The following is a 56,750-nucleotide window of genomic DNA, read 5'->3' as shown; positions in this document are numbered from 1 at the left end:
CGGTTGCGCACGACCACCGGCTTGCCGTGCCAGTCGACGATCAGCCACGTTCCCGGCCTCAGCGAGGAGACGTCGACCTCGATCGCGGCGGGCGCCTCGACGCGCAATGCGTGCTCGGCTGTGGAGGTATCGGAAAGATCGGCCATGATGGCGACTCCTATTGTTGGAAGCTGCTGCATCGCGTTGATGGCAATCGAGCAAAGCAGGCCACGGCCTTCGCCTTTCGAGTCTGCTCATGTCGCGCGGAATATGCCGGCCGTGGCCGGGTGTGAGCCATCGTGCCAAGGGCACGTGCGTCCAATACTTTCGTTTATGATTTCCTGAGCGAAGGACTGGCCGGCTGGCGATGACGCCATCATGGAAGGTTCTGAATTCCTCCAGGTAACCGTTGGCCACTGGGCTGGGATACCGTCCGGCATTGCGCACGGCGATCCCGAACTTCAGCCCGATCATACCTCGGCATAGGCACGCCTAGCTGTCGGGGTCGTAGTCGTCGTCCCCGCCAAGTGCGAGTTTTTGGAGCAGTTGTCTCGCGTGGCGCTGGGCAGGTTTTCGCCTGGCGACGACCAATTGCGGAACTCAATCGGGGTTCAGAAAGGGAAAACGGTGAAACTCTACTACAGCCCTCTCGCCTGTAGCCTGGCGGACCACATCGCATTGGAAGAGGCGGGTGTTTCCTTCGAGCGCGAAAGCGTGAACCTCAAAACCAAACGAACGAGCTCCGGGGATGATTTCACCACCGTCACGCGCAAGGGCTATGTTCCAGCCCTCGTGCTGGATAGCGGCGAAGCGCTGACGGAAAATATCGCAGTCCTCGACTGGATTGCGTCACAATACCCGGCACTGGGAGTGGCGGGGCCGTTGGGCCGTACCCGCCTTCTCGAAGCGCTGGCCTACGTCTCAACTGAAATACACCGAAGCTTCAAGCCGATGTGGCACCAAAGCAGCGATGCCGAAAAGGCCAAGGCGAGCGCGGCGATTACGAGCCAACTCGAGTTCTTCGCTGACGGGCTCGAGACCGACTATCTGTTCGGCGACAAACCCAGCGTGGCGGATTTTTATCTTTTCGTGATGCTGCTTTGGGCGGCCCGCTTCCACGTCCCTGTTCCCGCGCCTTTGCAAGCGCTTCGCGCCCGAATGGCTGCGCGACCGGCCGTGCGCATCGCAATGGATCGTGAGGGCCTCGTCTAAAAGCCGAGGGTGGCTCCGAGCATAAGATCAGACGCAATATATCCTCTCACCCCAACAAAGATCAGGAGTCATTCTCATGCTGCCGTTTCTGCGGATGCTACATCCAGCCGCTTCCAAGCGCGGGGACGGCCTACGTCTCGAATTTCTCAGGAGGGAAATCGAGGAAACGCTGGACCTTACCGGCATCCGGTCAGAATTCGCCGCACTGCCTCCTGGCCGAGCGGTTACAATCCTGGATTCGTCGCAGTCACCGTCGGAATAGGCGCAATATTTCCTGTCGGCCGATACGGCGGCGGGTTCTGGTCGCTCCCGCTTGTTGGTCATCATAGAGGCTTCATCATGAATGCGAATAAAGCTCCCGAGACGGTCGATCATCGCCGCCGACGCATTGTTGGTGCAACGGCAATGACGTTCGCCGCCACCGAACTCGGCTTGAACGCACCGGCAGCCACTTGGACGGTCGAGGCGAAGGCATCCGCGATGCAACCCAGGCAGAAATCATTCGGCTCGCTCAGCCAGGTCAATGCCGGAAAGCTGAGCGTCGGATATGCGGAGCTAGGGCCCGCCGAAGGTGCCCCAGTGATCCTGCTTCATGGCTGGCCTTATGACATTCACACTTACACCGACGTCGCTCGCCTGCTTGCCGCAAAGGGGCACCGCGTGATTGTGCCCTACCTGCGCGGCTACGGCACTACGCGATTTTTGTCGGACGAGACGATGCGCAATGGCCAGCAGTCGGCGCTCGCCGCGGATGCGATCGCGCTGATGGATGCGCTGGGGATCGAAAAGGCCACGATCGCCGGCTGCGACTGGGGCGCCCGAACGGCCAATGTCGTTGCCGCGCTCTGGCCGGAGCGTTGCAAGGCGATCGTCTCGGTGAGCGGCTATCTAATCGGAAATCAGCAGGTCGGCGTGGTGCCGCTGCCACCGGAGGTGGAGCTTCAATGGTGGTATCAGTATTACTTCGCCACGGATCGCGGCCGCGCCGGCTACGAGAAATACACGCGCGATTTCGCCAAACTCATCTGGAAACTCGCTTCGCCGCAGTGGCATTTCGACGATGACACCTTCCAGCGCAGCGCCGCAGCCCTGGACAACCCGGATCACGTCAGCATCGTCATTCACAATTACCGCTGGAGGCTCGGCCTGGCACATGGCGAGCCGGAATATGACGTTCTGGAAAACCGGCTGGCCGAAGCTCCCGTGATCACAGTGCCGACCATTACCCTTGAGGGTGATGCCAATGGTGCACCCCATCCCGACAGCAGTTCCTACGCCAAGAAATTCTCGGGCAAATACACGCACCGGATCATCATCGGCGGTATCGGCCACAACTTGCCTCAAGAAGCCCCGCAAGCCTTTGCCCAGGCTGTCATCGACGTCAGCGAATACTGATCAGGCAAGCTGAGTGAGCTGCTGATGCCTGCGCTGGATGGGTGGCGAGGACATGATGGTTGCGCATTTGCGCTGAACGTCGAGGCGAGGCGCTGGTCCACATCGATGTTGCGCTTGACTCGTTCATATTATCCGTAATAAATCATACATATTGCCTCGAAAAAAGACGGCAGGTCTGGGAGGACCAATGAAAATCACGGCCATCAAGGCGCGCGTCTGCAATGCGGAAATGCGCAACTGGGTCTTCGTTCGCGTCGAAACCGACGAGCCCGGGCTGTTTGGCTGGGGTGAGGCAACGCTGGAATGGAAGACCCGAGCCGTCGTTGGGGCGCTTCAGGACCTTGAGGCCCTGCTCATCGGGCAAGATCCGCGCAATGTGGAGCAGTGCTACCAGATACTTACGCGGCACGGCTTTTGGCGTCTTGGCGTCGAGGGAATGTCCGCCGTCAGCGGCATCGAGATCGCGCTCTGGGACATATTGGGCAAGTCGTTGGGCGTCCCCGTCTGGCGCCTTTTGGGCGGTCGGGTCCGCGACTATCTGCGCACCTATACGCATCTCGGCCTCGGGGACATGAAGGCGGTCTATGAGACCGGATCCGCGGATACCATCGTGGAACGCGGACGCATCGTGACGCAAGCAGGCTACGATGCGGTCAAGGTCGTCTGCATTCCCTACACCCACTACGTGTCTCCTGCGAAGGCAGTCGATTCTGTTGCCAACATGGTTGGCTCACTTCGCGAGGCGGTAGGCCCGGATATCGACATCATGATCGATTTCCACGGACGCCCTGCATCGGTTAACGCGGCGATGGATTACCTCAAGGCAATCGAGCCGGCCCGCATCATGTTCGCGGAAGAGCCCGTTCCACCCGAAGATGTTGCCGGACTGTCGCACATTACGGCGCGATCGGCCGTGCCGATCGCTTCCGGCGAGCGGCTGATTGGACGTCGCGAATTCACGCACTCGATCGCAGCCCGCGCCTTCAACATTGCCCAGCCTGATATTTGCCACACTGGCGGTCTGCTCGAGACAAAGAAGATCGCGGCCATGGCGGAAACCGCAGGCATCGGCCTTGCGCCGCACAACCCGCTCGGTCCGATCGCCGGTGTGGCTGCTCTTCATTTCGGCATATCGACCCCAAACGTTGTCATTCAGGAGGAGATGTCCGGTGCCGTCGCCTGGTACGACGATGTCGTTACCTGGCCAATTCGGCGCAAGCCAGGCCGCTGGGATCTGCCCGAACTGCCGGGCCTTGGCGTCACCGTCAATGAGGACGTTATCGCGCGCCACCCCTTCAAGCAGGAAGTGCTGCATGCCCGCAACGCCGTCATGCCGGACGGCACCGTGGTCGACTGGTGAATGCAATGGCAGGCCGGCTGCAAGGAAAGATCGCAATCGTCACAGGCGCCGGCCAAGGCATCGGTGCCGCCACCGCCCGGGCTTTTGCGATGCATGGGGCAAAGACCGTCATTGCCGAACTGAATGCGGCAAGCGGCAAAGCGATCGCCGACGAACTGCGTGTCGGAGGCGCCGACGTATCGTTCGTCGAGACGGATGTCACGGACGCATCCGCGGTCGCGGACATGGTCGCCCGCACGATCACGAGCTATGGCGGCGTCGACGTTCTCGTCAACAATGCCGGTGCCAACGTCTTCTACGAACCACTGGCGATGCCGGATGAGGAATGGGACCGCTGTCTCAAGCTAGACCTCCAGGCCGCATGGTTCTGCGCCAAGGCAGTCTTGCCGACGATGCTGGCGAAGGGCTCGGGGTCTATCGTCAACATAGCGAGCTGTCACGCGTTCCAGATCATTCCCCATACATTCCCGTATCCGGTCGCCAAGCATGCACTTTTGGGCCTGACCCGTTCGCTGGCCATCGAATATGCCGCGCGCGGTATCCGGGTGAACGCGATCGCCCCCGGCTATATCGAGACGCCGATCGCGGAAGCCTACTGGAACACATTCCCGAACCCCGCCGAGGAGAAGCGGCGAGCCTACGACCTTCATCCGCCCAAGCGCATTGGCCGGCCGGACGAGGTTGCAATGACGGCGGTTTTCCTCGCTTCGGACGAAGCGCCGTTCATAAATGCCGAGACGATCACCATCGATGGTGGGCGCTCGGTTCTCTACCACGACTAGCAACGACCATCGAGCTCTCAGGGAGGATCTTCATGAAAACCACAACAAAGGCTTTGGCGACATTTGCGGTATTGGCTGCCGGACTGATGAGTGGCGCAGCAAGCGCAGACGACATCAAGATCGGCTACATCAACAAGATGGGAGACCATCCATGGTTTGTCGCCGAAGTCGGCGGCGCCAAGAAAGCGGCCGAGGCGGCAGGGGCTGCGTTCGTGTCGCAGGACGTTCAGTTCGACGCCAATTTGACGATCACGACCTTCGATACGATGGTCGGCGATGGCGTAAAAGGCATCGCCATTGTCGTCCCCGACAAGGCGCTGGGACCGGTCATCGCCGAGAAAGCAAAGGCCGCAAAAATTCCCTTGGTGGCGGTCGATGACGACATCTACTACGAGGACGGCACTCAGGTCCCCTATGTCGGCATGAATGCCTACAACATCGGTGCGCGGGTGGGCGAAGAACTTGCCAAGCTCTACAAGGCCGACGGCTGGGCCGGCAAAGAGGTGCGCATCGCCTCGATCGAGGACCGCAAAGCGGATACCTGCATGCAGCGCAACAAGGGCGCGGAAGAAGCATTCCTGAAGGCGGTGCCCGATTTCAAGCCGGGCAATATCGTTCGCGTCTCCTACGACAACACGATGGTCAACGCCATCGACGTGATGACCACCACATTGACGGCCAATCCCAGCGTCACGAACTGGATATTCTATTCATGCAACGATGATGGCGTGCTGGGTGGTGCGCGAGCCCTGGAGAATGCGGGCTATACCCCAGACCAGGGCATGGGGATCGGCATCGACGGGAGCCGCGCTTGTGACGCCTTCGGATCCGGAAAGCCCTCGGCGTTCCGTGGTACGATGTGGCTCAATTCGGAAAATCATGGCGCGCTGGCGGTGAAGATTCTCTTGGCCTCCATCAAGGACGGAACGAAGCTTCCCGTTCAGTCCTTCACGGACCCGGAATACATCACCGCCGACAATTTTGCGTCGGACTATAAAGCCAAGCTCTGCCACTGAACCGGCCACGCGTCATGCGCCGCAAGGCGCATGACGCTCAAATCGGCAGTTCGTCAGCGGGCACACGCCACCGACACGGGATCGCTTCTCGGGAGTGAGCTTTGATGCAATCGGATTTCTTCTCGCTCGACAGGATATCGAAGCGCTTCGGCATCGTGCAGGCCCTCGACAATGTCTCGATTGCCTTTCGGCCAGGAGAGGTGCTCGCCCTGGTTGGCGAGAATGGGGCCGGCAAATCGACAATGATGCGAATTCTCGAGGGCGTGTTCGCACCGGACACCGGCACCGTGCTGCATGGCTCCACGCCGATCGTTTTCAGCGAACCGCGCGACAGCCACAGAGCCGGAATACGCGTCATCCATCAGGAGCCGGAGATCGTTCCGAACCTGACCGTGGCCGAGAACATTTTCGTCGGCGAACTGCCGCGGCTGGCAGGCGTCCTGCTCGACTGGCATAGGCTCGAGGAGCAGACCGACAAGGTGCTTGCGACCTTCGGCATGCAGCAGGATATGCGGCCGCGTCAACTCTGCAGCACGCTCGGTCCGGCGCAGCGTCAGATGATCGAAATCATGCGCGCCATACGGGCCGGCGGTCGGCTGATCGCATTCGATGAGCCGACCTCGTCGCTGACCGACGACGAAGCGCGCCGTCTGTTTTCAGTAATTCGGCGGCTGCGCGAAGAGGGCACTTCGATCGTCTACATCTCTCACAGGCTGAACGAGGTCATCGACCTTGCGGATCGCATTGTCGTTTTGCGGGACGGCCGGCTGGTCGACGATTCCCGCGCGGCCGGTGCCAGCGAGCAGACCATAGCCAAACTCATGGTCGGCCGTGACATCGCCGATCTGTTTACGCGCGAGACGTGGCAATCGGGGCAACCATTGCTGGAGGTGACGGGCTTGACCACCGACCACGTCACCGATGTGAGCCTCAAGGTCCGCTGCGGCGAGGTGCTCGGCATTGCCGGCCTTATGGGTGCGGGTCGATCCGAGTTGGCAAAGGCGATTGTCGGCTATGATCGGCGCCTCGACGGAACCATAACGATGAGTGGCGTGCCTGTTGGCCCCAACAGTCCGCATGCAGCGATCGTGGCAGGCATCGGCTTCGCCCCCGAGGACCGCAAGCACGAGGCCCTGCTGCTGTTCCGAAGCATTCTTGACAATGCCTCGCTTTGCGTGCCCGACAAGACGTCGAGCTTCGGCTTCTTCAACCGGCGCAAGGCACTGGAGATCGTCTCACCGCTTGCAGCAAAGATGTCGATCAAGACACCTAATCTCGACGAACAGGTTTCGAAATTGTCGGGTGGCAATCAACAGAAGGTCGTTCTCGCGCGCTGGCTTGCGCGGCAGCCGATGCTTCTCATCCTCGACGAGCCGACCCGCGGCATCGACATCGGCGCCAAGGCGGAAATCTATCGCCTGATCGATGAACTCGCCGCAAGCGGCATCGGCATAATCCTGATTTCCTCGGAAATGCCCGAACTGATCGGGCTCGCCGACAGGGTGCTTGTCATGGCTGGAGGCCGGATCACGGCCGAACTTTCCCGCCCAGACATCGATGAGGCCACGATCCTGAAGCACGCCATGCCGCAATCTGTAGCATCGCTCGGAGGACAAATTCAGTGAACAGCCTTGAGCTCAGGACAGCAACAACACAAACCGGCAAAAGACGCCCTTCCTTGCGCATGGCAGAGCGCATCGGCATTCACAACATAAGCCTCCTGGTTGCTCTCGCCATTCTCGTGCTCATTTTCGGCACTCTGAGAGGCGACGTGTTCTTCTCGAGCCGAAACCTGCTGAACATCGGTCTGGGCATTACCATCCTGGGCGTCCTGGCGATGAGCCAGACCGTGGTCATCGTCGCCGGCGGGCTTGATATTGCCGTCGGCGCAATCGTCGGTCTGACCACAGTATCGACGGCAATGGCCATCCAGGCGACCGGATCGCCGGCAGCGGGCATTCTTGCCGGCCTGGTCCTGGGTGGTCTTGCCGGCCTCGTGAACGGCATCATCATCACCTACGGGCGGGTCAACGCTGTCATCGCGACTCTCGGTACGATGGCGATCTTCCGCGGCATCGCGTTCATCATATCCGATGGGCAATCGATCGCGATTTTCAGCGACACTTTCCGCTTCATTGGGATCGGACGAATCCTCGGCCTGCCTCTGCTGATCTGGATTCTTTTGCTGACCGCGATCGTGTTCCATCTCTTCCTTGCCCGCTCGATCGTTGGCCGCAACATCTATGCCCTGGGCGGCAATCCCGTTGTTGCGCGCTTCTCCGGCATCAACATCAACCGCTACCGTGTCGGCATCTACATCATGAGTGGAGTGGCGGCCGGATTGGCCGGGATTCTGTTGGCTGCCCGTACCGGCTCGGGGCAGCCCGTATCCGGATCCCAAGGCCTGGAACTCGAGGCCATCACAGCGGCCGTTCTGGGTGGCTGCGCCTTGCAGGGCGGTAAGGGCACGATCGTCGGCGCACTACTGGGCGTCGCCATCATTGGTGTCCTCAACAACGGAATGATACTGACGTCCGTGCCAACCTTCTATCAGTTGCTTGCCAAGGGCTCGCTGCTGATACTTGCTGTGGTAATTGCCGAGTACCACTTGAACAGGACATGACGATGGACACGGCGATCGCTTCGACTGGCCAAGGCAAGCAGGACATTCCTGCCGCAGATGGCGCCACGTCATCGCTCAAGGATCGCATCGCACGCGATCTCGGACAGCGAATCCTCGCCGGCTCCTACGCGCAGCACTCCGTCTTGCCGACGGAAGCTGAACTTTGCGTTATCTACGGGGCGAGCCGCACGGCGCTTCGCGATGCTCTTCTGACGCTTTCGGCGAAAGGATTGATCGAGGCACGCAAGCGGGCCGGGACGCGTGTGCGCGTGTCGAGCGAATGGAACAGGCTGGATGCACAGGTTCTGGAATGGATGCGCGATATCGAGCCCGATCTCGATTTCGTCCGCGGATTGATCGAGGCGCGGCTGATCATTGAACCCGCGGCCGCCCACCTTGCGGCCAAGACGGCGACGTCAGGCGATCTCGCAGTCATCGAAGCCGCCTATGAGGCCATGCGCATTGCTCCGCAGGACGACCTTGCTGCGTGTCTCGATGCCGACGTCAGGTTTCATACCGCCATCCTTCGTGCCAGCCGCAACCCGGTGTTCGCCAATCTCGGCAATATGCTTGCTGCCGCCCTCAGCTTCTCCTTCCGATTGACCACATCGGCCACCGCTAATTACCAGCAGACGCTGAGCGCGCATGGCGACGTGCTGGAGGCAATCCGGATGCGCAGGGCCGACGACGCTCACGATCAGATGAAGGCGCTCATCGGGATCGCGTCGAACGACCTCCTTGCAGTGGCTCGCAAAGGCCGCCATCCACAGCCGATCGCCGCTGCCAAGGCCGATACCGTCTGAAACTGATGGTCCGAACGATCAAAATCGGAAGCGGAGACCTGTCCGCTGAAATCGTCCCGTCGCTTGGGGCAGGTCTTGCGAGACTGGACCATGGGCGCTTGCCGATCTTCAGGCCTTGGCCAAACGGCGGGAGCAGCAACCCATTCGACCTTGCCTGCAACCTGCTTTTGCCGTGGTCGAATCGCATCTCGGGCGGCGGATTCACATTCGACTCCAAATTCCACGAACTGCCTGCCAATGTTGCAGGCGAGCCATTTCCCGTTCACGGCAATGGATTTTCGAGCGAGTGGGACGTCGACAGCGTGGCGCAAGACAACGCAAAGCTGTCCCTTATCAGCAAAGGACCCGGCCCATACCGATATCGCGCCGATGTGAGCTACGCGCTAGCCAGACAAGGGCTCGAGCTGAAGCTTCGCATCGTCAATCGGGCCTCGGTCAGGCTGCCGTTCGGGCTTGGTATCCATCCATGGTTCCCGAGAACGGCACGGACCGCGCTTCATGCGCCGGCCTCGCAGGTTTGTCTCGAACTGCCCAGCCATCTCCCCGAACGGTTTGTGGATGTCAAAACCCGTCCCGATTGGGATTTCGGCGCCCCGGCCGTATTGCCGAGCGGATGGATAAACAATCTGTTTGCCGGCTGGGACGGCGTCGCTACCATATCGTGGCCGGAGCACAGTTGCAGCCTGCGGATTGAAGCTTCGTCGCCCTTGAACTTCTACCTGGTCTATTCGCCATCGGACGAGAGCGACTTCTTCTGTTTTGAACCGGTCAGTCATGCGGTCGATGCTCACAATCGTGGTTCGATCGACAAATGGAATGGACTGTCGGTGCTTGGCCCTGGCGAGAGTCTGGCAGCCCGTTGCAGCTTCGCCGTCAATTAGACGGACCTCTGCGGCGCCCTCGAGTTGGCGTATGTCGGTGTCGGCCAGCATGTCCGGTTAGCCGGCTTTTCGTCCAAAGTGAGCTTGGGAAGAGGGAACTCCGGCGACCGGGAACCCGTGAGCCCGTTCGACGTTTGCCGGATGTCGCTGCGCAGTTTGTCTGCTTGACGGCACGGTACGGGCCTACTCCGAATGTACCTGGCAGATTGGATCAATGACAGATGTTGACCCAAAGGAATTCGTGCTCGCAGGCATCGTCATGAAGCGACTGGTCTCCGGCGAACAGACGGGAGGCTTGTTGAGTCTCTTCGAAAACCGAAGCGACGGGCAGACGAAAACACCAATCCATGTTCACGCGAATGACGACGAGACAGTCTACGTCATCGAAGGGCAGTTGGCCGCAATTGTGGCCGGCGAGGTCCGAACGCTCTCGCCCGGTGAGAGCATGTTTTTGAAGCGCGGCATCCCGCACCAGCTCGTGAATCCCGGCAACCAGCCCGTTCGCTACATCCTGATAGACACGCCAAGTGTGTTCGAGCAGTTCCTCGCCGAAGGTGGCCATGAACTCGGCAAGGGAGAGGTGGTCGGGCCGCCGACGCCTGCCGATATCGAGCGGCTCAAAGCAGCCGCGCCGAAATTTGGGATTACGCTTCTGCAAGACTGGCCAGCAAGAGAGTAAACGGTTTGGTGATAGCGGCTTGGATCGGCCGCTAAAGCCGATCCTTGCCCGAGAAACCACCATTGGCTAGCCATCCGCAATCCAATCCGAGAGGCTGCGGGCAAAACTTCGCGGCACGATGAGTTCGCACGCGGCCTCGCCGGTGCGCAGGAAGAGCACGGAGACATGATGGAAGGATGTCTGCACGGCGCGGCCCGGAGCGGCGGCCGGCGCGTGCCAGTCGACGGTAATGCAGCCGGACAGAAGCCTTGCGATGTCAGGGCCGGCCATTTTCAAACGAACACGACCTTCGCCGAGGGGAACAGAACAGCCGAGATCGGGGTCGACGGAAAGCGCGGGCGCTTGCGTGCCTTCGTCGAGAACCAGCCAGAGGCGGCGAGGTGCAATGCGGATGATTAGAAGCCCCTTGTGGCGAACGGTCTCTCCGACCGAAGCGGGAAGTTTCGTGCCGAGCGACGCCGAGACGCTCTTTTCGAATTGTCTCAGTGTCCCGTCCCAGCCCTCGATCTGGATAAGCGGACAATCGGCCACGGATAGGCTGAAATCCCGAGAAGAGGTCAAGCTAGCCATGCAGCCGTTCTCCCTGTGGATCGAGGAATACTGGCGAGACAATGCGGGCGCGAACTGTTTCGGCCTTCATCGGATAGACCGCCACGACCTCGCTTCCTTCTGCCGCGACATCGCCGGCAAGCAGGGCCAGCCCGACATAATGGCCGCGCTCGGGGCTGAAAGTGACGGAGGTGATGCGACCGCGCCCATGGCCATAGGGTTTCTCATCCGGCAGGAACAGGATGGCGCCGCCGCGCAGGCGTTTTCCGTCCTCGATGCATTCCAGTCCGACCAGGCGCTGCCGGTTGGGCGCGTGGAGGGCAGGGCGCCGTCGCAGGACGTCGCCGACGAAGCCGCTGCGCTTGCCGGCCATGCGGCCGAGGCCGAGATCGTCGAGCGTCGTGCGTCCATCGATTTCAGGTCCGGCGACATGGCTCTTTTCGACGCGCAGCGCACCTAGCGCCTCGACGCCGTAAGGCTTCAGGTCGAATGGTCTGCCGGCTTCGAGCAGACGGCTCCAGAGCTGTTCACCGGCAGTGGCGCCGGTATAGACTTCGTAAGCGCGCTCGCCGGAATAACTGAGACGTAGGATGCGGAGCGCACGGCCCCCCCATCCGCTTTCGAGTAGTCCCATATGCGAAAGCGCCGCGTCGGAAACGTCGAGAGCGGGAAACGCTGCATTCAGGATCGCGCGGCTGTTAGGCCCGGCAACCGACATCGCCGCCCATTCGTCGCTGACCGAAGTGACGGCCACGCGCAAATCCGGCCAGGCCGTGTCGAGCAGGAATTCGAGACGCGACAGCACATCGGCGGCCTTGGCGGTCGAAGTGGTCATGAAGAACCGGTTTTCCGCCAGCCGCGTCGTGGTGCCGTCGTCGAAGACGATGCCGTCGTCGCGCAGCATGACGCCGTAGCGGGCGCGGCCGACCGCCAGCTTGGCAAAGCCGTTGGCGTAGACGCGGTCGAGGAAGATTGCCGCATCCGGGCCTTGGACGTCGATCTTGCCGAGCGTGGAGATGTCCATCAGCCCCGCGGCCTGACGTACATTCCGCATTTCGGCGACATAGGCTTCATTCACGTCATGTCCGGACTGCCGGTAGAAATAGGGCCGCATCCAGAGCCCCACCTCGAGCATCTCGGCGCCGTTGGCCATGTGCCAGTCGTGCATTGGCGTGCGGCGGATCGGCTTGAAATGATGGCCGATGGCGCGCCCGGCAAGCGCCCCGATGGCAACCGGCGTATAGGGCGGGCGGAAGGTCGTGACGCCGGTCTCGGGAATCGTTGCGTTGCGCAGCGCCGCCATCGCGGCAAGCGCCGGAAAATTGCTGGTCTTGCCTTGATCGGTACCCATGCCGAGCGTGGTGTAGCGCTTCAGATGCTCGACCGATTCATAGCCCTCGCGATGGGCGAGTTCGATATCCCTCGTCGTCACATCCATCTGAAAATCGACGAAGGCTTTTCCATGTCCGACGGAAGGCGCTTCGCGAAGTAGCGTCGTGGCGGTGTCGCCGAGATCGAGTTTGGCCGGAGCGGGAACCGGCGCCGACTTGCCGCCGGAGGCTGCCGCGTCGATGCCGGCGCGATGACCGTCCTCGATGGCATCGGCAGTTGCATAGGCCCCAATCATCGCGCCGGCACCTAGCCGGCCGGCCGGAAACGCGCCGGGCACGAAGCCGCCGATATCGTCGCGATAGACAGGTTTGACACCGAGGTGCGAGGTGAGATGCACGGTTGGCGACCAGCCGCCGGACACGCAGACCAGGTCGCAGGCGGCCGAGGACTGGCCCTCCGGCCCGTTGAGCGTTACGTGCCTGACGGCATGGCCGCCGTGCAGGTCGACGATCCGCGTCCCGGCTCGTATCATTACGCCGAGCCGTGCGGCTTCCGCGGCAAGTGCTGCGGGCGGGACTGCGCGCAGATCCGCAACCGTCACCTCCGCGCCGGCTGCGGCATAGTCGAAGGCGGTGCGCCAGGCACCGTCATTGGTGGTGGCGACAATGATTTTCTTGCCCGGCAGGACAGCGAAACGGTTGAGATAGGTCCGGGCGGCTGAGGCAAGCAGGACGCCGGGCCGGTCATTGTTCGAGAACACCATCGGTCGCTCGATGGCGCCAGTGGCGAAAACGATCGAGCGGGCGCGCAGCATGGTGACCGTTTGCCGCGCCTCGCCGTTCGGCTTCGGACCGGTTGGATCGCGCTGTTCGACCAGCCCGATGACATTGCCGTCATAGCTGCCGAAAGCGGTTGTCCGCTTCATCAGCACGACGGTTTCGAAGCCCTTCAACTCGGCCTCGGCCTGCCTCAACCATGCGGCCGCTGCGCTGTCGGACGGTTCCGCCAGAAGCTGGCCGCCAAGCAGGAAATCCTGCTCGATCAGCGCGACCCGCGCCCCGGCCGCGGCGGCTGCCCGCGCTGCTGACAGTCCCGCCGGGCCGCCGCCGACAATTGCGACATCGGCGAAAGCATGACGAACCTCGTAGCGGTCGGGATCCGGGCCGGTGCCGGCTCTGCCCAGACCGGCCGCCTTGCGGATAAAGTGCTCGTAGAACATCCAGGCGCGGCGCGTCGGGCCCATGAAGGTCTTGTAGTAGAAGCCGGCGGACAGAAACGGCGCCAACAGCCCGTTGACGCTTTGTACGTCGAAGGCCAGCGATGGCCAGCGATTCTGGCTTTCCACGTCCATGCTGTTGGCGAGTTCCAGTGTCGTCGCCGGCAGGTTCGGCTCGCGCCTGCCTGCGGTCCCGAGCGTAACCAGCGCATTCGGTTCCTCCGGCCCGGCGGAAAAGATGCCGCGCGGGCGATGATATTTGAAGCTGCGCCCGACGAGAGTGACGCCGTTGGCGAGCAGCGCGGAGGCAAGGGTGTCGCCGCGATATCCAATCAGCTTGCGGCCGTCGAAGGTGAAATCGAGCGGCACCTCGCGACTGATACGGCCACCCACCGGCAGGCGTTTGCGGTTCGAACTCATGCCGGTGATTTCCTGAGAGTTGATTTCCTGGCGAAGTCGACTGATGCGACGGCATGGTTGCGGGTGTCGCGTTCGACCACCAGCCATTGCCGGCAACCGGTCACGTGCTGCCAGTATTCACGGTGCGGGCCGGCCGGGTTTGTCCTGATATAGACGTAACGGTACCAGGCCTCCGGATCGGGATCGTCATGGGCCGGACGCGTGACCGAGGCATCGCCGCCGTAGCGGAACTCGTCATGGTCGCGCGGGCCGCAGCAGGGGCATTCGATGCGCAGCATTTTGTTCCGCCTCCTATTGCAGCCAAGCGGAAGGGCCGACGCCGGCCTCATCGAGCGTGTGGCCGGTGCGGAAACGATCGAGCCCGTAGGCCGCGATCAAGGGATGCGGCTTGCCGGTGGCGATCGTGTGGGCGAAGCACCAGCCGGAAGCTGGCGTTGCCTTGAAGCCGCCATAGCACCAGCCGCCGTTGAGATAGAGGCCGTCGATCGGCGTCGGGCAGATGATCGGGCTGGCATCGGGGGTCATGTCCATGACGCCGCCCCAGTGGCGCAGCAGGCGGACACGCGAAATGCACGGCATCAATGCAATCGCCGCCTCCGCCACCTCGCGCACGACGCCGAGATTGCCGCGCTGGGCGTAGGAATTGTAGCCGTCGAGATTGCCGCCGAAGACCAACCCGCCCTTGTCGGACTGGCTGACATAGAAGTGGTCGGCGCCATAGGCGACGACGTGATCTACCAGCGGCTTCAGCGGTTCGGTGACAAAGGCTTGCAGGACGTGGCTTTCGATCGGCAGTTCAAGGCCGGCCTTGGCACCGAGCACGGATGTATGCCCGGCAACAGCGAGGCCGACCTTGCCGGCGCCGATCCGGCCTTTCGTCGTTTCGACGCCGACGATACTGTCGCCGTCGCGGAGGAAGCCTGTCACCTCGCAGTTCTGGATGATGTCGACGCCATGGCTATCGGCGGCGCGCGCATAGCCCCAGGCGACGGCGTCGTGGCGTGCCGTGCCCGCCCGGCCCTGGAAGATGGCGCCATGGATCGGGAAGCGGGCAGTGTCGGAAAAATCGAGATAGGGCACCAGCCGGCGCACCTCTTCGCGGTTGAGGATATCGGCATCGATGCCGTTCAGCCGCATGACGTTGGCGCGGTGGCTGAAACCGTCGAGCTGATCGGCCGAATGCGCTGTGACGAGCTGGCCGCGCTGGGAGAACATGACGTTGAAATTCAGCACCCGCGACATGGTCTCCCAGAGCTTCATCGAGAATTCGTAGAACTGGGTGTTGCCGTCGAGCAGGTAGTTGGAGCGGATGACGGTGGTGTTGCGGCCGACATTGCCGCCGCCGACATAGCCCTTTTCGAGCACCGCGACGTTGCGGATACCGTGGTTATCGGCAAGGTAGAAGGCGGTGGCGAGGCCGTGTCCACCGCCGCCGATGACGATCACGTCATAGGACGGTTTTGGCTCCGCCGCCCGCCAGGCGCGCTGCCAATTCTTCTGGCCAGACAGCGCGTTGCGGAAAATCCAGAGTGCCGAGTAGCGCGCCATACGTGCGGGCCTATCGAACGATCGGGCCGGCCGGCGTGCGGGTGAGCACTTCAGCACCCGCGTCGGTCAAAAGCACCGTGTTGGAGACGAAGTCATCGCCGCGACCGGTTCCCATCAGCCACGACAGGATGTGGAAGCTCATCCCGGTCTCGATCTCAAGGTCGGAATCGTGCCTCAAGCCGGTCACCGAATTGCCGCCGGTCCATGATGGCGGCTGGCCAGCGCCAACCAGGTAACCGCAGTGATGGCGGCGATAGTGGGAAAGACCGGCCTCGTCGGCTACGGCCTGCCAGGCGGCGTAGACATCGCGCGCCTTGGCGCCCGGCCGCAGCGCCTCGACGACAGCGTTGAACGCCTTGGCGGTCACCGCCGCCATTGTGGCGTCTTCGTCGCTGATGTGGCCGATGCGAACGAGCCGGCCGAGCGGCGCGTGGTAGCGTGAGATGCAGCCGGACAGTTCGACGAAGACCGGCTCGCCCTTGCGGTAGATACCGTCGCCCCAGGTCGTGTGCTCTTCACCGAGGCGCGCGGCCGGGCGGATGAACGGTCCGAAGCCCGGCGCATGACCGCCGGCGCGGATCATTGCCGCAACACATTGGGCGGCGACCTCCTGTTCGGAAGCGCCATCCGAGATCGCGGCGATCGCGGCACCGGCGGCGGCGTCCGTCACCTTTGCGGCGCGCCGCATCAGCACCTGTTCCTCGGCGCTCTTCACCCGCCGCATCTTGTCGATCAGACCGGAGACGTCGCTCCACTTGGCATCCGCTTGCATCTGGAGTGCTACGGCAAGTCCATGGCTAAGGCCGGCCGTCCAGTATTCGAGGCCGATCCGGTTGCTGGACAGGCCGAGCTCCGCAAGTACCCGCGCCGCAAGGTCGGCCGCGGTTTCGCTGTCGGAGTGGCCACGGAATTCCGCTGCCTTCACCTGCTTCTCGATCGTTACCTTTTCCATCGAGCGGGTGACCAGGACAGGTTTTCCCTGGAGCGGGACGATCAGCAGGTGAGGGGCAAAATACCCCCAGTGATCGAGCCCGATGAGATAGAAGACGTTCTCCGGCGAGGCGAAGACCGCCGCGTCGAGCTCACGCTCGGCCAGTGTAGTACGGACCTTGGCCAGGCGGCCGGCGATTTCGGCTTCGGAAAAGGGATTACGGTCCATCGGGCGTCCTCGTGCTTGTTGCCGGCTTGGTGGCAGGCATGGTCTTTTCGGCAGCCGGCTTCCCGGCCGCCATGTCAATCGATAACGATGAGTTCGCGCGCCACATCGCAGAGGCGTTCGCCGCCGCGTTCCGTGACGACGAACGATTCCGAGATGGCGATGCCGAAATCGTCGAGCCAAACGCCGGCCATGAAATGGAAGCACATCCCAGGCTGCATCTCGGTGGTGTCGCCGGGACGAAGGCTTGCGGTGCGTTCACCCCAATCGGGCGGGTATGCGAGCCCGACCGGATAGCCGACGCGGCTTTCCTTCTTCAGTCCGTTCCTCCGCAGGACTGCCTGCCAGACGGCTTCCACCTCTTCGGCGGTGTTGCCGGGGCGCGCCTTCTCGAGGCCAGCGTCGACGCCCTCGACGATCGCCTTGGCCATGTCGAGGATGGCTTGCCGCGGCTTGCCGAAATGTACCGTCCGGGTCAGGGCTGCATGATAGCGGCGGCGCACGCCGGCGATCTCCAGAATGGCGAGGCCGCTGTCCGGCAGCGGCGCGTCGGACCACGTCAGATGCGGCGTGCTGGTGCCTTCGCCAACGGGCATCAGCGGACAGATCGCGGCATAGTCGCCGCCCGCTCCGGGCACGCCCATGATCTGTGCGTGATAGATTTCCGCAATGACATGGTTCTGAGGCACACCGGGTCGCATTTTCTCGATGGCGCGGTTCATTGCATACGTGCAGATCGCACCCGCCTCGCGGATCAGCACCAGCTCGGCTTCGGATTTCACCAGCCGCGCCCAATTGACGAGATCGTGGTTGTTGGCGAAGTGCGCGTCGGGCAGCCCCTCGACAAGGTGGGCGTGGCAGCGCGCAGTGTAATAATGCGCGTCCATCTCGACGCCGATGCGGGCCTTTCCCCAGCCGCGCGACCGGATCAGTTGCGCGAGTTCGTCATAAGGGTGTTCGACCGGCTGCTGCACCAGCCGTTCCGAGAACGGCACGATGTTTGTCTCGGGCAGGCCGGTGGTTAGGCGTGCGCTCTTGGCATCCTGCGCCCTGCCGAACCAGATCGGCCGGTCCTCCTCCAGATGGACGAGCACGCACTGCGGAACGTAGAACGACCATCCGTCATAGCCGGTCAGCCAGCACATGTTGGCTGGATCCTGACAGACGACGAGATCGAAGCCGGCTTTTTGCATGCGTGTCTTCACGCCGGCCAGGCGCTGCCCATACTCCGCTTGCGTGAATGTCCCGAACTCGTTCGCGGTCGCCACCGAAGTCCTGCCTTCTGGGTACGCTGTTGCCCTCTTGTAAATGGGCAAACCAGGCGAAATTGTGCACAACTCGACGTCAAGTTTGTTGGATAACTACGAATTAGCGCCGAATTTACATGGTTTCTATATCTCTGCTTGCGAAATGTCTAGGGCAGTTGTATACGTCTGATCAAGCAGGCGTCGACCTCGAAGAAGGCCGCGCCCTGGGAACCATCCACAGTTGTTCAATGGGAGAAAAGCATGCTCAAATCATCGATATCGCGCCGCGTGGTCGTGAAAGCGGCTGCCTGCATCGCGCTCGCCGCGACGTCATTGACGTCGCTGTCCGCTCACGCGGAAACCACCCTCGAACGGGCCAAGAAGGACGGCTACATCCGCGTCGGTTTCGCCAACGAGGCGCCGTTCGGTTACGCCACGCCAGACGGCAAGCTGACTGGCGAAGCGCCGGAAGTCGCCAAGGCGGTGCTCGCCAAGATGGGCATACCGCAGGTCGACGGTGTTTTGACCGAATTCGGCTCGCTCATTCCGGGTCTCAAGGCCGGCCGCTTCGACATCATCGCCGCCGGCATGTTCATCACTCCGAAGCGCTGCGCTGAGATCAACTACTCCGAGCCGTCCTACGGCATCGGCGAGGCTATGCTGGTGGCAAAAGGCAATCCGAAAGGCATCAAGGATTTTTCCAGCATCAAGGACAATCCGGATCTCAAGCTTGCCGTGATGGCCGGCGCCGTCGAAGGCGGCTTCGCCAAGGAAGCGGGCGTTGCCGGTGGGCAGATCGTCTCCTTGCCCGACCAGTCCAGCCTGGTCGCCGCCGTCCAGTCGGGCCGCGCCGACGCTGCCGCACTGACCGCTCTTTCGATCGCGGACATGGCCAAGAAAGCCGACGGCGTCGAATCGACCAAGCCCTTCGGCGAGGTCGCCGGCAAGTCGGTGAAAGGTCATGGCGGCTTCGGCTTCCGCAAGGAAGACACCGACCTGCAGGAGGCGTTCAACGCCGAGCTGAAGAAGTTCCTCGGTTCGCCGGAGCATATCGCGCTGGTCGAGCCACTCGGCTTCGGCAAGGACTATCTCCCCAACAAGACGACCGCAGAGCTCTGTGCTGGCAAATAGGTTCCCAACTGCTGGCGGCGCGAAAGCGCCGCCCTTTTTCCCCGGGGGAATCGCATGGGTATCCGTACGCTCGTTGCCATGCTGGTCATCGCGCTCGTCGTGATCGGCGCCTTGGCAACACAGGAAAGCTACCGAGTGTTCATGCCGGGGCTGCTGCAAGGCGCGGTCCTGACAGTCGAGATCGCCGTCCTCGGCAGCCTGCTCGCAATTATCATGGGCGTGCTTGCAGCACTTGCAAGGATGTACGGTCCAACGCCGCTCAGATGGCTGGCCACGGTTTATGTCGAGATCTTTCGCGGAACGTCGGCGCTGGTGCAATTGTTCTGGCTGTTTTTCGTCCTCCCGCAATTCGGCGTCACGATCAACGCGTTCGTGGTGGCAGTGCTCGCACTCGGCCTGAATGTCGGCGCCTACGGATCGGAGTGCGTGCGCGGCGCGATCCAGTCCGTCGCCCGCGGGCAGTGGGAAGCGTGTACGGCATTGAACATGAGCCGCCCACAGATGTTGCGCCGGATCATCCTGCCGCAGGCCTTTGTCGCGATGATCCCGCCCTGGGGCAATCTGTTCATCGAGCTTCTGAAATCGACAGCGCTGGTTTCGCTGATCACGCTTTCGGACCTCGCCTTCAAGGCGCAGCAAATGAACCAGAACACGTTCAAGACCATTCCGATCTTCACCCTCGTCCTTTTGATGTACCTGGCAATGTCGCTGGTTGTGACCATCGGCATGCGGCTTCTCGAAAGGCGGGCGTCGCTCGGACTGGCGCGGGGGAAGGCGGCATGATCTGGGATTGGGGATTTGCCCTGGAAATCCTGCCGGTGCTCGCCCGCGCCGCCATCATTTCCATCGAGGCGACGCTGATCGGTTTTGCGCTTGCGGCCTCGCTCGGCCTGGTGCTGGCGGTCGTCCGCATCGCCGTGCCATGGACCAGCTGGACGATTTCGGTGCTGGTCGAGCTGATCCGCTCGACCCCGCTGCTCATCCAGATATTCTTTCTCTATTTCGTCTTTCCGAAATTCGGTGTCGTGCTCGACGCCTTCACCGCCGGGGTGCTGGCCATCGGTATCCACTACGCCGCCTATTGCTCCGAGGTTTATCGCGCCGGTTTCGACAACATCCATCGCGGCCAGTGGGAAGCCTCGATCGCGCTCAATCTCTCGTCCTGGACGACGTTTCGCGACATCATCATCCCGCAGGCGATCCCGCCGATCGTTCCGGCGCTCGGCAATTATCTGGTGGCCTTGTTCAAGGAGACGCCGTTGCTTTCCGCAATCGCCGTGATGGAACTGATGCAGACTGCCAAGATCATCGGCTCCGAAACGTTCCGCTACACCGAGCCGATCACGCTGGTCGGCCTGTTTTTCCTTGCCATGAGCCTGGTTTCGGCGGCGCTCATCCGCTCCCTCGAAGGGCTGCTCAACCGGAGGACCACGCGATGACGGAACAACCGATGGTCCGCTTCGACAATGTATCGAAACGCTACGGCACGTTAACCGTTCTCGACGGGCTCAATCTCGAAATAGCGCGCGGCGAAAAAGTCTCCGTCATCGGTCCATCGGGTTCGGGCAAGACGACGGTGTTGCGCATGCTGATGACGCTGGAAACGATCAATGACGGCGTCATCTGGGTCGAAGGCGAGCCGCTGACCCATATGGAGAGGAACGGCAAGCTTGTTCCCGCCGATCTCGCCCATATCCGTAAAATCCGCGCCAAGATCGGCATGGTGTTCCAGTCGTTCAACCTGTTTCCGCATATGACGGCGATGCAGAACTGCATCGAGGCGCCGATAACGGTGCTCGGCATGAAGCGGGCGGACGCCGAGGCAAGAGCGGCGGAGCTGCTGGAGCTGGTCGGTCTGGCCCAGAAGAAGGACCACTATCCGTCACAGCTTTCCGGCGGCCAGCAGCAGCGTGTCGCCATCGCCAGGGCGCTTGCCATGCGGCCCAAGATCATGCTGTTCGACGAGGTGACGTCTGCGCTCGACCCGGAGCTTGTCGGCGAAGTGCTGCAGGTGATAAGGCAGATCGGCCGCGAGCATGATCTAACCATGCTGATGGTCACCCACCAGATGGGCTTCGCCAAGGAGTTTTCCGACCGCGTTTGCTTCTTCTATCAAGGCAAGATCTGCGAGCAGGGGCCGCCAAGCGAACTGTTTGGTGCTCCCAAGAACGAGCGGACACGGCAATTCCTGCACGCTGTCCTGGAGGCTGGGTGACGATCGAGACAAAGGCCAAGCCGCCCACGACGGTGACCGCCGCGCCGCCGCGCCCGCTCTCCGCGCGAGAGCGGTTCGAGCGCATCTACCGGATATTGCGCGACCGCATCTGTCTGCTCGTCTATGCGCCGGGAAGCCGTCTGTCCGAGGAAGAACTTGCCCAGGAATTCGAGATCAGCCGCACGCCGGTCCGGCGTGTCCTGGCGCGCCTTGAATCCGAGGGTCTGGTTCAATCCGTCCACGGCGTCGGCACGATCGTCACCGACGTCGATATCGAGGAATTGCAGCAGGTCTATCATTTGCGCCTGGAGCTGGCGCTCCTCGTCGGCAAGCTTTCACCGATCCCGCGCACGGCGGACGACCTCGACCGGATACGGGCGCTCATCGCGCGCTGCGATGCCGATATACTCAATCCCGACCAGCGCGCTTTCCTGCGCCTCAACATGGACTTTTTTTACGAGCTCACGGCGATGACCGGCAACCAGCCACTGCGCGAGATCAGCGAGCGCCTGTATTTTCAGGTTGCGCGCGTCGTCCTGAAGCTGATGCCGCAATTGGGCCTTGTCGAGGAATTCACCGCGTTCCGCCGCGAAATGGAAGAGGTCCTTGCCGCCGCCGAGATCGGCGACTGGGAGTCCATAGGGCACATAAGGCGGGCGCATATCTCAATGAGCTTCCGCCGCATGATGCGCCATGCAGGCGAGGCGAATCTGGATAAAGCTACACAATCAGCCCCTTAAGACTGGTGGACTGCCGTCGAGCTGGCTTCGTTTGCCAGGGAAAGCATGGCCGCCCGCCCCGATGCCGACAGAATTTGCCAGCACTGGGGATGACTAACGCCGTTCGATACTGCAGGTCCGCGCCGCCCTAAAGAGGATCCTCACTCGGTATGTTGGCGGGGTTCCAGACGACCTCCCACAGGTGTCCGTTCGGGTCGCGGAAGTATCCGGCATACCCGCCAAAGAACGTGTCCCGGGCAGGCCTGATGATCTCGGCTCCGGCACGTGCGGCCTCATCCATCACTTGATCGACTTCCTCGCGGCGCACAACGTTGTGGCCGATTGTGAACGAGGTCGAACTGATCGGCGCTTTGGGCAGGCCGGTGTCGTAGGCGAGGTCGTCCTGAGCCCAGATCGCGAGCTTCAACCCGCCGGACAGCGTGAAGAACGCGACGGCGCCATGCTCGAATTCGCGGCCGATGATCCCTTCCGTCGGCAAGCCGAGGCCGTCGCGGTAGAACACGAGGCAACTCTCGAGGTTGGCGACAGCGATCGTCAAAACCGAAATGCGCGGTTTCATGGCAGTCTCCTCTGGTTGTCGGAGACACCAGGATAAAGTCGGGCGACAGTGAAGACTTGAACAAAACGGCCAAAAGCGTGCCGCCAAGTCGAAGAACGCGCCGAGGTTTCACTCGCCGTGCAGCAGGTGATGAATCTGTCGCGGGGTGCTTCCTGTCAGGCGTCGGCTCTCGCGAACAAGATGCGCCTGGTCGGAATAGCCCGCCTCGGCTGCCAGGATGGCCGTAGTGCTGTTCGATTGGTTCGAAAGCCGCAGAAAGCGCTGGTAGCGGAGGATACGTTCAAGCGTCTTGGGGCCATAGCCGAAGCTCTCGTCGAAGCGCCGGCGCAACGTCCTTTCGCTCATCTCGAGGGCGCGCATCAACCAAGGGACGAGAGGCGCGTCGGGTGGCGGACCGCGCTCGATCAAGCGATATGCCGCCTGCATGGGAACGTCTGGGGCGTCGGAGGCCATCTCCTCGGCGACGACCTGTTGGAGCGAGCAGGCCAGATCTTCGAGATTGTCGCTGGCGCGCACGCGGCTGGCGAGGCGCCGAGCTCGCGCTCCCCACAAATCGTCGAGCGACAGCCGCTGACCGACCAGCTCGATTTGCGGCACGCCGAGCCATGCCGCCGCCGTGGCAGGATGGAAGCGCAAGCCGATCACGACCTCGTCCGCCGCTAGAACCTCGGTCTGCGGCTCCTTGTCAGGTCCGGCAATTCGGAAGCTGCCTCCGATCCATTGCAGATCGATCGTTGCGTCGGGCATGACGACGATTGGCGGTGAGCCCGCCGGGTCCATTCGATGCACCCACACCGAAGCGAAGGTCCCGCGAAGCCGCGCCGACACTGGACGTTGCTGAAATGTGCCCGTTGCCTGCGCTGGGACGGGATCGCTCATCTCGCTCCCCTTCGGATTAGCGGCGGTGAACCTACGGCGCAGCGGCTGCGCCCGGCCGTCGCTCGAGACAACAATCTGCACGACCGACAACGTCTGCCAATCGAGAACGGTTGCAAGAATCGGTTGTTTTCTTCCGGCCGGAACGAAGAGGGCAGATGAGGGGTGATGTCACGTGCATCGCCATCGGCAGCGCCGTTTGCTGCTCATACGTCGATGGCCGTTTTGTTCAATCCGGCAAGCGAGATGCGTGCTTATCTTTCGGCGTCGTACATCACACGAGAGGTATGCGTCATGAGCAACAACAACGACCAACGGATCGACTACGTCGAATTCAACGTGAAAGACATTCAGCGGTCACGCGACTTCTACGGAAAGGCCTTCGGCTGGACCTTCACTGACTACGGCCCGCAATATTGCGAGTTCAACGACGGGCGCTTGTCAGGCGGCTTTGCGGCTGGCCCAGCGAGGTCCGGAGGAGGCCCGCTCGTCATTCTCTATGCCGATGATTTGCCGGCAACGGTCAAGCGTGTCGAGCAAGCGGGAGGCAAGATCGTCAGGCCGATTTATGGGTTCCCCGGCGGCCGGCGCTTTCATTTTGCGGACCCGGACGGTTACGAGCTAGCGGTTTACACCGAAGACGGCACCAAGGAATGATCGCGGTCCTCCACCACCTCGGACTGGTTTTGCTCGGCGGCGTCTTTATCTGGGCAGGCGCCGAGCATTTCCTCAGATTCCGGGCGATTGCAGCCTCCCTGGCCGAACGGGGCTTTCCTGCTCCCAAGCCTCTTCTCGCGGCCGGATCGGTGCTTGAGATCGGCGGCGGCTTTTGCCTCGCAACGGGCCTTGGTGGACCCTTTCCCGCCGCGGCTTTGGCCGTCTTCACCATCGCGGCGTCTTTCATGGCGCTCAATTTCTGGCGCTACAGCGGCTATGAACGCGAAGCCCTTCGTACCGGCTTCACCATCAATGTTGCCGTCTTGGGCGGGTTGATTGTCGCCGCGACCACTAGCCTGTGATCATCGTTTCGAGGCGGCGGCTTCGTCTTCATCTGCCATCAGCCGCCGGTCGTTGGCGATCCGTGTCTTTGCAGCATTCGCCTATCGCTGCCAGAAGGGCAGCTTGGCGATCTCTTCCTCGGCCTGTCGTCTCGTCAGACCGATATCGTCGATCAGATGGGGATTGGTCTCCGCCAATCGCTTGAGGTCCCAGCGAAAGCGTGTCGGCTCGCGCCAGGCCGCGATAATGTTTCGCAGCGTCGCCAGGCTGTGGTGCCGACGCGACACTTCCGCCAGCCGAGCTGCCTTATGCTGGCCCGAGGCAAAGGTAGGAATATCGTTCATGGCAAACCTCCATATGGTTTGAGGTCCAATACGATTTGGGAGGACCCTCGACCTGAAACAGGAGGAATTCTGCAGGATACGAACAGCGCCGTAATTAAGCTCTCCCAAATAGTTCTCAAAACTTCCAAACGGGCTATAGATGCGCCGTATGCAGGGATCGCGCTTTGCCTTTGGACCGTTCGCGCTTGATCCGGGCGCGGGAACGCTCCTCCGGAACGGTGTCCCCGTTGCCGTTGGCTACCGCGGGCTAAAGCTGCTTGCGGCGCTCGTCGGACGGTCCGGCGAAATCCTGAGCAAGGCTGAGTTGATGGACGCGGCGTGGCCGGGCACCGCCGTCGAGGAGGGCAACCTTACCGTCCAGATAGCGCTGCTGCGGAAGCTGCTTGGTCCGGCCGCCGACGGCGGTGAATGGATCGTCACGATTCCGCGCATCGGCTACCGCTTCACGGGCGCCGTCGAACAGCTCGGCGGCGCGAAGCGAAAACCTTTGCCACTGCCCGGCAAACCATCGATAGCCGTGCTGCCCTTCGTTAATGTCAGCAACGATCCCGAGCAGGAATCCTTCGCCGATGGGTTGACCGAAGACCTGATCACGGACCTGTCGAGGATCTCCGGCCTGTTCGTCATCGCACGCAACTCGGCCTTTGCCTACAAAGGAAAGGCGATGGACGTGCGCGGGATCGCTGGGGAACTTGGCGTGCGCTACCTGCTGGAGGGAAGCGCAAGACGCGCCGCTGGGCAGGTGCGCATCAATGCACAACTGGTCGACGCGGCGAGTGGCGATCATCTATGGGCGGAACGCTTCGATCGCAGCCTGGAAGATATTTTTGCCGTTCAGGACGAGGTCACCGGCAAGATCGTCGAGGCGCTGCTCGGCCGGCTACGCGCACCACCGCCGCGCAATCGGCCCAAAAATCTCGAGGCCTACGATCTGTGTGTGCGCGCGCGCAAGCTGATGGATGATTCGCCGCAGACGGCGCGGGAAGCGCATCTGATGCTCACCCGCGCGGTTTCGCTCGATCCGGAATATGCCGAGGCCTATCGCTGGCTTGCCATGAACCACTGGATGGGATGGGTGCATTCCGGCGGACCAACCGAAACGTCCCGTAGCGTTGCTTTGGAGCTGGCGCGCAAAGCCGTGGCGATCGATCCCAACGATGCCGGCTGCCGCTGGGTCTTGGCTTACCTGCTTGCTTATGAGCGCAGGTTCGCCGAGGCGGATGCGGAATTCGCCAAGGCCATCGAGCTCGACCCGAACGAGGCCGATGCCTGGGCGGCACTGTCCGATATCGCGATCTTGGCGGGGCAGGTCGAGGAGGGCCTTGAGCACATCCGCAAGGCCTTCCGGCTGAACCCGTTTCCGGCAAGTTGGTATTATCTGACGCTCGGGCAGGCGCAATACGCGGCCCGCGAATACGAGGCTGCTGTCGAGACACTGCGCAGGGACGAGACTTATCGTACAAGCTCACGCCGTTTCCTGGCGGCAAGCCTTGCCCAACTCGGCCGGCTCGACGAGGCGCGTGCGGAGGTCGAACTGTTCCTCGTCGGCAACCCGCATTTCACAATCCGCCACTGGGCCGCGACTGAGCCATTCCGCGACGCTGCGACGCTTGAGCATTTCGTCGATGGCTTCCGCAAGGCTGGTCTTCCGGAGTGACGCGCCGGCGCACCGTTCGTGCGACCTTACTCTCCAAAGCGACCCGTGGCGTCACGATCGCGCTCGTATCGTCTGGTGAGCGGAAACGGCGGCAACCAGGACTCGCGACGGATGATCCAGCTTTCGTAGGTCGGCATCAGTTGGTCAGGCGCATCCAGCGACCCCAGGTTTACTTCGATTTCGTCGGCGGTGCGTCCGAAAATGGAGGAGCCGCAGCGGGGACAGAAAAACCGCCCGGCGTAGTCGCGTGTTTCGCCGTCGATCGTCACCGCATCCTCAGGAAAAATCGCGGAAGCGTGAAAAAGGGCGCCATGATGCTTGCGGCAGTCGAGACAGTGGCAAAGGCCGACCCGGTATGGGCGCCCCGACGCGACAATTCGGACGTTGCCACACAGGCACCCGCCGGTGAATCGGTCCATGCTGCGTCTCCTCCAAAATCAAGCGGCCGGAATGGTTACAACGACCGGCACTGTTGTTGCAATCGCCGCGCCGCGGGCGGGGACACGTCGTTCTTCCGTGGCGATGACATTGCAGCCGCCTCTCTATGCCTTACGCGAGCTTGCCGCCGAAAATAGGCTTTGGTTTGTCATATGAACGAAACGGCGCGTTCCATTGAGCCGCCAACTCGGCGGCCGAGGCGATCTTGACGCCGCAGTCGGCGAGTATGCGTGCGACCGTCGCTACCGGTTCGGCGTTGGACGAAGCTATTCTGCCGTCCGGAAGGAAGAGATTGTTTTCGAAGCCGACCCGGATATGGCCGCCAAGCAACGCGGCGGCGATCACGCACGCCGCTTCGTTGCGGCCGAAGGCGCAGACGCTCCAATGGTCGAAGCGCGGCGTGTTCGCCGCGAGGAATGGCAGGAGATCGGCAGGAACGGACGTCTGTCCCGGCGTGTAGCGGCCCAGCACGTAGAGAACCGGTATGCTTGCCCAGGGGATCAGTCCGCGCTGCTGCATGTCCGAAAGCCTGACGGCCTCCTCGGGCGAATAGAGGATGATCTGCGGCGCTACTCCCTCGGTGCGCAGCCAGGCCATGAAGCGCGCGAATGCGAGCTCCGATCCAGCATCAGGAACGATTTCGCGAAGCGCCAGGGAGACAGCTTGCGGCTTCACATCTTGTACGACGGCCATCTGCTGGGCCGGCGAATAGATACCGAGTGCTTCGGAAGTGATCTGAACTACCAAGCGGTCGCCGGCGGCACCGCGGATGGCGGCGATCGCCTGGCGGTAGGCGTCGGCGTCGAGCAGATGATTGCCGCTTCTGTCGCGGACATGGACGTGGATCATAGCCGCACCGGCATCGGCGCATTCCGCGGCCGTCCGCGCAAGTTCGGCTGGTGTCAGCGGAATCGCCGGATGGTCGGCCTTGCTGCGACGTCCCCCGTTCGGCGCGACAGCTATGGCGACGCGATCGAGACCATGGGCCGGCTTCATGGAGACGCTCTGTGAGTGACAAGATTCATATGAATCAATCTTTGACCACACTGAAACAGACGTTGCAATCGCTGGTCTGGCGAGCTAGCAATATCCATGGACCAGGGAGAGCTTGCTGGACAGATCGTCAGTGCCTTCGACGGCATGTCGGCGCAGCTTCGGTCCGCCGCGCGCTATGTCCTTGATAAGCCGTATGATGTCGCGTTGTTGTCCATGCGGGAGCAGGCCCGGCACGCGGGAGTGCAGCCGGCCACGATGACGCGGCTGGCCCAGCATCTCGGCCTTGATGGCTACGAGACCGTACGCGATATCTACGCCGCCGCGATCCGGGACGGCGAAATCGGTTTTGCCGGCAAGGCGGGCCTCCAGGTGGCCAGCCAAAAGCTCAAGGGCGACCACGCGCTGGCGGCCGATATTCTGGATTCGATTTCCAGCCAACTTGCCCATCTCGCCGAAAGCAGGTCGATCGACCGTCTGGTCGGCACGGCCAGGGCGCTGAGTGCGGCAAGGCGTGTCTATTGCCTCGGCCTGCGCTCGAGCCACGCAGTGGCCTGGCATCTGCATTACATCCTGTCGCTGATCGGCGAGAAGTCGGTGCTGCTGCACGGCATCGGCGGAACCGACGGCGACGCTCTGGCCCACGCGACCAAGGACGACGTGCTGATCGCCGCCAGCGTCCTGCCCTACACGCGCTTCACCATCGAGCTTGTCGAGTATGCTGCCGGCCGCGGCGTACCGATCGTTGCGGTCACCGACAGCGGAGTAGCGCCCTTGGCGCTGCTTGCCGATCACCTGGTCATCGTGCCGACGGGCAGCCCGTCCTTTTTCCACACCATGACGCCAGCTTTCATCGTTGCGGAGGTCCTCGGCGCTCTTGTCGCAGGGCAGGCAGGCGAGGGCGCCGTTGAGTCGCTGCGACGTTTCGATGAGCAGGGCGCCGCCCTCAAGACCCATCTCAACCAACGTCCGCCGAAGAAAATGCCCATGAGGGACCGTCGATGACACACATTCTTCATCGAACCATCCACTCGACGCTGCCGGTCGCCGTTCGCGGCCAAGGCATCGAACTGTTCGATGCCGAGGGCAAGTCCTATATCGACGCGTCGGGCGGCGCCGCCGTGTCCTGTCTCGGCCACGGTCATCCCGACGTGATCGCTGCACTGCACACCCAGCTTGACCGTATCGCCTACGCCCACACCAGCTTCTTCACCACCGAGGTGGCGGAGCGCTTGGCAGATCGGCTGGTCGAGGACGCGCCGGAAGGGTTGGACCATGTCTATCTGGTCAGCGGCGGCTCGGAGGCGGTCGAGGCCGCGCTCAAGATGGCCAGGCAATATTTTGTCGAGAAAGGCGAACCGCAACGGCGCCATCTCATCGCACGCCGGCAGAGTTATCACGGCAATACGCTCGGTGCTCTCGCCACCGGCGGCAATGAATGGCGGCGCGCCCAATTCAGGCCGTTGCTGATCGAGACCCATCACATCGACCCCTGTTACGCCTATCGCTATCAAAAGCATGGCGAAAGCGACGAAGCCTATGCGGCGCGCGCCGCCCAGCAGCTCGAAGACAAGATCCTCGAACTCGGCCCGGACGAGGTCATCGCCTTTGTCGCCGAGCCGGTGGTGGGTGCCACACTCGGCGCCGTGCCGCCGGTTGCCGATTATTTCAAGCACATTCGCGCGATCTGCGACCGCTACGGCGTGCTGCTCATCCTCGACGAAGTGATGTGCGGCATGGGCCGTACCGGCACGCTGCATGCGTGCGAACAGGACGGCATCGCTCCCGACCTGCTGACCGTCGCCAAGGGGCTCGGCGGCGGCTACCAGCCGATTGGCGCGGTGCTGCTTGGCAGGCATATCTTCGACGCCTTTGCCCAAGGCTCGGGCTTCTTCCAGCATGGGCATACCTATATGGGGCATCCAATGGCGGCCGCGGCCGGCCTTGCCGTGCAGGAGGTCATCCGACGTGACCGTCTGCTCGACAACGTCAGCGCAATGGGCGCGCAGTTGGACGAACGCCTGCACCAACGCTTCGATAACCACCATCACGTCGGCAACATTCGCGGGCGGGGTCTGTTTAGGGGAATCGAGCTGGTGGTTGATCGCGCCACCAAGGAGCCGTTCGACCAGAGGCTTGAACTCAACGCCCGCATCAAGCGCGAAGCAATGGCCCGCGGCCTGATGATTTACCCGATGGCCGGGACGATTGACGGTGTGCGCGGCGTTCATGTGCTTGTGGCGCCGCCTTTCATCATCTCCAAACAGGATATCGATCGGATCGTCGAACGGCTCGGTGAGGCGATCGACGCTGCGATCGCTTCAGCGGCCTGACCCGCACGACGCGGATCGCCTCAACCCAATTCCAACGCGTCATCGGCGACGGGCCGGGACAACCACCAGAGAGGTAGCAACCATGTATAGTTCGATGAAAACCCTGATCGGCGCGGCGGCCTGCATGCTGCTGGCGCTGCCATCCGTCGGAGCCGAGCAGCGCTTCGTCACGGTCGGCACCGGCGGGGTCACCGGCGTCTACTACGCTGTGGGCGGCGCCATTTGCCGACTGATGAACAAGGACCGGCAGAAAACCGGCATCCGATGCTCGACCGAGTCGACTGGCGGTTCCGTCTTCAACGTCAACTCCATCCAGACCGGCGACCTCGATTTCGGCTTGACCCAATCGGACGTCCAGTACCAGGCCTATGAGGGGACTGGAAATTTCGACGGCAAGCCGTTCAAGGATCTGCGGGCCGTGTTCTCCGTTCATCCCGAGCCGTTTACCGTGCTGGCGCGGCCGGACGCCCGCGTCACCAAATTCGAGGACTTCAAAGGCAAACGCTTCAACGTCGGCAATCCCGGATCAGGCACCCGCTCGTCGATGGAGGAATTGCTCAAGCAGATTGGCTGGACGCTCGGCGATTTCTCGCTTGCCGCTGAGCTGAAGGCGGACGAGCAGGGCAGCGCGCTGTGCGACAACAAGATCGACGGTTTCTTCTACGGCGTCGGTCATCCTTCCGCCGCGATCCAGGATCCGACCACGGCCTGTGGCGCCAAACTCATCCCGCTGACCGGTCCGGCAGTGGACGCGCTGTTAGCAGCCCATCCCTACTTTTCAGTCGCCACCATCAAGGGCGGCCTGTACGCCAACAATCCTGACGACGTGAAGACATTCGGCGTCCGCGCCACCGTCGTGGCGAACGCCAGCACGCCCGATGAGGTGGTCTACGAACTGGTGAAGTCGGTCTTCGAAAATTTCGACGATTTCAAGAAGCTGCATCCGGCCTTCGCCAACCTCGATCCCAAGGAGATGATCAAGACCGGTCTGTCGGCGCCGGTACATCCGGGCGCGGAGCGCTACTACAAGGAAAAGGGCTGGCTCTGAGGCCTTCGATGCGAGGCGCAACGGGCACCTCGCATCGCAAATAATTGTGGGGAACGATGACAGATCAAAGCCAGCGGGCGGCAGCACCTGACCAACCCGTTATCGACATTGACAAGCTCAGCGAGATCGTCGCCGAGGCCGACACCGGTGGGCGCAAGCCGACCGGCCGCACCGCGAAGCTGATCCTCGGCGTATCGCTGGCATGGTCGCTGTTCCAGCTCTGGTATGCCTCGCCCCTTCCGTTCATGCTCAATTTTGGCGTCGTCAGCGACGGCATCGCCCGCTCCATCCATCTGGCCTTCGCCCTGTTTCTGGCGATGCTGACGTTTCCGGCCTTCAAGACCTCGTCGCGCAGCCGGGTGCCGCTGCCCGACTGGGTGCTAGGCATCGCCGGGGCGGCATCCGCCCTCTATCTGTTGGTCTTTTACAGCGATATCGCCCATCGGCCGGGTCTTCCGACTACGGCTGACCTGGTCGTCTCGATCGCCGGCGTCCTCATCCTGCTCGAGGCCGCGCGTCGCGCCGTCGGGCCTGCTATCACCGTGATCGCGGCGATCATGCTGATCTATATCTTCGCCGGGCCTCACCTACCTGGCCTGCTCGGCCACAAGGGCGCGACGTTATCGCGCGCAGCCTCGCAGATGTGGCTGACGTCAGAGGGGGTCTTCGGTGTTGCCCTCGGTGTGTCCACCAATGTCGTCTTCATGTTCGTTCTGTTCGGAACATTGCTGGAGCGCGCCGGCGCCGGCGGCTTTTTCATCCAGCTTGCCTTCTCGCTGCTCGGCAAATACCGCGGCGGTCCGGCCAAGGCCGGTGTCGTGGCTTCCGGCCTGACCGGCATGATTTCTGGGTCGTCCATCGCCAATGTCGTAACCACCGGAACCTTCACCATCCCGCTGATGCGCCGGGTCGGATATTCTGCGGTCAAGGCGGGCGCCATCGAATGCGCGGCCGGCGTCAATGGTCAGCTGATGCCTCCGGTGATGGGCGCCGCCGCGTTCCTGATCGCGGAATATGTCGGCATCTCCTATGCCGAGGTGGTCAAGCATGCCTTCTATCCAGCGCTGCTGACCTATGGCTCGTTGTTCTACATCGTCGATATCGAGGCGATGAAGACGGGGATGAAGGGCCTGCCGTCACGCAGCACGCACTCCGCATTTCAGGGTGCGCTGCGCGGGTTGATGGGTGTATGCGGCTTCATCGTCCTCGCAGGACTCGTCTATTACGGCATTGGCTGGACGAAGATAGTTTTCGGCGCGGCCGCGACCTGGATGATCACTGCCGCGCTGATCGCCGTTTACATCGGCCTTGTCGCCTACCGGGCGCGCTATCCCGACCTGCCGCTGGAGGATCTGGAGGGCGAGATCGTAAGGATTCCGCATTTCGGCGAGACGGCGCGCACCGGCCTGCATTTTCTGCTGCCGGTGATCCTGCTGATCTGGTGCCTGATGGTGGAGGAGCTGTCGCCCGGCCTGTCGGCATTCTGGGGCGCTGTCGCCCTGATGGCGCTGATCGTGACGCAACGGCCGCTCACCGCCTTTTTCCGCAAGGACCGAGCGCTGGCACGGCATTGGCTTCACGGTTTCGACGATCTGGTCGGTGGCCTGTCCGCTGCCGCACGCAACATGACGACGGTCGGCATCGCCACTGCGACCGCCGGCATCATCGTCGGCACAGTTCTGCTCACGGGCATCGGGCTGGTGATGACCGAGCTGGTCGAATTCATCTCGGGCGGCAGCTTCATCGTCATGCTTTTGTTCACCGCGGTGATCTGCATCATTCTCGGCATGGGCATGCCGACCACCGCGAGCTATGTCGTCGTCGCCACCTTGATGGCGCCGGTCATCGTCGATTTGGCGGCGCAGAACGATCTTGCCGTGCCGCTGGTCGCCGTCCACATGTTCGTTTTCTATTTCGGGCTGATGGCAGACGTGACGCCGCCAGTGGGGCTGGCGGCTTATGCTGCTGCGGCAATTTCCGGCGCCGATCCGGTGAAGACCGGGATTCAGGGTTTCAAATACGAGATCCGTACCGGCCTGCTGCCGTTCATCTTCATCTTCAACACCGGACTGCTGATGATCGATCTCGAAGGTCCGTTCGACTTCGTCGCGATGGTGGTTACGTCGACGCTGGCCATGGTCTCGTTTGTAGCAGCGACGCAGAATTGGATGCTCGTGCGCAACCGCTGGTACGAGACGATTGCGTTGCTGCTGGCCTGTTTCATCTTGTTCAGGCCGGGACTCTTGCTCGATCAGGTGAGCGAACCCTATCGGGCAGTGCCTGCCTCCGAACTCGGCCGTATCGTCGACGAGACAGCCGAGGGGGGCGCAGTTCGCTTGCGCCTGACGACACTGAACCTCAACGGCGATGAGATATCGAAGCTGGTGCGGCTACAACTCGGGCCTGCAAATTCATCGGCCGAACGCCTGAAGGCCGCGGGCTTGGACGTCAGTGCGCTTGGCGATAACGTGACGGTCGGCGTGGTGCGACTGGGCAGCCAGGCGGCCAAATTCGGCCTGCAGCCCGGCGACGAAATCAATCAGGTGCTAGTGCCTGCGGAACGGCCGTCGCGCTATTGGTTCGCCATCCCGGCTCTGCTGTTGCTCGGTCTCGTCGTCTGGGGTCAGAAGCGGCGAAGGCGGACAGTTGGTCTATAAGCGCCTTATGAGCGGAAGAGTCTTGGCCAGCATGTCGGTAACAAGAGAATCAAACGGCGCCCCGGAACCGGCTACCGCGGAAAAGCGCACGACGACGCGCGACCGCCCCTTCGAACCCGTCGACTACGGGCTTTACGCGCTGACGGTCATCGCCTGGAGCGCATCGTGGTTCGCGATCGAACTTCAGGTCGGCAGCGGCGTATCGAACGAGGTCAATCTGGTCTGGCGCTTCGCCATCGCCACGCTGCTGATGTTTGCCTGGGCGGGTTTTTCCGGCGGGCGGCTCCGCTTTCCGATCACCGATCATCTGCGCTTTGCTGTGCTCGGCATCCTCATCTTCTCATCGAACTTCCTGTTTTTCTATTACGGCGCCGGCTATCTCGTCAGCGGATTGCTCTCGGTTGTCTTCTCGCTCGCCTCGGTCATCAACATGCTGCTCGGTGCCTTGGTCATCGGCGAGCGCCCGGCGCCGCGCATTCTCGCCGGCGGCGTCATTGGCTTCGCCGGCATAGCGCTGATGTTCTTTCCCGAAATTGCCGCGAACGGGCTTTCAGGCGGGACGTTGGTGGGCCTTCTGCTGTGCCTCTGTGGCACGCTGAGCTTCTGCGCCGGTAATCTCGTCTCCGTCGCAAACCAGCGCCGCGGCCTGCCGCTCGTTTCAACCAGCGCCTGGGGCATGCTCTATGGCACTCTGTGGTCGGCGTTCCTGGCCTTCCTGCTCGGTGAGCCGTTCGTGTTCGCGACGACCGCCTCTTATATCGGCTCGCTGGTCTTCCTCGCCGTCATATCGACGGTCATGGCTTTCGCCGCCTACCTGACGCTGCTCGGACGCATTGGCGGCGCCCGCGCCGGCTATGCGACCGTCATATTTCCCGTCTTTGCGCTTTTGATCTCCACGGCGCTGGAAGGCTATGCCTGGACCGCTTACGCGATCATCGGGCTCGTCCTCGTCGCCGCCGGGAACGTCCTGGTCATTCGCGGAGGACGGCGCTGACGCATGGAATGCCTGCCCAATGCCGCCGCCTTCCGCTGCGCGGGCCGCGGTTCTGCCGAGCTTGACTCTCTGCATGGTCTGTCTAAGCTTGCGGTCAATGGGTCAGACCAATGTACCAGGGGCGAGCCGGGGAGGGAACTAAACACGCATGCCGATCCAGGCCGTTGAACCACGCCGGCTATACCGACAGGTCGCCGATCAGCTCAGGCAACTGATCGATGCCGGCGAGTTTTCCGTCGGCGACCGTCTGCCGACCGAGCGGGATCTGGCCGACCAGCTCGGAATTTCCCGCCCGACGGTCCGTGAAGCGCTGATAGCGCTGGAGGTCGAAGGCCGCATACGCATCCGCGTCGGCTCGGGCATCTACGTCACCGATCCGCCGAGCGCCCCCGCCTCCGAACCCGAAATCGAGGAAGGCCCGTTCGAGCTGTTGCGCGCGCGCGAATTCGTCGAAGGCGCGATCGCCGCCGAGGCTGCTCTCCACGTCCGGTCTGCAGATATCGAACGGCTCGACGACGTGCTGCGCCGGATGGAGGCCATGCGTCACCCCAACAAGATGACCATTACGCTCGACCGGGAATTCCATACTGCAGTCGCCGGCATTCTCGAGAACGCGGTGCTGGTGCGCTTCATCGGCGAGCTCTTCGACCAGCGCATGAACCCGTACTTCGAACGCCTGTCGATCTATTTCGAGACCAACGATTCCTGGCAGATAGCGGCAAAGGAGCATCGTGCCGTGCGCGATGCGATTGCCGCGCGCGACCCCGAGCGGGCCAAGGCCGCCATGCAGCAGCATCTGCGCCAGTCGCAAATCAGATTCTCACGCAATTTCGATGAGAGAGCCGCAGCCAAGGAGGTTGCGGAATAGCAGTTGGCCGGGGGGAGATCCGGCCGTCAAATCCAACCAGGGAGGAATTAGATGCTGAGAAAATACGCAGTTCTGCTCGGTGCGATCGCCGCAATTGCCATACCCATGGCGTCGGCCTCGGCGGAAACGGTCCTGAAATGGGCACATGTCTACGAGACGACGGAGCCCTTCCACACCGAATCCGTGTGGGCGGCCGACGAGATCAAGAAGCGCACCCAGGGCCGCTACGCCATCGACGTCTATCCGGCCTCGCAGCTTGGCAAGGAAGCAGACATCAACCAGGGCCTGATGCTCGGCACCGTCGATATCATCATTTCCGGATCGAGCTTCGCAGCGCGCGAATATCCACCGATCGGCGTCACCTATTTCCCATACACTTTCCGCGATGCCGACCATCTGCTGAAATACACCAAGAGCGACGTCTACAAGGCCCTGACCAAGGGCTACGAGGACAAGACCGGCAATCACATCGCCGCCACCACCTATTACGGGACGCGGCAGACCACCTCGAACCGGCCGATCGCCAAGTGCTCCGACATGCAGGGCTTGAAGATGCGCGTCCCCGACGTGCCGGCCTATCTAGCCATGCCGCGTGCCTGCGGCGCCAACACCGCGCCGATTGCCTTCGCCGAGGTCTATCTCGCCCTGCAGAACGGCACGGTCGAGGCCCAGGAGAACCCGCTGACCACCATCGAGGCGAAGAAATTCTACGAGGTGCAGAAGAACATCGTGCTGACCGGCCATATCGTCGATCATCTCAACACCATCGTATCGGCGTCGCGCTGGGCCTCGCTATCCGACGAGGACAAGAAGATCTTCACCGAGGTGATGCAGGAGGCCGCCGCCCGCGCCACGGCGAAGATCGTCGCCCGCGAAAAGGAACTGGTGCAGGTATTCAAGGACCGCGGCATCAGCGTAACCGATGTCGACCGTGCCGACTTCGAGAAGAATGTGCTGGAGAAGGTCACCTTCGAGGAATTCGGCTACAACAAGGCCGATTGGGAAGCGATCCGCGCCATCAAATAGGGCATCGGGAAATCGGATGCTCAATCAAGAGGATAGGGCGGCAATCGGATTCGCCGCTTTAACCTGCCCATCCGTCCGGCTTCAAATTGTGCCGGACGGCCTTTCCAATCCTTGACGACCCACCAGCTTCGGGAGCCCGCGCCAATGGCCGAGGAACACCACACCGAGATCACCGTCGAAGAGATCGCCCACGCCTTCGAGGAGGTGCCGGTACACGTCGACCTGTCGGACCACGGTATCGAGGACTGGATCACGCTTGCCGTGTTCTGGGGCATGGTCGTCTGTGTCTTCCTGCAGTTCTTCACCCGCTATGCGCTGAACAACAGCCTTGCCTGGACCGAGGAGATCGCCATCAACGCGCTCGTCGTCGTCGTTTTTCTCGGCGCCGCCATGTGCGTGCGCCTTTCGCGCCATATCCATGTCGATGTGCTTTACCACTATCTGCCGGAGCGCGTTGGCCGCTGGCTGGCGCTCGCCGTCGATATTATCCGCATTGCATTCTTCGCCTACGGAACATGGCTGATGTGGCGCTACGTCACGATCGTGGCGCATGAGCGCATGGTCACAGTCAACCTGCCGCGGCGCTGGTTCTTCTACGCCGTCTTGGCTGGCTTCGTGCTGATGCTTCTGCGCTCGATCCAGGTCTTCATCGGCAATTACAGGCGCGGCTATTCGGTGCTCGAGCGTCCCGGTGCGTTCGAGACGGCGGGGGTCTGAGCGATGCTGCTTCTGGTAGGGGGCTTTCTTGTCCTGATGCTCATCGGCGTGCCGGTCGCTGTTTCGATGGCGGCCGCCTCGATCCTTTACCTCGTCATCTACGGCGTCGCGCCCGATATCATCGCGGCCCAGCGCATGATCGCCGGGGTCGAGAGCTTTCCGCTGCTCGCCGTTCCCTTCTTCATCCTGGCCGGCAACCTCATGAACATTGCCGGCGTCACCGGGCGCATCTATTCTTTCGCCCTTGCCCTGGTCGGCTGGATGAAGGGCGGCCTGGCGCAGGTCAACATCATCGGATCGGTGATCTTTTCCGGCATGTCGGGCACCGCGCTCGCCGACGCCGCCGGCATCGGCACCATCGAGATCAAGGCGATGAAGGACCACGGCTATCCGATCGACGCTGCGGTCGGCGTCACCGCCGCTTCCGCCACGCTCGGGCCGATCTTCCCGCCCTCGCTGCCCTTCGTCATCTACGGCATGATGGCCAATGTCTCGATTGGCGCGCTGTTCATGGCCGGCATCCTGCCCGGCGTGGTCATGACCGTGCTGATGATGATTACGGTTGCCATCTTTGCCTACAGTCGCGGCTGGGGCTCCGACACACCTTTCGAGCTTCGGCGGCTCGCCGAAGCGGCGGGCGAGGTGCTGGTGGTGGCTGCCTTTCCGATTGGCTGTTACGTGCTTGTGCAACTTGGCCTGTCGATCAACATCGCGGTCGGTATCGCGCTGCTGGTGCTGATCGCGGCGGACTGGTATTTCGACTTCTCCGCGGTCATGGCGCTGATGACGCCGGTCATCCTGATCGGCGGCATGACGATGGGCTGGTTCACGCCGACCGAAGCGGCGATGGCGGCTGTGATCTGGTCGCTTTTCCTCGGGCTGGTTCGCTACCGCACGATGACGCTGCGTTTGCTTGCCAAGGCCAGCTTCGACACGATCGAAACGACCGCTTCGGTGCTCTTCATCGTCACCGCCGCATCGATCTTCGCCTGGCTGCTCACCGTCAGCCAGGCGGCACAGTTGTTTTCGACCTTCATCTTCGCGCTCACCGAAAACAAGTGGGTCTTCCTGATCCTGGTCAACATCCTGATGCTGGTGGTCGGCTGCTTCCTCGATACGATCGCCGCGATCACCATTCTGGTGCCGATCCTGTTGCCGGTCGCCGCCGTCTACGGCATCAACCCGGTGCATTTCGGGCTGATCATGACGCTCAACCTGATGATCGGGCTTTTGCACCCACCGCTCGGCATGGTGCTGTTCGTGCTGTCACGTGTCGCCAAGCTTTCGGTCGAGCGCACCACCATGGCGATCCTGCCGTGGTTGGTGCCGCTTATCGTGGCGCTGCTTCTGATCACCTTCATACCCGCCATCACACTCTGGCTGCCGACCGAGATGGGCTTGATCCGGTGAGTGGCCAGGTGATTGCCGCGACGCTGTTCGGCCCGCAGGACCTGCGCGTCGTGGAGCATCCGCCGGGACCGCTGGCACTAGGCATGGTGCGGGTGCGCTTCGGGGCAGGGGGCATCTGCGGCTCCGACCTGCATTATTTCCGCCATGCCCGTACCGGCGACTTCGTGGTGACCTCGCCGCTTGTCCTCGGCCACGAAATCTCAGGCGAAATCGTCGAGATCAATGGCGCCGCGCCCGGCCTGGATGTCGGCGACCACGTCGCGGTCAATCCGTCGCGCTGGTGCGGGCATTGCGCGCGATGCCTGGAAGGCCGCGTCAATCTCTGCGAGAACATCTACTTCATGGGCTCGGCATCGAAGACACCGCATATGCAGGGCGGCTTCGCCAGTCTGTTCGACGCCACGCCCGCGCAATGTTTCAAGGTTCCATCTGACGTGGCCTACCAGGCGGCGGCACTTGCCGAGCCGTTGGCGGTCAGCCTGCACGCCGTCGCGCGGGCGGGCGACATCAGGGGCCGCAACGTCGTCCTGTTCGGTGCCGGCCCCATCGGTCTCTTGACCATGCTCGCGGCCAGGCTTGCCGGCTGCGCTGAACTGACCGTCGCCGACATCGCCGCCGCGCCGCTCGCCTTCGCTCGCCGGCTTGGCGCTGACAGGACGATGGACCTTTCCGGCGGTAACGCCGAGCTTCACGCGCTCTCGGCCGGCGGTTCGCTCGATGTGGCGTTCGAGATTTCGGGCAGCGCGGCCGGCCTTGCCGCTGCGATCTCCAGCGTCCGGCGCGGCGGTACGGTGGTCCAGGTCGGCAATCTTCCCGGTGGCCAGATCCCGCTGCCTGCCAACGCGGTGATGGCCAAGGAGATCGACCTCAAAGGCACCTTCCGCTTCGGCACAGAGTTCGGTCGCGCAGTCGATCTCATTGTGTCGCGGGAGGTGGACGTCCTGAAGCTGGTGACAGCGGAGCGCACGCTTTCTTCGGCCCCCGACGCGTTCCGACTTGCCGCCGACCGCACTCAGAGTGTCAAGGTCGTGCTGACCGCGGACTGATCGAGGATGCGCGATCTTCGTTTTGACCAGGCGATGGCCGAAAGCGTTGTGGCGCGGCCAGGCCAAGGATGCCTGCTGAACTCAATCGGTGCCGCTGACACTATCCCTTGATCGCCGAGCCGACGATCGAATCGACGAAGAAGCGCTGCAGGAAGACAAACAGCACCAATGGCGGCAGCACGGCGAGTGTGGCGCCGGCCATCACCAGTCCGGTATTGAGGGCGCCTCTGTTGTAGCTGAGCAAACGGCTCAGGCTGATGACGATCGGATAATCCTCTGCATTGCCCTGCAGCACGGTGAGCGGCCAGAGATAACTGTTCCAGTGATAGACGAAGGCAAACAGCGCCAATGCCGCGATCGCCGGTGCCACGCTCGGTGCGACGATCTTGAACAGGATCAGCAGTTCTGACGCCCCATCCATCCGTGCGGCGTCGATCAGATCGTCCGGCACGCCGGCGATGAACTGGCGCATCAGGAAAATGCCGAACGCGTTGGCGAGATTGGGTACGATGATGCCGGCAAGGCTGGCGTTCAGCCCGATTGATCCGACGAGACGATAAAGCGGGATCAGCGTGACGATCGGCGGCAGGAACATGGTGGCGATCAGGACCGAAAACAGCAGCGAGCGGCCCGGAAAGTGATGCTTGGCGAAGGCATAGCCAGCCATCATACTGGTGACCAGAATGCCTGTGGTGGTGATGGTGGCGATGACCAGAGAATTCCACATCGAGCGGCCGACATTGATCACGCCGGACACCCTCTCATAGGCTTCGAGGCTCGGCGTGTGCGGTATCCACACCGGTGGCACCTGCATGGTTTCGGCCGGCGTTTTCAGGCTGGAAAGCATCATCCACAACAGCGGGAAGGCTGAGGCGACGGCAACCAGCAGCATCAGCGTCGCGAGCAGCGCTCTGCGGCCTGCCGGGCGCTTGCGCACCAGCCGGCTCGACCATCCCGAACGGCTCGGCGCGCTCATTCGTCGTCCTTCCGGTTGGCATACGCGAACAGCGCGCACACAACGACGATCAGTGCCAGCATCAGCATCACCGCCATGGCCGAGCCCAACCCACCTTGCGCGCGCTCGATGCCGACTCGGCGGATATGGTAGGTCAGCACGTTGGTCGAGCCGACCGGCCCGCCTTGGGTGATCAGCGCGACCGGCTCGAACACCTGCACGGCGTTGATGATGGCGATGACGGCGCTGAACAGGAGCGTGCGGCGCAATAGCGGCAAGGTGATGAAGCGGAACTGTTCGCGCCGGTTGGCGCCGTCCAGCGTCGCCGCCTCGTAAAGACTGCCCGGGATCTGGGTCAGCCCGGCAACTGCCAGCACCGTGAAATAGCCGATCTGCTGCCAGACATTGAGGACGACGATCGAGATCAACGCCGATCTTGGCGAGGACAGCCAGGGTTGCGGGCCGATGCCGGCGAGGCCGAGCATCTGGTTGAGGGGCCCTTCGCTCGGCGAATAGAGCTTCGACCAGACCAGCGTCACGGCGATCATCGGCACCATGTAGGTGGAAAACAATACTGTCCGCAGCGCCGTGCCGCCTGCGACCTCGCGCTGGTAGACCATCAAGCCGAACGCTACCGAAAGAGGCAGGAGGAGGATCACCGACAGCGCCGTGTAGATCGCGGTGTTGAGCAGCGCTCGCTTGAAATCCCGCCCGACCGAGGTCGGCCCGAATATTTCGCGAAAATTGTCGAAGCCGATGAAGCTCGCATTGGAAAAAGGTGTTTGCGTCGACCAGTCCTGGAACGACAGCCAGATGGTGAGCAGCATCGGCAGCAGAATGAAAATGCCGATCAATGTCACGGCGGGCGCCAGCATGATGCCCGCCGAGGCACGATAGGTCTTGATCATCGCTCCGCTTCCAAAGCGTCGGCTCTCGAAACAGCGCCTTCGCTATTTGGCGGCACGCTCCAGGATCGAGACGGCATCGGCCTGCGCGTTCGCCTGCGCATCCTTGGCCGAGAGCTGACCATACTGCAACGCCTCGAGCGTCTGCTGCAGCGACTCGCTGAACTCCTGGCCTCCCGGCACGACAGGGAAGGGCTTGGCGTCGGCAAGCACGCTGACATAGCCGGACAGGAACTCGGAGCCGAGCTTGTCCTTATGGGCTTCGATATCGGAGGCACGCGACGGCAGGATTCCCATCGACATCAGAATATCCGACATTGCCGAGGCGCCGTTCTTGCCGGATTTCGGATTGTTCAGCCATGCCAGAAAATCCCATGCCGCTTTTTGCTCGGCCTCACCGGCATTGGCGTTGACGACAGTCATCCACGAATAGGAGATCGAGTGTGGCTTGCCACCGCTCGGGCCGACCGGGATGGGTGCGGTGGCGATGTTTGAGAACTTGCCACCCATGCCGGTCTTCAACGCGCTTTCCCACCAATTGGCCATGATGATCATGCCGGTCTTGCCGGAGACGAAATTGTCGAGGAAGGGGCCGGTGGTGTTGGCGTCGGCGGTGGCCATCGCGGGGTCGCTTGCGCCGGATTTGATCAGGTCCTCGTAGAGCTGGAACGTCTCGCCGGCTTGAGCACTGTCGAGCACCGGCTTGCCGTCCTTGACCAGCTCGCCGCCATTGGAGACCAGCAGCGAGGCGAAGGGATGGACGACGCCCGCCGCCCAGGAGTTGATTATGCCGAAACCTTGCTGGCCGGCATCTTTCCTGGTCAGCTTCTGGGCCGCATCCTTCAACTCGGACCAGGTCTTCGGCGCGGCCGTAATGCCTGCCTGCTTGAACAACTCCTTATTGTAGTTCAGCGCATAGACGTCGATCTCGTTCGGAATGCCGTAGAGCGTGCCACCAACGGAGGCTGCGCTGACGACACCGGCCGGCCACGCACTTTTGACCTCGCCGGCAACCGTGTCGGGGGCCGGCGCGACCAGCTTGTCTCGCGCCAGTTCGGGCAGCCACAAATCGTAGATGCCGCCGATCGTCGGCCCATCGGAACTGCCGCCCTGGGAACGAAGCGTCGTTAGGAGGTCGCCGAAGGGAACGGCGCGGACGGTGACGGTCACATCCGGATTGGTCTTGGCGTAGTCCTTGGCCGCGGCGTCCAGCAACGCCACCGTCTCCGGCGACCAGTGGGTCAGATAGGAGATGTTGACCGACTGAGCCCAGCCGACGGTGGGCGATGTCAACAACCCTGCAGCCAGTGCCAGTTTCGAAATCCAAGCCAAAGACATCCGGATCCTCCGCGTAGCCGCACAGCGATATCAATGACGTTATGACAACTTGAAGTAATGATGCAAGCGCTATCTTCGTGGAAAGTTCCTGCCGGCGCTGCGGCGATTTCTTACTTCGATCTAAAAAGTGCGAGGTACCCTTTTGAAAACAGACAATTAGCTGAAATAGTTCGAGCTGTTCCTCCGTGCCGCCAGGCCCAAAAACATGCCGCGAGGCTCTTGCGATCGACGTCATGTCGTTATAATGACATAAAGCCACAGGGATGCGGATGTCGACCAGAGCGGGACTGAGCATGTTTTCGATTCATCGACACGCCGCGCTCAGTCTGCTCGGCGGCTTTGCCGCCGCGTGCACCGGGCTATGTACCGCAATGCCGACCCGAGCCGACGACACCTTGTGGAACTGGCGCTCCGAGGGCCGGGCGACCGCCAGTCGGAACCGCTCTCGATGACACGCGTTCTCGCCATCGATCTCGGCGGCACCAATTTGCGCGCCGCTATCCATACCGGCGATGTTCGCTGGCTGGAGATGCTGAGCCGCGAGCCCGCGCCGGCCAGCCTTGATGCCTTCGTCGTCCGCATCAACGCGTTGCGCGCCGAGGCCAGCCCGGTCGAGGCACTCGGCCTCGCGGTGCCGGGGCTTGTCGAAGGCTCGGTCTGCCGCTGGATTCCGAACCTGCCCTATCTGGACGGCATCGATGTCGCGGCCTTGTTTCCTCGTCTGCCTATTGCCATTGGCAATGACGCACAGATCGCCATGCTGGCCGAAGCGGTCGAAGGTGCCGCAAAAGGCCTGTCCGATGCCATCCTGCTGGCGATCGGCACCGGCATCGGCTCCGCCGTTCTGGCCAATGACCGCATCGTCGCCGGCGCACGTGGCGGCGCCTGCTCATTCGGCTGGGCCTGCGCCGACATCGAGGACGAAGGCGAGGACCGCAGCGGCTGGCTGGAGCGCTTCGCTTCCGGGCGTGCCTTCGACGCCGCGGCGCGCCAGATCGGGTTGGCCAATGGCGGCAGGTTGGTCGAGGCCGCCCGGGCTGGCAAGACGGCCGCACTTGACGCGTTGGAGCTGCCGGCGCGCCGGCTGGGCACTGCCCTTGCGGGTGCCGTGGCGCTGCTCGATCCGCAGGCGATCCTGATTTCCGGCGGTCTTGCCGATGCGCTGGACGTGGTAGGACCGCCGCTGCTTTCGGCTTTGCAGCGTCAACTGCCGCCGCATCTGCGCGATGTCGTTCTGCGGTCCGGCGAATTCGGTTCCCGTGCCGGTCTCGTCGGCGCCTCGCTGGCCGGTCTCGCCGGAGCACAGTGGAGGCAGATAAGATGAGCGAGCCGAGCTTTCAGCAACCCGACCGCAGAAGGCCCGAGCCGCTCTGGTATCAGGTGGAGGAAGCGATCCGCGCCATCGTCAGGAGCGGCGAGTGGGCCACCGGTGACCAGATTCCGGTCGAAGACAGATTGTGCGCCTTGTTCGGGGTGAGCCGCATCACGCTGCGTCACGCACTGCGCAATCTGGAGGAGCACGGGCTGCTCAGGCGCGAACATGGCCGTGGCACCTTCGTGCGCTCCACCACGCTGGTCGCCGGCACCCGCGAACTGACCAGCTTCACCCAGGAAATGGGCAATATGGGCGTGGTCGCCGGCTCTCGCTTGCTCGACTGCAGCCTGACCACCGCCAATGTCGCCGCGGCCGGAGCGCTGGAGATCGAGGAGGGCGACCCGGTGGTGCGCATCCGGCGGCTCAGGCTCGGCAACAACGAGCCGATCGGCATCCAGACGGCGCAGCTCTCGGCCGCGCGCGTGCCCGGCTTTCTCGATGCCGGCCTGCTGCAGGGCTCGCTCTACGAAGCACTGGAACGCCACTATGGCATCGTGCCGGTCGCAGCGCGCGAAAACTACCGTGTCGGCGCGGTCGGGGCGGCGGATGCCGAGTTGCTCGATCTGCCCACGGGGAGTCCCGCTTTCGTGGTCGAGCGCATCACTACCGACGAGCGCGGCCCATTCGAATTCACCGTCTCGGTCATGCGCGGCGACCGCTATGAAATCCGCTCGACGCTGCGCGCCGGCCGCGCCGCGCCAAACGCAAGAAGCTGAGCCATTACCGAAGCCGACACATAACAGGAGTACCGACGTGTCCGATCTTTACATACCTCGCCTTGCCGCCCTCATCGAACAGGCGTCGAAAGCCAATGCCGAAGCCTTTGGCGAGGCGGCCAGGCGCTTTGCCGACACGCTCGAGAGCGGTGGCTTGGTTCATCTCTACGGCTCGGGGCACTCGGTGTTGCCGGTCCAGGAAGTGTTTCCGCGCTACGGCAGCTATGTCGGCTTCAATCCGCTGACCGACCCGCGCGTCATGTGGCACAACGTGCTCGGCGCCGGCGGCGTGCGCGAGCTTCTGTGGCTGGAGCGGACGGAGAAATACGCCGAGAAATTCCTCGATCACCAGCCACTGAACAAAGGCGATTCGATCATCATCTTCGGCCACAGCGGCCGCAATTCGTCGGGCATCGACACCGCGCTCTATGCGAAAAAACGCGGCATCTTCGTCGTCGCGGTGACCAGCAAGAACAATCTCGACAAGCCGGCGACGCATTCTTCCGGCAAACGGCTTGCCGATGCCGCCGACCTTGTCATCGACACCTGCTCGCCGATCGAGGATGCCATCGTGCCGGTCGAGGGCTGGAGCCGGCCGGTCTCCGGTTCGTCGACCGTGCTTGCCATGATCCTGGCGCATGAGCTGATCGCCCGCACGGCCGAGGCGCTTTCGAAACGCGGTATCGAGCTGCCGGTTTTCGCCTCGCCGACAATTGCCGGCGTCACGCTGCACGATACCGACGTCATCTATGGCGTCTATCGCGAGAGAATGCTCGAGGCGCAGAAGAAGCACCTGCCGGCCTTCCAGGCGACCATGCGCGGCGAATGACGAACCGGGGGAGGCCACGCAAATTTGCGAGGCCTCCCGAAGCGGGTAGTCAGGTCGTGATGCAGGTCGGCACCCCGCGATCCGCGGGAGCCGATCAGTTTCGGGGTGCAGGATCAGGAGGAGCTGTTTTTGGGGACGGCGGTGAACCGTCCAGCATGGCTGGGCCGCCGCCAGATTGCTCGCCATTCTGAACTGCTTTCTCGCGGCTCATACCTTTGTGCATCTCCGGAACGGTGAAAACCGGCACTTCGCCCTTGAAACCCTGGAGCTCAAAGGCGCCCGCCTGGACGACGGGCATCGATGCTCCTTTGGCAAAGCCGGGACCAAGCACCAGGGGGATGCCCAGCTTCTTGGTCGTCGACTCGAGCCGTGCTGTGCGGTTCACGGGCGAACCGATCGCTGTGTAATCGAAGCGCCGTTCGGAGCCGAAATTGCCTACCGAGCAGATGCCGGTCTCGATGGCGACGCCGATTTCGATGGAGGGATGGCCGTCCGCAGTGAAGACGGCGTCTTCGCGCTTCACCCGCTCGATCAGGGCGAGGCCCGCGTCGAGCGCGCGCTCGCGATGATCGGGTTGATCAAGCGGTGCGTTCCAGAAGGCCAGCACCGCATCGCCCATGAACTTGTCGATGGTGCCGTCGCGCTTGAGGATCTCATCGGTCGCAATGCCGAGGAAATGGTTGACCACCGTTGCGATCTCTTGGGTATCGAGTCGTTCGCTCATCGTCGTGAAGCCGCGTATGTCGCTGAGCAGGATTGTGATCTCGCGCTTCTCGCCGGACAGGATCGCTTCGGTGTCCGAGCTTGCAAGGCGCTGCACCACGGAAGGCGACAGATATTGGGAGAACTGCCGTGCCAGGGTGGATCGGCGCTGCTCGCTGCGCCTGTAGAGGACATAGCCTTCGAAGCCGGCTACCAGGATCGTCGCAAGCGCCGGCTGCAGCGGGTCATAGAGTGCACCCTGCAGGCTGTATTCGAGAGCGCCGAACACGAACGGCGTGACGGCCAGCAGCGCCAGAGCGAGGGCGCCAAGCACGACACGCCCGGCGAGCACTCCGGAAAGCCCGATGAAAACGACGCCACTGAGGACAAACCAGAGCCGCTCGAGCGTACGCGCGTGCGTTGGCTCTGCAAGGTAGCGCCCGGCAAGCATCTGGCTGATTGCATCGGCGTGGATGTCCGCGCCTGGTCGCGCTGGACGCGTCGGGGTGGGCAGGTACTGCGTCAGTCCCACGGCCGACAAATCGACAATGGCGATGGAGTCCCGCAGCCGCGGATCGCCATGGCCCGAAAGGATAGTTCCGGCAGATAGGCGGGGCGTGTCGGTGGCGGTTTCCCAGAGGCGGATGCTCCCCTCCGGCTCGAGCGGCACAATGGCGCCGGCCATCCTGAGCGCGTCAAACCCGGCGGCATTCATCCGGGCTATGTAGCCGTCCTGCCCGGCGTAAAGGCGCAGGAGCTCGAGCGCGAAGGACGGCCACAGTTGCACGCCTTGAGCGGTATTGCGAAGCCAGAGCAGCGGCACATGGCGCAGTACGCCGTCGGGATCGGGCAAGGTGCGAATTACGCCGAGGCCCGCGGCGGCGTTCGAGAATTCGGCAAGCGAGCCGGTCAGGCCGGTGAACCCGGGAAGTGTGTCGGGTACTTGCCCGACGATCGACCAGCCGGCTTTGGGCTCTGCTTCTGAAACCGTCGCCTCGTTGCCCAGGCTGACGGCAATCGCCGTTCGATTTTTCGACAGGGCCGCTGCCAGTCGTTTGTCTCCGGCGATGCCGTCAGGCGAGGTGTCGGCCTCGGGCAGCACCAGCGCAAGCCCGATGACCACGGCGCCGGATTCGGTGATGCCATCGACGAGATCGGCCAAGAGGCCACGGTTCCAGGGCCATCGCCCATGTGCCTTGAGGCTGGCGTCGTCTATCGAGACGATCACGACAGGATTGCTCGTCGCCTGGCGCGGGGCGAGAAACTGGTAGAAGTCGTACGTGCGTTCGCGGAGGCGCGACAGCGGCCCGTCGAAAGCCAAATGGCAAGCGAGCAGGAGGAGCACGACCACAAGACCGGATACTTTGCGCCTGGCAGCTTGCCGCCAATCAGCCCAGCGCGAACCGACCAAGGGGCTCATGTCGTGCCGCCGGGCTTAATTGCAGTAGTAGCAGCAATCCTCACCCTCACACCCACCCTCATCCACGCCGCCGCCCACAGGTGGCGTTGGGCTGTCGGGGAACTCCATGACCACTCCTGGCAATGCCCCGTCGGTGGAGTCGCAGACTTTGAGTGAACCGCCGAGTGCCGACGCACAAATCGCGCTTACGTCCAATCCCGGACCGGGTGCGCCTGGCAGGCCGGTGCCGGCTATCCGGTCGATGCTGTCCAATATCGGGAAGGTGTCGATTCCGCCGTAGCCGGTCAGCAGCTTGCCATTTTCCGACGTGCAGGCGAAGCCCGGGTTTGTGATGACCAGCCGTTTGCCATTCATCGTGCAGATCATGCGGCCGGCGCGCAGTATGCCGACGGTCTGGCCAGCTGCCACCAGCACTTCCATGATGCCGCCTCTGGCCCCGAGCACCATGTGCGGCGTTGCAACCTGCATGACGCCGCCTTTCGAAACCTGGCCGCCATAGAAACGGGCCAGGCCGCTGTTCATCCCGATGTCGATCTTTCCCGATCCGGAGCCCGGATTGTAGACGAATTCATCGATCGTCAGGCTGGTGTTTGGACCAATCTTGGCGCTCGATTCGTCCCGGAACACCAGCATTCCAAGACCAGTGGGATTGCTGCGCAGTTGGTCGCCGAGTTCGACGCCGGCACCGACGTTCATTGTCCCGCCGTTGTTGCGGACGATGTTGGTCTGGTAGGCCGTCATCGACCCGACCGTTTCAGCGGCAGATGGTGCCGCAAAGGCAAGGCAGGCGACAAAAATGGCGATCTGACGGTACGGGGTCCTCATCGCGGCCTCTTTCAATTGAGCGTCAACGTGTAGCTCATGAGCATTTCGAACGATTTTCGGTCGCGGCTGGCGATGTCGAAGTTGGTTTCGCGATAGGCAAGATCGACGCTGATCTTCTGCGACTCCGTCAGCTGAAAATCGCTTTCCGAGGCAATGCGCCAGAAGTCGCTCTTGATATTTGTGCCGATGCCGATGGACAGATCGGGAGTGTCGCTATGGCCGGCCGAGAAGGCGACCTGGTGCGACCATGCGAAAAGATCCGGTACGTTCATCAACAGGCCGCCATAGCGGACCTCGCCCGTGTAGCTGCGGCCGATTTCGCCAGATCCGGAGGCGAAGTCATTCGAGCCGACAAAGCGCAGTCCGAGCGCCTGGCCATTGCGGAAGCGGTAGCTGCCGCCTGCCTCATAGAAAAACCTGCTATCGGCGAAAATGCCTTGCGAGGCGCTTAGATCGATGTAGCCGCCACCGGCGAAGAGCGTCGTCTCGACCGTCGGGCGAACGACGAAGCGTCCACTGAGGCCAATGCCGGTTTCGTGGATATCGCTGTCGAAACGATCTGTAACGGTGAACGCCGAAAGCAGCAGGCGCAGCGAATCAATCCCACTGTTGGGCAATCCCTTGTCCCAAGTAATCGCGGCGTTGCCGTGGATGAAGGTCTCCTTGCTACCTGGAACCGACAGGTCTTCCGTGAAAAAGCGCTGTGTCGCCGTCAATGACCCCGAAAGGACGAGAGCGTCGGCACTTGGCGTGCCGAGGTCCCACCGGACAAAGCCTTCCGCCCGCCCATAGGGCGAGACGAAGCTGTCGTCGTCCTGCGCCCCGCCGGGCTCAAAATCGGTAAATGCGCTGAACACGCCGCCGGTCAGGGCGAGTTCCCAGGTGATGCCACTCAACGCGCGCTCGATGCGGGCGAGCAGGCGAACAGCTTCCTGCTGCTCACTTGCGGTTAGGCCGCCGACTTCGATGCCGTACTGCACCTGCCGCCGGGCCAATTCATAGGAGCCGACATGATAGTACAACCGGCTGGCCGCCAGCCGGGCGCGTGCATCGCGGGGATATTTGATCAGATACTGCTCGATTGAGGAGATCGCCTGATCGTACTGCCCGGCGTTGACGGCAACCGTGACGAACTGGGCGAGTGTTCCGTTGTCGGCCGGACTGGCGATGCGGGCTGAAAACGCATCGTCATAGGCCGAAAAAAGACCCTGCGCGCCGGCCGGCAAGACGCCGATACAAAGCAGCGCTGCGGCGCAGCCGACGACCGTTCGAAACGAAGATTGCATGCCGAGAACCCACCCCAAACCCGACTAGTGCGAACGACTTAGCACGACTACAAGAAAAAGGCGACTGACCTGTGACGAAATCGTCCGAGTTTTCAGCAGCTGTTGCAGCCGCGCAACAAACAATAGGGTCAATTCACATTTCGGCTGCGCTGGTTTCCAGAACATCTTCGCTGCGTTGCTGTATTGGCCGAAGTATTCGGTAGCGGCATAAACTAACAAAACTCATCTCCGGATAGCGAATCTGGCGTTCTTCAAGATCAATATAGTTCGCGTGATTCTGCGCGCATTTGGTCGCTGCCTAGCCCATCGATGTCACATATGGCTCATCCGAAGGTCTTCCGTCGCATTGCGGAGGCGATCGGAGAGCTGGCGGGCAATGCTTCTCAACACGGCTTGCGCGATATGCGGCTTGGCCTTTGATATCTTGTTGGCGGCCGACGAGGTCAGCTCATAGGCAACAACGTCCTCGTCCGCGATCACGTCGGTCGAGCGCGGTCGCTCGGTAAGGAAGCCCATTTCCCCGACGGTACATCCAGCCCCGATGCTCGCCAGCCGTCGCCGTCCGCCAGGCGCATCCACCCAGACGCTGATACAGCCGCGCGTCAGCATCCACAGTCGGTCGGCCTGATCGCCAGCGCGGCACAGCACGGCGCCTTTGGGGAACTCGACGCGGTCGAGATAGCTCATCAGCATCTTCAGATCTTCCGGCTCCATGGTCATGCCGAAATCGGTGCGCTCGAGCGGCACCTCTATCACCGAGCGGGCAGCACTGTCGGTCCGCTCGACGATTTCCTCCTCGAAGCGCTCCAGCGCTGCCTCGAGATCGGGGTAGATGTTGGGCCTATCGCTTTGTGACGTAAACTCCTCCAGGGCCTCGGCATCCCTGAGATCACTGAAGAACAATCGCTGACCGCGCCGGGCACAGCGAGCGGAGATCTGCTGCAAGGTCAACGCGCCGGAGGCGTCGACGTCGCTGACGGCGCGGAAATCGAGAATGATCACCCGCACCACGCTGGGCAGCCGGTCAATTTCCTCCGCGAGCTCATCGGCATTGCCAAAGAATAGCACCCCCTGCAGCTCGAGGACTGCCAGCTTGCGCTCGTGAATCGCCAGCAACTCGGTCTGAGCAGTGGAGCGAATGCGCCTGGAGCGCGTCTTGCCGACGATCTCCTTGCGCCGCACCACCGGCCGGCTCATTTCGATCATGAAGACGATGCAGGCCAGCGCCACACCGACCACGGCGCCGATAACGGGTTGGCCAAGGACTGTGGCGAGCGCCACAGCGGCGACCACGGCCATATTGCGCCGTGCCTGGCTGCGGCCCGCCGCGCTGTCGCCGAGAAGTGCCTGCCGCGCCGTCCGCAGTGCCCAACGGTCGATGGTATTGATGCCGACGAAGACCAGAATGGCGGACAGCACAACCAGCGGCATCGAGAAGATCAGATTCGGGAACGCAAGGATGGCCGCAAGCAGCACCGCCCGGCTCGCAAACGTCGAGGTGCGCATGCGCCCGCCGGCATGGTAGTTGGCGGCGGTCAGCGCGGCCGACGTGGATACGAACAGGCCGCCCATGAGGGGAGAGACAAGATTGGCGATGCCCAGCCCGACGAGGGCGCGGTCCTGGCCGACCTGAACGTCGGCCAGGTTGCGCGCAGTGCGCAGGGTAAAGACGGTGTCGAGCGTTCCCACGATCGCCAGGGTCAACGAGCCGGCAATCAGGGTCCACCAGATATGTTTCAGCCCCAGCCGGAGCGTTGAGGCAGCCTCAGTCATGCTTACCGGTGCCCAGCCCTCTATGTCGATCGAGCCGATAACAGGGCCGAGCTCAACGTCGGGCCCCCACAGACGGACAGCATGGTAGATGACATAGCCGATGATCAGGCCGGCAAGCAGCGCCGGAACTTTGGGCGCATGCCGCGTGATCATCGCCATAACCGCGATCAGCGCAAGACCGAATGGAAGTCTTGTGACCGTGGCCAGGCTGAAATCCGCCGCGATGATGCCGCTCCAGGAGGAAACTGCGAGAAGCATCGGCGTCTGGCTCTTGATGACCAGGATGCCGACACCCGAGACGAACCCGGCGACAACCGGATGGGGGGCAAGCTTGACAATCCGGGCGAGACCGGTTGCGCCGATGAGGATCATCCAAAAGCCGGTCAGCATCACGCAGCCGACGAAGGCAAGCAGCGCTTGGGTCGTGTTGCCGTCGAGAGCGACGAGCAGGGATCCTAGCAGGCTGGCCTGGATCAGCGAATTACTGGGCATGGTCGTCACGAAGCACGACCGTTGAAATGCGGACGCGACAACGCCGCCGACAATGGCAGCGATGACGCCGGCAAGCGCGCCTTCCGCCACCCGATCTGCGCCGAGCGGCGATAGGGCAAGGACGCCGGAGGAGACGCACATCGGCAGCGCTACGCCCGCGGTCGTCACACCCGCGGTAAGTTCCCGGGCCAGAAGGCCCATGCCTGCGCTCAAACGATGCGCAAAATCCGTTTGTATCGCAACCTGCTCAGTCACGGCGTTTCAAAGCCCCAAAAAATCCCACGGTGTGATCCCGCCGACCGCGTCCTGTGCAGGACGCGCATCGGCGGACGCGCCCCTAACTACAGCACGAGCATGGTGGCCAGCCCCAGCATCAGGCCCATGCCTACGATATCGGTCACGGTGGTGAGGAAGATCGCCGAAGCTACGGCCGGATCGGCGCCGACCCGCCGCAGCCCTAACGGGATCAGCACGCCGGAGATTCCAGACATGAGGCAAGATCCGGACATTGCGAGCAGGATCACAAGTGCCAGCATGGGCGCCTGGGCTGCCGACTCCGGTTGCCGCGAGGCGTAGAACCACATCGCCGCAGCCGCCACAAGACCGACGAGCACGCCGTTGGCGATCCCGAGGGCGCCCTCCCTCATCACCAGGTGCAGCTTCGGCCGTTTGTCCACATCGCCCAGGGCAAGGCCACGCAGCGTCATAGCCAGTGCCTGGCAGCCGGTGTTTCCGCTCTGCCCGGCCAAGACCGGGAGGAACGCTGCCAAGGCGACGATCTTCTCGATCGTGCCTGTGAACGAACTGACCACGAAAGCGGCCATGAAGGCCGTCAGCAGGTTCAGCTGCAGCCACGGATGACGCTTCAGGAAGGCTGAAATCAGCGGCGTGAAAGAACGCTCCTCCTTCTGGACACCCACCATCTGGCCAGACTGGGCGGAAATCTCGATGATTTGCTGCTCGAACAGCCGCCAGCCGCGAACCTGCCCGAGCAGCCGGTTCTCCGCGTCCACCACGGGATACACCGGATAGTGGCGGCGTACCGCCGCCTTGCAGGCTTCGCTCAAAGACATACTGACGGGAAGGGCGAACGGTTTCGGCAGCATGATCTGATCCACGGTTGCGTCCGGTTCGCTCAGCATCAGATCGCGCAGGACTACGAGGCCAACCAGTTTGTCGCCCTCGTCGGTGACATAGAGATAAGTGAGCTCGGTCGGCACCTGAGTGCGTCTGACGGCGTCCACTGCGGCGGCGACCGCCGTACTGACAGGAACGCTGCCGGGGATCGGGTCCATCAGCTCGACGAGCGACTCCGGGATCGCGATGCCATCGCTATGAGCCTTGATAGGCCTCATATGCGGCGGCAAATGCTCCACCACCTTCCGGGCGTGCCTATCCGGCAACAACTTTAGTGCGTCCTGGATGAGCTCGGGAGACTCACGGGCAAGCAATTCAGCCGCGTCATCAGGTGCTCGAGCACGCAGCGTGCGCACCAGCTTCTGAACGTCGTTCTCTTCCTTCATCTGTTCCCCCGAATTGCGAGTGTCTTGTCTCTGACGGTATGACACGAATCTGATCGCTCTGCCCTGGCGCAGTGCCCAAGCGGCTCGATCCGGGAATCTTCGCCTTCTCCAGGCGCCGAGTAGACCGTACCCAGACAAATCTGAGCCACTGCGGGGTGCATACAGGCGGGCTGTAACCTCTGCGTGTCGCCGAGAATTCAACGTGTTGCGAACTTCACCGATCTTTTCCTGGGCTCCTGCGAGCACGCCGCACCGATGAAACGCAAAACCCGGAAATTCTGCAGAGGCCTCCGGCGTTCGAATTGATTTGCCTCATCCGGCACATCTTGCCAGTTCCACCAGCTATCGACGCCATGGCGGGTTAAGATCTGCGACTGGTTGCACAGAAGGATGTGGAGCACGAGCTCCTTCGAGGGCGATTTACGACTGTCTTGCACCAAGGCAAAAACTTCGGCAAGTTCGTTGCGTCTTGGGAGAGGGCCAACAACAATGAAATTATCTTGCATTTGCATGATGCCGCTCGCGGCAATGGTGATTTGCGCAAACTCGTTCGTTCCAACCGCCGCCCACGCCAACTCGGTTGCCTTCGATCATGGATATCAGATGGCGGCTTATTTGTTTTGCTCTCAATCGATCTATGACGACAGACGTTTTGGCGACTTTCTTGTTGAGGATAGGAAGTATGACAAAACTAAAGAGTACAATCGTGGCGTTGCCGCTCTGAAAGCCGCGCTCAAAGCCACCCATCCTAGGAAAGTGTGCTTCGATGCCGCTCGCGCCAGCGGCTGGTGGACCGACCGCTGACGGCTATCGAATCCACCCATCGCGGCCTGAATTTCCGCGAGCAGCTGCAGGCCATGGCGCCGGTGGCAGGGCACCTGCATGTCCATGATTCCTTCGGGCGCCCGCAGGGTCTCCACAGGACCTACCTGCCGCAGGAGGATGCAGCGCTAGGTCTGGGCGACCTGCACATGCCGCTCGGCTGGGGCGATATCGACCGGGATGACATCTTCAGCGAGTTGGTTTTCTTGCCCGGGACCGTCCTCATCATGGAAATCGGACCGCGATATCGCAATGAGCAGCCCGAGTGCTTGGCGGGCAAAGAACCTCATCGCCTTGAACAATCGCGCTGAGCGTGGGGCGAGGCAGTAACGTCGGGACCGGCGGAAACGGGCACCCCGCTTTGGAAAAAACCGGTGCTTGAACAAGTACGGAGCGGCGGACCGGTTCGAAGGTCCGCCGTCCCGGGTGGTTTAGATCACAAGGAATGAACCTGCCGTAAGCGATAGACCTGGAGAGAGAGTGGCGAACTGTATTTGAGATGCGCCGCCGATCCCGTCGCTGTCGAAAGAGAGCGCTCCGGTTGAGCTGTTGTAGATAATATGGTCGGAGCTATCATGCGCGCCCGTACCAGCAAAGAAAGCGTCGGATGAAAGGCCTCCAAGCTTAAGCCCGGCAAAAACGGCATCGTCGAGCTGGATCTTGTCCTGGAGCTTGTTGAAGTCGGTGACCTTGTCGATATTGCCGGCTCCAAGAGCGCTGTTGAACACGAAAGCATCGTTGCCTCCGTTACCGGTCAAGATGTCGGCACCGCCGCCACCATTGATGATGTTCGCGCCGGCATTGCCTTGGATCGTCTGGGCAAAAGCGTTGCCGGTCAGGTTGATTGTAGACGTACCGGACGGATTGCTGGTGGCGAGAAATTCGATCTCCGACCCGGCCAAAAGGGCATGGCTCACCGAAGTGAACACCTTGTCGGTGCCGCCACCCGCTGCCTCGAACACCCGGTCGGCGGCGTTGTCGACGTGGTAGGTGTCGTTGCCGCCATAGCCGACCATCTTGTCGGCGCCGCCGAGGCCGTTGATGACATTGGCGCCGGCATTTCCTTGGATGGTCTGGGCAAAAGCGTTGCCGGTGAGATTGATCGCCGTCGTGGCGGACGGATTGCTGGTGGCGAGAAGCTCGATTTCCGACCCAGCCAACAGGGCATGGCTCACCGAAGCGAAGACCCAGTCGGTACCGCCACCCGCTGCCTCGAACACCCGGTCCGCGGCGTTGTCGACGTGGTAGGTGTCGTTGCCGCCATAGCCGACCATCTTGTCGGCGCCGCCGAGCCCGTTGATGACATTGGCGCCGGCATTGCCTTGGATGGTCTGGGCAAAGCCGTTGCCGGTGAGATTGATCGCCGTCGTACCAGACTGATTGCTGGTGGCGAGAAGCTCGATTTCCGACCCAGCCAACAGGGCATGGCTCACCGAAGCGAAGACCCAGTCGGTGCCGCCACCCGCTGCCTCGAACACCCGGTCCGCGGCGTTGTCGACGTGGTAGGTGTCGTTGCCGCCATAGCCGACCATCTTGTCGG

General features: G+C 62.4%; 53 protein-coding genes and 2 pseudogenes (1 of these 55 running past the window's edge). 33 read left to right on the top strand and 22 right to left on the bottom strand.

Going from position 1 to position 56,750, the window contains the following annotated elements; all coding sequences use genetic code 11:
• Window positions 1-146: the 5' portion of a ubiquinol-cytochrome c reductase iron-sulfur subunit gene (gene petA, locus NKH63_RS20820; RefSeq protein ID WP_352918615.1), read on the bottom strand. 331 nt of this gene lie to the left of the window's left edge; 146 of the gene's 477 nt are visible here — the first part of the coding sequence; the start codon lies at window positions 144-146; its stop codon lies beyond the left edge, outside the window.
• Window positions 147-606: 460 nt separating this feature from the next.
• Between petA and NKH63_RS20815 the strand changes: the two genes are divergently transcribed.
• The 10 genes from NKH63_RS20815 to NKH63_RS20770 all read left to right on the top strand — a co-directional run bounded on the left by NKH63_RS20815 (window position 607) and on the right by NKH63_RS20770 (window position 10,730).
• Window positions 607-1,191, top strand: coding sequence for a glutathione binding-like protein (locus NKH63_RS20815; RefSeq protein WP_352918613.1), 585 nt, complete (start codon window positions 607-609; stop codon window positions 1,189-1,191).
• 339 nt (window positions 1,192-1,530) lie between these two features.
• A complete protein-coding gene (locus NKH63_RS20810) occupies window positions 1,531-2,586 on the top strand; it encodes an alpha/beta fold hydrolase (RefSeq protein WP_352918611.1) in 1,056 nt (351 codons plus the stop codon).
• Between the two features lie 187 nt (window positions 2,587-2,773).
• A complete protein-coding gene (gene dgoD / locus NKH63_RS20805; protein WP_352918609.1) occupies window positions 2,774-3,946 on the top strand; it encodes a galactonate dehydratase in 1,173 nt (390 codons plus the stop codon).
• A 5-nt stretch (window positions 3,947-3,951) separates the two neighbouring features.
• Entirely contained in the window at window positions 3,952-4,728 is a 777-nt protein-coding gene (locus tag NKH63_RS20800) for an SDR family oxidoreductase (RefSeq protein WP_023717008.1), read from the top strand.
• Between the two features lie 32 nt (window positions 4,729-4,760).
• On the top strand, window positions 4,761-5,744 hold the full coding sequence (locus tag NKH63_RS20795; protein ID WP_352918607.1) for a substrate-binding domain-containing protein: 984 nt from the start codon (window positions 4,761-4,763) through the stop codon (window positions 5,742-5,744).
• Window positions 5,745-5,848: 104 nt separating this feature from the next.
• Window positions 5,849-7,369, top strand: a complete 1,521-nt coding sequence (locus tag NKH63_RS20790) for a sugar ABC transporter ATP-binding protein (protein WP_352639175.1) — start codon at window positions 5,849-5,851, stop codon at window positions 7,367-7,369.
• The gene (locus tag NKH63_RS20785) at window positions 7,366-8,367 is read left to right on the top strand and encodes an ABC transporter permease (protein ID WP_023717011.1); all 1,002 of its coding nucleotides are present in this window, start codon (window positions 7,366-7,368) and stop codon (window positions 8,365-8,367) included. The genes NKH63_RS20790 and NKH63_RS20785 overlap by 4 nt, the downstream gene beginning before the upstream one ends.
• Before the next feature lie 2 nt (window positions 8,368-8,369).
• On the top strand, window positions 8,370-9,170 hold the full coding sequence (locus tag NKH63_RS20780) for a FadR/GntR family transcriptional regulator (protein WP_352918605.1): 801 nt from the start codon (window positions 8,370-8,372) through the stop codon (window positions 9,168-9,170).
• Between the two features lie 5 nt (window positions 9,171-9,175).
• Window positions 9,176-10,051, top strand: coding sequence for an aldose 1-epimerase (locus NKH63_RS20775; protein ID WP_352918603.1), 876 nt, complete (start codon window positions 9,176-9,178; stop codon window positions 10,049-10,051).
• A gap of 214 nt (window positions 10,052-10,265) precedes the next feature.
• On the top strand, window positions 10,266-10,730 hold the full coding sequence (locus NKH63_RS20770; protein ID WP_023717014.1) for a cupin domain-containing protein: 465 nt from the start codon (window positions 10,266-10,268) through the stop codon (window positions 10,728-10,730).
• A gap of 66 nt (window positions 10,731-10,796) precedes the next feature.
• Here NKH63_RS20770 and NKH63_RS20765 read toward each other — a convergent pair whose 3' ends face one another.
• The 6 genes from NKH63_RS20765 to NKH63_RS20740 all read right to left on the bottom strand — a co-directional run bounded on the left by NKH63_RS20765 (window position 10,797) and on the right by NKH63_RS20740 (window position 18,219).
• Window positions 10,797-11,300, bottom strand: a complete 504-nt coding sequence (locus NKH63_RS20765) for a sarcosine oxidase subunit gamma family protein (RefSeq protein WP_023717015.1) — start codon at window positions 11,298-11,300, stop codon at window positions 10,797-10,799.
• Window positions 11,293-14,247, bottom strand: coding sequence for a sarcosine oxidase subunit alpha family protein (locus NKH63_RS20760; RefSeq protein ID WP_352918601.1), 2,955 nt, complete (start codon window positions 14,245-14,247; stop codon window positions 11,293-11,295). Before NKH63_RS20760 ends, NKH63_RS20765 begins: the two co-directional genes overlap by 8 nt.
• Window positions 14,244-14,525: a sarcosine oxidase subunit delta gene (locus NKH63_RS20755; protein WP_023717017.1), complete on the bottom strand. Its 282-nt coding sequence runs from the start codon at window positions 14,523-14,525 to the stop codon at window positions 14,244-14,246. The genes NKH63_RS20760 and NKH63_RS20755 overlap by 4 nt, the downstream gene beginning before the upstream one ends.
• Window positions 14,526-14,538: 13 nt before the next feature.
• Complete coding sequence (locus NKH63_RS20750) at window positions 14,539-15,795, bottom strand: sarcosine oxidase subunit beta family protein (protein WP_352918599.1); 1,257 nt, start codon at window positions 15,793-15,795, stop codon at window positions 14,539-14,541.
• A gap of 10 nt (window positions 15,796-15,805) precedes the next feature.
• Window positions 15,806-16,954, bottom strand: coding sequence for a M24 family metallopeptidase (locus NKH63_RS20745; RefSeq protein ID WP_352846160.1), 1,149 nt, complete (start codon window positions 16,952-16,954; stop codon window positions 15,806-15,808).
• 74 nt (window positions 16,955-17,028) lie between these two features.
• A complete protein-coding gene (locus NKH63_RS20740) occupies window positions 17,029-18,219 on the bottom strand; it encodes a M24 family metallopeptidase (RefSeq protein WP_352846162.1) in 1,191 nt (396 codons plus the stop codon).
• A 240-nt stretch (window positions 18,220-18,459) separates the two neighbouring features.
• On the opposite strand from NKH63_RS20740, the gene ehuB reads away from it, so the two are divergent.
• The 5 genes from ehuB to NKH63_RS20715 are packed head-to-tail and all read left to right on the top strand — an operon-like array spanning window position 18,460 to window position 22,284.
• The gene (gene ehuB, locus NKH63_RS20735) at window positions 18,460-19,329 is read left to right on the top strand and encodes an ectoine/hydroxyectoine ABC transporter substrate-binding protein EhuB (protein WP_352918597.1); all 870 of its coding nucleotides are present in this window, start codon (window positions 18,460-18,462) and stop codon (window positions 19,327-19,329) included.
• Between the two features lie 54 nt (window positions 19,330-19,383).
• Window positions 19,384-20,112 carry an ectoine/hydroxyectoine ABC transporter permease subunit EhuC gene (ehuC, locus tag NKH63_RS20730; protein ID WP_352483851.1) on the top strand — a complete coding sequence of 243 codons (729 nt, stop codon included), beginning with the start codon at window positions 19,384-19,386 and terminating at the stop codon, window positions 20,110-20,112.
• Complete coding sequence (gene ehuD, locus NKH63_RS20725; protein WP_352547624.1) at window positions 20,109-20,768, top strand: ectoine/hydroxyectoine ABC transporter permease subunit EhuD; 660 nt, start codon at window positions 20,109-20,111, stop codon at window positions 20,766-20,768. Before ehuC ends, ehuD begins: the two co-directional genes overlap by 4 nt.
• Window positions 20,765-21,544 carry an ectoine/hydroxyectoine ABC transporter ATP-binding protein EhuA gene (gene ehuA, locus NKH63_RS20720; RefSeq protein WP_023717024.1) on the top strand — a complete coding sequence of 260 codons (780 nt, stop codon included), beginning with the start codon at window positions 20,765-20,767 and terminating at the stop codon, window positions 21,542-21,544. The genes ehuD and ehuA overlap by 4 nt, the downstream gene beginning before the upstream one ends.
• A gap of 32 nt (window positions 21,545-21,576) precedes the next feature.
• Window positions 21,577-22,284 (top strand): GntR family transcriptional regulator, encoded by a 708-nt coding sequence (locus NKH63_RS20715; RefSeq protein WP_352918595.1) that lies wholly within the window; start codon window positions 21,577-21,579, stop codon window positions 22,282-22,284.
• A gap of 127 nt (window positions 22,285-22,411) precedes the next feature.
• Here the strand turns inward: NKH63_RS20715 and NKH63_RS20710 are convergent, their stop codons facing one another.
• Window positions 22,412-22,843 (bottom strand): VOC family protein, encoded by a 432-nt coding sequence (locus NKH63_RS20710; protein ID WP_023717026.1) that lies wholly within the window; start codon window positions 22,841-22,843, stop codon window positions 22,412-22,414.
• A gap of 108 nt (window positions 22,844-22,951) precedes the next feature.
• Window positions 22,952-23,803 carry an AraC family transcriptional regulator gene (locus tag NKH63_RS20705; protein ID WP_352483883.1) on the bottom strand — a complete coding sequence of 284 codons (852 nt, stop codon included), beginning with the start codon at window positions 23,801-23,803 and terminating at the stop codon, window positions 22,952-22,954.
• Between the two features lie 210 nt (window positions 23,804-24,013).
• On the opposite strand from NKH63_RS20705, the gene NKH63_RS20700 reads away from it, so the two are divergent.
• Entirely contained in the window at window positions 24,014-24,376 is a 363-nt protein-coding gene (locus NKH63_RS20700; RefSeq protein WP_031193399.1) for a VOC family protein, read from the top strand.
• Window positions 24,373-24,738 (top strand): DoxX family protein, encoded by a 366-nt coding sequence (locus NKH63_RS20695; RefSeq protein WP_352813440.1) that lies wholly within the window; start codon window positions 24,373-24,375, stop codon window positions 24,736-24,738. Before NKH63_RS20700 ends, NKH63_RS20695 begins: the two co-directional genes overlap by 4 nt.
• A gap of 81 nt (window positions 24,739-24,819) precedes the next feature.
• On the opposite strand, the gene NKH63_RS20690 is transcribed toward NKH63_RS20695, so the two are convergent.
• Window positions 24,820-25,062: a DUF1127 domain-containing protein gene (locus NKH63_RS20690; protein ID WP_023717030.1), complete on the bottom strand. Its 243-nt coding sequence runs from the start codon at window positions 25,060-25,062 to the stop codon at window positions 24,820-24,822.
• A 148-nt stretch (window positions 25,063-25,210) separates the two neighbouring features.
• Between NKH63_RS20690 and NKH63_RS20685 the strand changes: the two genes are divergently transcribed.
• Entirely contained in the window at window positions 25,211-26,719 is a 1,509-nt protein-coding gene (locus tag NKH63_RS20685) for a winged helix-turn-helix domain-containing tetratricopeptide repeat protein (protein WP_352918664.1), read from the top strand.
• A 26-nt stretch (window positions 26,720-26,745) separates the two neighbouring features.
• Here NKH63_RS20685 and NKH63_RS20680 read toward each other — a convergent pair whose 3' ends face one another.
• Both NKH63_RS20680 and NKH63_RS20675 read right to left on the bottom strand, forming a co-directional pair.
• On the bottom strand, window positions 26,746-27,138 hold the full coding sequence (locus NKH63_RS20680; RefSeq protein WP_352918593.1) for a GFA family protein: 393 nt from the start codon (window positions 27,136-27,138) through the stop codon (window positions 26,746-26,748).
• A 130-nt stretch (window positions 27,139-27,268) separates the two neighbouring features.
• Entirely contained in the window at window positions 27,269-28,153 is an 885-nt protein-coding gene (locus NKH63_RS20675) for a beta-keto acid cleavage family enzyme (RefSeq protein WP_352639191.1), read from the bottom strand.
• Between the two features lie 96 nt (window positions 28,154-28,249).
• Here NKH63_RS20675 and NKH63_RS20670 point away from each other — a divergent pair, with 96 nt between their 5' ends.
• The 10 genes from NKH63_RS20670 to NKH63_RS20625 all read left to right on the top strand — a co-directional run bounded on the left by NKH63_RS20670 (window position 28,250) and on the right by NKH63_RS20625 (window position 40,249).
• Window positions 28,250-29,155 (top strand): MurR/RpiR family transcriptional regulator, encoded by a 906-nt coding sequence (locus NKH63_RS20670; protein WP_352483855.1) that lies wholly within the window; start codon window positions 28,250-28,252, stop codon window positions 29,153-29,155.
• On the top strand, window positions 29,152-30,483 hold the full coding sequence (locus tag NKH63_RS20665) for an aspartate aminotransferase family protein (RefSeq protein WP_352918591.1): 1,332 nt from the start codon (window positions 29,152-29,154) through the stop codon (window positions 30,481-30,483). The genes NKH63_RS20670 and NKH63_RS20665 overlap by 4 nt, the downstream gene beginning before the upstream one ends.
• A gap of 94 nt (window positions 30,484-30,577) precedes the next feature.
• A complete protein-coding gene (locus NKH63_RS20660) occupies window positions 30,578-31,531 on the top strand; it encodes a TAXI family TRAP transporter solute-binding subunit (RefSeq protein WP_352813457.1) in 954 nt (317 codons plus the stop codon).
• Between the two features lie 56 nt (window positions 31,532-31,587).
• Window positions 31,588-34,188, top strand: coding sequence for a TRAP transporter permease (locus NKH63_RS20655; RefSeq protein ID WP_352813432.1), 2,601 nt, complete (start codon window positions 31,588-31,590; stop codon window positions 34,186-34,188).
• 31 nt (window positions 34,189-34,219) lie between these two features.
• Entirely contained in the window at window positions 34,220-35,182 is a 963-nt protein-coding gene (locus tag NKH63_RS20650) for a DMT family transporter (RefSeq protein WP_352918589.1), read from the top strand.
• A 148-nt stretch (window positions 35,183-35,330) separates the two neighbouring features.
• Window positions 35,331-36,050, top strand: a complete 720-nt coding sequence (locus NKH63_RS20645; RefSeq protein WP_352918587.1) for a FadR/GntR family transcriptional regulator — start codon at window positions 35,331-35,333, stop codon at window positions 36,048-36,050.
• Window positions 36,051-36,101: 51 nt separating this feature from the next.
• Window positions 36,102-37,076: a sialic acid TRAP transporter substrate-binding protein SiaP gene (locus NKH63_RS20640; protein WP_502896347.1), complete on the top strand. Its 975-nt coding sequence runs from the start codon at window positions 36,102-36,104 to the stop codon at window positions 37,074-37,076.
• A 144-nt stretch (window positions 37,077-37,220) separates the two neighbouring features.
• The gene (locus NKH63_RS20635) at window positions 37,221-37,793 is read left to right on the top strand and encodes a TRAP transporter small permease (protein WP_023717040.1); all 573 of its coding nucleotides are present in this window, start codon (window positions 37,221-37,223) and stop codon (window positions 37,791-37,793) included.
• 3 nt (window positions 37,794-37,796) lie between these two features.
• Window positions 37,797-39,203: a TRAP transporter large permease gene (locus NKH63_RS20630; protein WP_352639198.1), complete on the top strand. Its 1,407-nt coding sequence runs from the start codon at window positions 37,797-37,799 to the stop codon at window positions 39,201-39,203.
• Entirely contained in the window at window positions 39,200-40,249 is a 1,050-nt protein-coding gene (locus tag NKH63_RS20625) for an L-idonate 5-dehydrogenase (protein ID WP_352918585.1), read from the top strand. The genes NKH63_RS20630 and NKH63_RS20625 overlap by 4 nt, the downstream gene beginning before the upstream one ends.
• Window positions 40,250-40,349: 100 nt before the next feature.
• Here NKH63_RS20625 and NKH63_RS20620 read toward each other — a convergent pair whose 3' ends face one another.
• Genes NKH63_RS20620 through NKH63_RS20610 form a run of 3 tightly spaced genes read right to left on the bottom strand, consistent with a single transcriptional unit; the run spans window position 40,350 to window position 43,447 of the window.
• Entirely contained in the window at window positions 40,350-41,225 is an 876-nt protein-coding gene (locus NKH63_RS20620; protein ID WP_352918583.1) for a carbohydrate ABC transporter permease, read from the bottom strand.
• Window positions 41,222-42,112 (bottom strand): carbohydrate ABC transporter permease, encoded by an 891-nt coding sequence (locus NKH63_RS20615; RefSeq protein ID WP_352918581.1) that lies wholly within the window; start codon window positions 42,110-42,112, stop codon window positions 41,222-41,224. The genes NKH63_RS20620 and NKH63_RS20615 overlap by 4 nt, the downstream gene beginning before the upstream one ends.
• Before the next feature lie 42 nt (window positions 42,113-42,154).
• A complete protein-coding gene (locus NKH63_RS20610; RefSeq protein ID WP_352918579.1) occupies window positions 42,155-43,447 on the bottom strand; it encodes an ABC transporter substrate-binding protein in 1,293 nt (430 codons plus the stop codon).
• 448 nt (window positions 43,448-43,895) lie between these two features.
• On the opposite strand from NKH63_RS20610, the gene NKH63_RS20605 reads away from it, so the two are divergent.
• The 3 genes from NKH63_RS20605 to NKH63_RS20595 are packed head-to-tail and all read left to right on the top strand — an operon-like array spanning window position 43,896 to window position 46,367.
• Window positions 43,896-44,771, top strand: a complete 876-nt coding sequence (locus tag NKH63_RS20605) for an ROK family protein (RefSeq protein WP_352918577.1) — start codon at window positions 43,896-43,898, stop codon at window positions 44,769-44,771.
• On the top strand, window positions 44,768-45,538 hold the full coding sequence (locus NKH63_RS20600) for a GntR family transcriptional regulator (RefSeq protein WP_352918575.1): 771 nt from the start codon (window positions 44,768-44,770) through the stop codon (window positions 45,536-45,538). The genes NKH63_RS20605 and NKH63_RS20600 overlap by 4 nt, the downstream gene beginning before the upstream one ends.
• 37 nt (window positions 45,539-45,575) lie before the next feature.
• The gene (locus NKH63_RS20595; RefSeq protein ID WP_352918574.1) at window positions 45,576-46,367 is read left to right on the top strand and encodes a sugar isomerase domain-containing protein; all 792 of its coding nucleotides are present in this window, start codon (window positions 45,576-45,578) and stop codon (window positions 46,365-46,367) included.
• A 94-nt stretch (window positions 46,368-46,461) separates the two neighbouring features.
• Here NKH63_RS20595 and NKH63_RS20590 read toward each other — a convergent pair whose 3' ends face one another.
• The 6 genes from NKH63_RS20590 to NKH63_RS20565 form a co-directional block, all read right to left on the bottom strand.
• On the bottom strand, window positions 46,462-48,489 hold the full coding sequence (locus NKH63_RS20590; protein ID WP_352918572.1) for a CHASE2 domain-containing protein: 2,028 nt from the start codon (window positions 48,487-48,489) through the stop codon (window positions 46,462-46,464).
• Window positions 48,490-48,504: 15 nt separating this feature from the next.
• On the bottom strand, window positions 48,505-49,314 hold the full coding sequence (locus NKH63_RS20585) for a FecR family protein (protein WP_352918570.1): 810 nt from the start codon (window positions 49,312-49,314) through the stop codon (window positions 48,505-48,507).
• An 11-nt stretch (window positions 49,315-49,325) separates the two neighbouring features.
• Window positions 49,326-50,600: a tetratricopeptide repeat protein gene (locus NKH63_RS20580; protein ID WP_352918568.1), complete on the bottom strand. Its 1,275-nt coding sequence runs from the start codon at window positions 50,598-50,600 to the stop codon at window positions 49,326-49,328.
• 312 nt (window positions 50,601-50,912) lie between these two features.
• Window positions 50,913-53,066 carry a SulP family inorganic anion transporter gene (locus tag NKH63_RS20575; protein ID WP_352918566.1) on the bottom strand — a complete coding sequence of 718 codons (2,154 nt, stop codon included), beginning with the start codon at window positions 53,064-53,066 and terminating at the stop codon, window positions 50,913-50,915.
• A gap of 140 nt (window positions 53,067-53,206) precedes the next feature.
• Window positions 53,207-54,388: a magnesium transporter gene (locus NKH63_RS20570; RefSeq protein WP_352918564.1), complete on the bottom strand. Its 1,182-nt coding sequence runs from the start codon at window positions 54,386-54,388 to the stop codon at window positions 53,207-53,209.
• 197 nt (window positions 54,389-54,585) lie between these two features.
• Window positions 54,586-54,963, bottom strand: coding sequence for a hypothetical protein (locus NKH63_RS20565; RefSeq protein ID WP_352918562.1), 378 nt, complete (start codon window positions 54,961-54,963; stop codon window positions 54,586-54,588).
• A 28-nt stretch (window positions 54,964-54,991) separates the two neighbouring features.
• On the opposite strand from NKH63_RS20565, the gene NKH63_RS20560 reads away from it, so the two are divergent.
• Together NKH63_RS20560 and NKH63_RS20555 are read left to right on the top strand one after the other, a co-directional pair.
• Window positions 54,992-55,192 carry a hypothetical protein gene (locus NKH63_RS20560; protein WP_352860612.1) on the top strand — a complete coding sequence of 67 codons (201 nt, stop codon included), beginning with the start codon at window positions 54,992-54,994 and terminating at the stop codon, window positions 55,190-55,192.
• Window positions 55,174-55,540 (top strand): annotated as a pseudogene (locus NKH63_RS20555) (sugar phosphate isomerase/epimerase); the annotation flags it as partial. The gene NKH63_RS20560 and the pseudogene NKH63_RS20555, both read left to right, overlap by 19 nt.
• A 101-nt stretch (window positions 55,541-55,641) precedes the next feature.
• Here the strand turns inward: NKH63_RS20555 and NKH63_RS20550 are convergent.
• Window positions 55,642-56,750 (bottom strand): annotated as a pseudogene (locus NKH63_RS20550) (calcium-binding protein); the annotation flags it as partial.

Origin of the sequence: Mesorhizobium sp. M0960, from assembly GCF_040319055.1 — a bacterium.
In the GTDB taxonomy this organism is placed as follows: domain Bacteria; phylum Pseudomonadota; class Alphaproteobacteria; order Rhizobiales; family Rhizobiaceae; genus Mesorhizobium.
The sequence above is the reverse complement of the archived record's forward strand: the minus strand, read 5'-3'. Positions and strand labels throughout refer to the sequence as shown.

Excerpts from the sequence above, each read along its gene's own strand:
- NKH63_RS20810 (WP_352918611.1), top strand. The coding sequence starts at position 1,531 with ATGAATGCGAATAAAGCTCCCGAGACGGTCGATCATCGCCGCCGACGC.
- dgoD (WP_352918609.1), top strand. The coding sequence starts at position 2,774 with ATGAAAATCACGGCCATCAAGGCGCGCGTCTGCAATGCGGAAATGCGC.
- NKH63_RS20800 (WP_023717008.1), top strand. The coding sequence starts at position 3,952 with ATGGCAGGCCGGCTGCAAGGAAAGATCGCAATCGTCACAGGCGCCGGC.
- NKH63_RS20795 (WP_352918607.1), top strand. The coding sequence starts at position 4,761 with ATGAAAACCACAACAAAGGCTTTGGCGACATTTGCGGTATTGGCTGCC.
- NKH63_RS20790 (WP_352639175.1), top strand. The coding sequence starts at position 5,849 with ATGCAATCGGATTTCTTCTCGCTCGACAGGATATCGAAGCGCTTCGGC.
- NKH63_RS20780 (WP_352918605.1), top strand. The coding sequence starts at position 8,370 with ATGGACACGGCGATCGCTTCGACTGGCCAAGGCAAGCAGGACATTCCT.
- NKH63_RS20775 (WP_352918603.1), top strand. The coding sequence starts at position 9,176 with ATGGTCCGAACGATCAAAATCGGAAGCGGAGACCTGTCCGCTGAAATC.
- NKH63_RS20770 (WP_023717014.1), top strand. The coding sequence starts at position 10,266 with ATGACAGATGTTGACCCAAAGGAATTCGTGCTCGCAGGCATCGTCATG.
- NKH63_RS20765 (WP_023717015.1), bottom strand. The coding sequence starts at position 11,300 with ATGGCTAGCTTGACCTCTTCTCGGGATTTCAGCCTATCCGTGGCCGAT.
- NKH63_RS20760 (WP_352918601.1), bottom strand. The coding sequence starts at position 14,247 with ATGAGTTCGAACCGCAAACGCCTGCCGGTGGGTGGCCGTATCAGTCGC.
- NKH63_RS20755 (WP_023717017.1), bottom strand. The coding sequence starts at position 14,525 with ATGCTGCGCATCGAATGCCCCTGCTGCGGCCCGCGCGACCATGACGAG.
- NKH63_RS20750 (WP_352918599.1), bottom strand. The coding sequence starts at position 15,795 with ATGGCGCGCTACTCGGCACTCTGGATTTTCCGCAACGCGCTGTCTGGC.
- NKH63_RS20745 (WP_352846160.1), bottom strand. The coding sequence starts at position 16,954 with ATGGACCGTAATCCCTTTTCCGAAGCCGAAATCGCCGGCCGCCTGGCC.
- ehuB (WP_352918597.1), top strand. The coding sequence starts at position 18,460 with ATGCTCAAATCATCGATATCGCGCCGCGTGGTCGTGAAAGCGGCTGCC.
- ehuC (WP_352483851.1), top strand. The coding sequence starts at position 19,384 with ATGGGTATCCGTACGCTCGTTGCCATGCTGGTCATCGCGCTCGTCGTG.
- ehuD (WP_352547624.1), top strand. The coding sequence starts at position 20,109 with ATGATCTGGGATTGGGGATTTGCCCTGGAAATCCTGCCGGTGCTCGCC.
- ehuA (WP_023717024.1), top strand. The coding sequence starts at position 20,765 with ATGACGGAACAACCGATGGTCCGCTTCGACAATGTATCGAAACGCTAC.
- NKH63_RS20710 (WP_023717026.1), bottom strand. The coding sequence starts at position 22,843 with ATGAAACCGCGCATTTCGGTTTTGACGATCGCTGTCGCCAACCTCGAG.
- NKH63_RS20700 (WP_031193399.1), top strand. The coding sequence starts at position 24,014 with ATGAGCAACAACAACGACCAACGGATCGACTACGTCGAATTCAACGTG.
- NKH63_RS20695 (WP_352813440.1), top strand. The coding sequence starts at position 24,373 with ATGATCGCGGTCCTCCACCACCTCGGACTGGTTTTGCTCGGCGGCGTC.
- NKH63_RS20690 (WP_023717030.1), bottom strand. The coding sequence starts at position 25,062 with ATGAACGATATTCCTACCTTTGCCTCGGGCCAGCATAAGGCAGCTCGG.
- NKH63_RS20685 (WP_352918664.1), top strand. The coding sequence starts at position 25,211 with ATGCAGGGATCGCGCTTTGCCTTTGGACCGTTCGCGCTTGATCCGGGC.
- NKH63_RS20680 (WP_352918593.1), bottom strand. The coding sequence starts at position 27,138 with ATGGACCGATTCACCGGCGGGTGCCTGTGTGGCAACGTCCGAATTGTC.
- NKH63_RS20675 (WP_352639191.1), bottom strand. The coding sequence starts at position 28,153 with ATGAAGCCGGCCCATGGTCTCGATCGCGTCGCCATAGCTGTCGCGCCG.
- NKH63_RS20670 (WP_352483855.1), top strand. The coding sequence starts at position 28,250 with ATGGACCAGGGAGAGCTTGCTGGACAGATCGTCAGTGCCTTCGACGGC.
- NKH63_RS20665 (WP_352918591.1), top strand. The coding sequence starts at position 29,152 with ATGACACACATTCTTCATCGAACCATCCACTCGACGCTGCCGGTCGCC.
- NKH63_RS20660 (WP_352813457.1), top strand. The coding sequence starts at position 30,578 with ATGAAAACCCTGATCGGCGCGGCGGCCTGCATGCTGCTGGCGCTGCCA.
- NKH63_RS20655 (WP_352813432.1), top strand. The coding sequence starts at position 31,588 with ATGACAGATCAAAGCCAGCGGGCGGCAGCACCTGACCAACCCGTTATC.
- NKH63_RS20650 (WP_352918589.1), top strand. The coding sequence starts at position 34,220 with ATGTCGGTAACAAGAGAATCAAACGGCGCCCCGGAACCGGCTACCGCG.
- NKH63_RS20645 (WP_352918587.1), top strand. The coding sequence starts at position 35,331 with ATGCCGATCCAGGCCGTTGAACCACGCCGGCTATACCGACAGGTCGCC.
- NKH63_RS20640 (WP_502896347.1), top strand. The coding sequence starts at position 36,102 with ATGCTGAGAAAATACGCAGTTCTGCTCGGTGCGATCGCCGCAATTGCC.
- NKH63_RS20635 (WP_023717040.1), top strand. The coding sequence starts at position 37,221 with ATGGCCGAGGAACACCACACCGAGATCACCGTCGAAGAGATCGCCCAC.
- NKH63_RS20630 (WP_352639198.1), top strand. The coding sequence starts at position 37,797 with ATGCTGCTTCTGGTAGGGGGCTTTCTTGTCCTGATGCTCATCGGCGTG.
- NKH63_RS20620 (WP_352918583.1), bottom strand. The coding sequence starts at position 41,225 with ATGAGCGCGCCGAGCCGTTCGGGATGGTCGAGCCGGCTGGTGCGCAAG.
- NKH63_RS20615 (WP_352918581.1), bottom strand. The coding sequence starts at position 42,112 with ATGATCAAGACCTATCGTGCCTCGGCGGGCATCATGCTGGCGCCCGCC.
- NKH63_RS20610 (WP_352918579.1), bottom strand. The coding sequence starts at position 43,447 with ATGTCTTTGGCTTGGATTTCGAAACTGGCACTGGCTGCAGGGTTGTTG.
- NKH63_RS20605 (WP_352918577.1), top strand. The coding sequence starts at position 43,896 with ATGACACGCGTTCTCGCCATCGATCTCGGCGGCACCAATTTGCGCGCC.
- NKH63_RS20600 (WP_352918575.1), top strand. The coding sequence starts at position 44,768 with ATGAGCGAGCCGAGCTTTCAGCAACCCGACCGCAGAAGGCCCGAGCCG.
- NKH63_RS20590 (WP_352918572.1), bottom strand. The coding sequence starts at position 48,489 with ATGAGCCCCTTGGTCGGTTCGCGCTGGGCTGATTGGCGGCAAGCTGCC.
- NKH63_RS20585 (WP_352918570.1), bottom strand. The coding sequence starts at position 49,314 with ATGAGGACCCCGTACCGTCAGATCGCCATTTTTGTCGCCTGCCTTGCC.
- NKH63_RS20580 (WP_352918568.1), bottom strand. The coding sequence starts at position 50,600 with ATGCAATCTTCGTTTCGAACGGTCGTCGGCTGCGCCGCAGCGCTGCTT.
- NKH63_RS20575 (WP_352918566.1), bottom strand. The coding sequence starts at position 53,066 with ATGGGCCTTCTGGCCCGGGAACTTACCGCGGGTGTGACGACCGCGGGC.
- NKH63_RS20570 (WP_352918564.1), bottom strand. The coding sequence starts at position 54,388 with ATGAAGGAAGAGAACGACGTTCAGAAGCTGGTGCGCACGCTGCGTGCT.
- NKH63_RS20560 (WP_352860612.1), top strand. The coding sequence starts at position 54,992 with ATGGCGGCTTATTTGTTTTGCTCTCAATCGATCTATGACGACAGACGT.